Annotated in this window: 38 protein-coding genes and 1 tRNA gene (1 of these 39 running past the window's edge); 30 read left to right on the top strand and 9 right to left on the bottom strand. The window is 47.3% G+C overall.

Annotated features, from left to right (window positions below):
- The 6 genes from NFR99_RS05000 to NFR99_RS04975 form a co-directional block, all read left to right on the top strand.
- Positions 1 to 152 carry the 3' end of a SpoIIE family protein phosphatase gene (locus NFR99_RS05000; RefSeq protein ID WP_120480773.1) on the top strand. 1,324 nt of this gene lie to the left of the window's left edge, so the window shows 152 of its 1,476 coding nt (coding positions 1,325–1,476); its start codon lies beyond the left edge, outside the window; it ends in the stop codon at positions 150 to 152.
- Positions 153 to 235: 83 nt separating this feature from the next.
- On the top strand, positions 236 to 1,615 hold the full coding sequence (tilS, locus tag NFR99_RS04995; protein WP_251353013.1) for a tRNA lysidine(34) synthetase TilS: 1,380 nt from the start codon (positions 236 to 238) through the stop codon (positions 1,613 to 1,615).
- Entirely contained in the window at positions 1,605 to 2,126 is a 522-nt protein-coding gene (gene hpt / locus NFR99_RS04990; protein WP_120480771.1) for a hypoxanthine phosphoribosyltransferase, read from the top strand. The genes tilS and hpt overlap by 11 nt, the downstream gene beginning before the upstream one ends.
- A gap of 49 nt (positions 2,127 to 2,175) precedes the next feature.
- Positions 2,176 to 3,996 carry an ATP-dependent zinc metalloprotease FtsH gene (ftsH, locus tag NFR99_RS04985; protein ID WP_120480770.1) on the top strand — a complete coding sequence of 607 codons (1,821 nt, stop codon included), beginning with the start codon at positions 2,176 to 2,178 and terminating at the stop codon, positions 3,994 to 3,996.
- A 302-nt stretch (positions 3,997 to 4,298) separates the two neighbouring features.
- A complete protein-coding gene (locus tag NFR99_RS04980) occupies positions 4,299 to 6,428 on the top strand; it encodes a glycoside hydrolase family 13 protein (RefSeq protein ID WP_120480769.1) in 2,130 nt (709 codons plus the stop codon).
- Positions 6,429 to 6,886: 458 nt separating this feature from the next.
- The gene (locus tag NFR99_RS04975) at positions 6,887 to 12,001 is read left to right on the top strand and encodes an NPCBM/NEW2 domain-containing protein (protein ID WP_251353012.1); all 5,115 of its coding nucleotides are present in this window, start codon (positions 6,887 to 6,889) and stop codon (positions 11,999 to 12,001) included.
- A 78-nt stretch (positions 12,002 to 12,079) separates the two neighbouring features.
- Here the strand turns inward: NFR99_RS04975 and NFR99_RS04970 are convergent, their stop codons facing one another.
- The 4 genes from NFR99_RS04970 to NFR99_RS04955 all read right to left on the bottom strand — a co-directional run bounded on the left by NFR99_RS04970 (position 12,080) and on the right by NFR99_RS04955 (position 17,295).
- Complete coding sequence (locus NFR99_RS04970) at positions 12,080 to 14,470, bottom strand: Ig-like domain-containing protein (protein ID WP_251353010.1); 2,391 nt, start codon at positions 14,468 to 14,470, stop codon at positions 12,080 to 12,082.
- Positions 14,471 to 14,667: 197 nt separating this feature from the next.
- Entirely contained in the window at positions 14,668 to 16,092 is a 1,425-nt protein-coding gene (gene pyk / locus NFR99_RS04965) for a pyruvate kinase (RefSeq protein ID WP_120480766.1), read from the bottom strand.
- Between the two features lie 163 nt (positions 16,093 to 16,255).
- Positions 16,256 to 16,328: transfer RNA gene (locus NFR99_RS04960), tRNA-Gly, on the bottom strand.
- 118 nt (positions 16,329 to 16,446) lie between these two features.
- Complete coding sequence (locus tag NFR99_RS04955; RefSeq protein ID WP_120480765.1) at positions 16,447 to 17,295, bottom strand: MerR family transcriptional regulator; 849 nt, start codon at positions 17,293 to 17,295, stop codon at positions 16,447 to 16,449.
- Positions 17,296 to 17,553: 258 nt separating this feature from the next.
- On the opposite strand from NFR99_RS04955, the gene NFR99_RS04950 reads away from it, so the two are divergent.
- From NFR99_RS04950 to NFR99_RS04905, 10 genes are all read left to right on the top strand, one after another.
- The gene (locus NFR99_RS04950) at positions 17,554 to 19,284 is read left to right on the top strand and encodes an ABC transporter ATP-binding protein (protein WP_120480940.1); all 1,731 of its coding nucleotides are present in this window, start codon (positions 17,554 to 17,556) and stop codon (positions 19,282 to 19,284) included.
- The gene (locus NFR99_RS04945) at positions 19,281 to 21,053 is read left to right on the top strand and encodes an ABC transporter ATP-binding protein (RefSeq protein ID WP_251353008.1); all 1,773 of its coding nucleotides are present in this window, start codon (positions 19,281 to 19,283) and stop codon (positions 21,051 to 21,053) included. Before NFR99_RS04950 ends, NFR99_RS04945 begins: the two co-directional genes overlap by 4 nt.
- 67 nt (positions 21,054 to 21,120) lie before the next feature.
- Entirely contained in the window at positions 21,121 to 22,878 is a 1,758-nt protein-coding gene (locus NFR99_RS04940) for a B12-binding domain-containing radical SAM protein (RefSeq protein ID WP_251353006.1), read from the top strand.
- Between the two features lie 56 nt (positions 22,879 to 22,934).
- Entirely contained in the window at positions 22,935 to 23,648 is a 714-nt protein-coding gene (locus NFR99_RS04935; RefSeq protein WP_120480763.1) for a 3'-5' exonuclease, read from the top strand.
- Positions 23,649 to 23,810: 162 nt separating this feature from the next.
- Positions 23,811 to 25,454, top strand: a complete 1,644-nt coding sequence (locus NFR99_RS04930) for a VanW family protein (RefSeq protein ID WP_120480762.1) — start codon at positions 23,811 to 23,813, stop codon at positions 25,452 to 25,454.
- A 221-nt stretch (positions 25,455 to 25,675) separates the two neighbouring features.
- On the top strand, positions 25,676 to 26,215 hold the full coding sequence (locus NFR99_RS04925; RefSeq protein ID WP_251353004.1) for an AIR synthase-related protein: 540 nt from the start codon (positions 25,676 to 25,678) through the stop codon (positions 26,213 to 26,215).
- Complete coding sequence (locus NFR99_RS04920; protein WP_120480760.1) at positions 26,212 to 26,694, top strand: Lrp/AsnC family transcriptional regulator; 483 nt, start codon at positions 26,212 to 26,214, stop codon at positions 26,692 to 26,694. The genes NFR99_RS04925 and NFR99_RS04920 overlap by 4 nt, the downstream gene beginning before the upstream one ends.
- Positions 26,691 to 27,860, top strand: a complete 1,170-nt coding sequence (locus NFR99_RS04915; protein WP_120480759.1) for an aminotransferase class I/II-fold pyridoxal phosphate-dependent enzyme — start codon at positions 26,691 to 26,693, stop codon at positions 27,858 to 27,860. The genes NFR99_RS04920 and NFR99_RS04915 overlap by 4 nt, the downstream gene beginning before the upstream one ends.
- Before the next feature lies 1 nt (position 27,861).
- Positions 27,862 to 28,380 (top strand): tRNA (cytidine(34)-2'-O)-methyltransferase, encoded by a 519-nt coding sequence (locus NFR99_RS04910; protein WP_120480758.1) that lies wholly within the window; start codon positions 27,862 to 27,864, stop codon positions 28,378 to 28,380.
- Between the two features lie 375 nt (positions 28,381 to 28,755).
- Positions 28,756 to 29,571 (top strand): Ig-like domain-containing protein, encoded by an 816-nt coding sequence (locus tag NFR99_RS04905; protein ID WP_120480757.1) that lies wholly within the window; start codon positions 28,756 to 28,758, stop codon positions 29,569 to 29,571.
- Between the two features lie 172 nt (positions 29,572 to 29,743).
- Here NFR99_RS04905 and NFR99_RS04900 read toward each other — a convergent pair whose 3' ends face one another.
- Both NFR99_RS04900 and NFR99_RS04895 read right to left on the bottom strand, forming a co-directional pair.
- Entirely contained in the window at positions 29,744 to 29,974 is a 231-nt protein-coding gene (locus tag NFR99_RS04900) for an ImmA/IrrE family metallo-endopeptidase (RefSeq protein ID WP_135975935.1), read from the bottom strand.
- A complete protein-coding gene (locus NFR99_RS04895) occupies positions 29,975 to 30,349 on the bottom strand; it encodes a helix-turn-helix domain-containing protein (protein ID WP_120480755.1) in 375 nt (124 codons plus the stop codon).
- Between the two features lie 184 nt (positions 30,350 to 30,533).
- Here NFR99_RS04895 and NFR99_RS04890 point away from each other — a divergent pair, with 184 nt between their 5' ends.
- From NFR99_RS04890 to NFR99_RS04825, 14 genes are all read left to right on the top strand, one after another.
- On the top strand, positions 30,534 to 30,989 hold the full coding sequence (locus NFR99_RS04890; protein WP_251353002.1) for a DUF1492 domain-containing protein: 456 nt from the start codon (positions 30,534 to 30,536) through the stop codon (positions 30,987 to 30,989).
- Positions 30,990 to 31,113: 124 nt separating this feature from the next.
- A complete protein-coding gene (locus tag NFR99_RS04885) occupies positions 31,114 to 31,692 on the top strand; it encodes a major tail protein (RefSeq protein ID WP_120480753.1) in 579 nt (192 codons plus the stop codon).
- An 11-nt stretch (positions 31,693 to 31,703) separates the two neighbouring features.
- Positions 31,704 to 32,078: a hypothetical protein gene (locus NFR99_RS04880; protein ID WP_251353000.1), complete on the top strand. Its 375-nt coding sequence runs from the start codon at positions 31,704 to 31,706 to the stop codon at positions 32,076 to 32,078.
- Entirely contained in the window at positions 32,075 to 32,236 is a 162-nt protein-coding gene (locus NFR99_RS04875) for a hypothetical protein (RefSeq protein WP_158604750.1), read from the top strand. Before NFR99_RS04880 ends, NFR99_RS04875 begins: the two co-directional genes overlap by 4 nt.
- 81 nt (positions 32,237 to 32,317) lie before the next feature.
- On the top strand, positions 32,318 to 32,638 hold the full coding sequence (locus tag NFR99_RS04870; RefSeq protein WP_251352998.1) for a hypothetical protein: 321 nt from the start codon (positions 32,318 to 32,320) through the stop codon (positions 32,636 to 32,638).
- Between the two features lie 21 nt (positions 32,639 to 32,659).
- On the top strand, positions 32,660 to 33,679 hold the full coding sequence (locus NFR99_RS04865; RefSeq protein ID WP_251352996.1) for a peptidoglycan recognition protein family protein: 1,020 nt from the start codon (positions 32,660 to 32,662) through the stop codon (positions 33,677 to 33,679).
- Positions 33,680 to 33,895: 216 nt separating this feature from the next.
- Positions 33,896 to 34,930 (top strand): Ig-like domain-containing protein, encoded by a 1,035-nt coding sequence (locus NFR99_RS04860; protein ID WP_251352994.1) that lies wholly within the window; start codon positions 33,896 to 33,898, stop codon positions 34,928 to 34,930.
- Between the two features lie 267 nt (positions 34,931 to 35,197).
- Positions 35,198 to 35,779, top strand: a complete 582-nt coding sequence (locus tag NFR99_RS04855) for a major tail protein (protein ID WP_158604748.1) — start codon at positions 35,198 to 35,200, stop codon at positions 35,777 to 35,779.
- Between the two features lie 263 nt (positions 35,780 to 36,042).
- Positions 36,043 to 37,392, top strand: a complete 1,350-nt coding sequence (locus tag NFR99_RS04850) for a PsbP-related protein (RefSeq protein ID WP_120480748.1) — start codon at positions 36,043 to 36,045, stop codon at positions 37,390 to 37,392.
- 237 nt (positions 37,393 to 37,629) lie between these two features.
- Positions 37,630 to 43,239 carry a phage tail tape measure protein gene (locus tag NFR99_RS04845; protein ID WP_251352992.1) on the top strand — a complete coding sequence of 1,870 codons (5,610 nt, stop codon included), beginning with the start codon at positions 37,630 to 37,632 and terminating at the stop codon, positions 43,237 to 43,239.
- A 45-nt stretch (positions 43,240 to 43,284) separates the two neighbouring features.
- Positions 43,285 to 44,217: a hypothetical protein gene (locus tag NFR99_RS04840; protein ID WP_135975929.1), complete on the top strand. Its 933-nt coding sequence runs from the start codon at positions 43,285 to 43,287 to the stop codon at positions 44,215 to 44,217.
- Between the two features lie 15 nt (positions 44,218 to 44,232).
- Entirely contained in the window at positions 44,233 to 46,104 is a 1,872-nt protein-coding gene (locus NFR99_RS04835; protein WP_135975928.1) for a phage tail protein, read from the top strand.
- A gap of 68 nt (positions 46,105 to 46,172) precedes the next feature.
- Positions 46,173 to 46,376, top strand: a complete 204-nt coding sequence (locus NFR99_RS04830) for a holin (RefSeq protein ID WP_135975927.1) — start codon at positions 46,173 to 46,175, stop codon at positions 46,374 to 46,376.
- Positions 46,377 to 46,471: 95 nt separating this feature from the next.
- Positions 46,472 to 52,090, top strand: a complete 5,619-nt coding sequence (locus tag NFR99_RS04825) for a glycoside hydrolase family 2 TIM barrel-domain containing protein (RefSeq protein WP_135975926.1) — start codon at positions 46,472 to 46,474, stop codon at positions 52,088 to 52,090.
- Between the two features lie 94 nt (positions 52,091 to 52,184).
- Here the strand turns inward: NFR99_RS04825 and NFR99_RS04820 are convergent, their stop codons facing one another.
- From NFR99_RS04820 to NFR99_RS04810, 3 genes are all read right to left on the bottom strand, one after another.
- Positions 52,185 to 53,609, bottom strand: a complete 1,425-nt coding sequence (locus NFR99_RS04820) for a sensor histidine kinase (RefSeq protein ID WP_135975925.1) — start codon at positions 53,607 to 53,609, stop codon at positions 52,185 to 52,187.
- Positions 53,606 to 54,310 carry a response regulator transcription factor gene (locus NFR99_RS04815; RefSeq protein ID WP_251352989.1) on the bottom strand — a complete coding sequence of 235 codons (705 nt, stop codon included), beginning with the start codon at positions 54,308 to 54,310 and terminating at the stop codon, positions 53,606 to 53,608. The genes NFR99_RS04820 and NFR99_RS04815 overlap by 4 nt, the downstream gene beginning before the upstream one ends.
- 103 nt (positions 54,311 to 54,413) lie before the next feature.
- A complete protein-coding gene (locus tag NFR99_RS04810) occupies positions 54,414 to 56,798 on the bottom strand; it encodes an endonuclease MutS2 (RefSeq protein WP_251352987.1) in 2,385 nt (794 codons plus the stop codon).
- Positions 56,799 to 57,671: the final 873 nt, after the last annotated feature.

Genomic DNA, 57,671 nt, shown 5'->3' with positions numbered 1-57,671 from the left:
CGGAGGAGATTATACAGGATATTATTTTAGAACAGGATACGAGAAATGCACAGGAAATGGCAAGGGAAATCCTGACCAGGGTATTGCTTTATCAGAAATGCTGTGCGAAAGACGATATGACTGTGCTGGTGGGAGGGCTGTGGCGGAACTGAACTAAAATCCGCAATTTTTGCGCTTGCAATTTTGCGCCTGCTTTTATATAGTATTTCTAAAAGATTATGGGCGGATATGGGAAATGGAAGAAAAAGTATTTGGATATATCAGGAAACACCAGATGATTCAGGAAGGTGACTGCGTTGTGGCAGGCATATCGGGAGGCGCAGATTCGGTATGCCTGCTTTTTCTGTTGGAAGCGCTGCGGGAACGTCTGGGATTTTCCCTGGAGGCAGTGCATGTGGAGCATGGAATCCGGGGGGAGGAGAGTCTTTCGGATGCCGGATTTGCAGAACAGCTCTGCCGCCAAAGGGGGATTACCTTTCACTTATATAGCTGTGATGTGCCCAAAAGGGCTGCGAAGGAGAAGCTGAGCATGGAAGAAGCAGCCAGAAAATGCCGTTATGAAGCGTTTGAAGCGGTATGCGCCGGAAAACAGCAGGCAAAGATTGCGGTAGCCCATAACCGGGACGACCAGGCAGAAACGATTCTCTGGAATCTGGCGCGCGGTTCGGGGCTTCGGGGGATGTGCGGGATTCGCCCGGTAAATGGGAAAGTCATCCGTCCTCTGCTGGAGATTTCCAGGGAAGAAATTGAGAGGTATCTGCAAGAGAGGGGACAGGGATTTTGTACGGACAGCACGAACCTGTCGGATAATTATACAAGGAACAGGCTTCGCAGGAATATCCTGCCGGAGTTGGAGGAGAGTGTAAACAGGCAGTCGCGGATGCATATCGCGCAGGCAGGCGAGAGGATACGGAGGGCGCAGGAGTATCTGGAAGGCTTAGCTGCGCGGAGGGCAGGAGAGCTTTCAGAGTATTGCGGCGAAGAACTTAGGGTTTTGGCAAAAGATTTCTGCCGGGAAGAGGAAGTGATGCAGGAATACATGCTGCGTATCTGGCTGGACAGGCCGGGGGCGGGGATGAAAGACGTAGGCGCTGTCCATTTGGAAGAAATCAAACGGCTGGCAGCCGGGCAGCCGGGACGGCGGATTGAGCTTCCGGGAGGGCGGTGTGTTCGTCGTACGGGACCTTATCTGGCGTTTGGTATGGAAGAAGCGTCAGAGGAGCGCCGGGAAGAAACGCCGCTTGCGGTGCCTGGGGAGTCCAGATGGGGGAAGTACCTTATTATTACCAGCCTGGAGCCGAATAAAAATCAAAATATTCCAGAAAAAAAGTATACGAAATGGCTGGATTATGATACAATAAAAAATACGATTCAATTGCGAAGCCGTAAAAGCGGCGACTATTTTACCGCGGACGGCGGGCACAGGAAACTAAAAAAGTACTTTATAGATGAGAAAGTTTTGAGAGAGGACAGAAACAAGGTACTTCTTCTGGCAGAGGGGAGCCATATCCTTTGGGTTGTGGGATTCAGGATTAGCGAAGTGTGCAAAGTGACGGAACATACGAAAACAATTTTAAAAATACATATTATGGAGGAAGAGGATTATGGAAGATAACATCCGCATATTATTACCTGAGCAGGAAGTCAACGAGAGGATTGCCGAGCTTGGACGGCAGATTAGCGAGGATTATGCAGGAAAGAGCGTACACCTGATCTGTATATTGAAAGGCAGCGTGTTCTTTACGTGTGAGCTGGCGAAACGCATTACCGTTCCGGTGTCGATGGATTTTATGTCTGTGAGCAGTTACGGGGCAGGCACGGAATCCAGCGGCGTGGTGAAGATTAAGAAAGATTTGGATGAACCGCTGGAGGGCAGAGATGTAATCGTGGTGGAGGATATCATTGATTCCGGGAGAACCCTGAGCTATCTGGTAAAGGAGCTGGGGGAGAGAAAGCCTGCAGGTATCCGTTTGTGTACGCTTTTGGATAAGCCGGAACGCCGGGTGACGGATGTAAAAGTAGATTATGTAGGGTTTAATATTCCGGATGAGTTTGTCGTAGGGTATGGGCTGGACTATGCCCAGAAGTACAGAAATCTTCCGTATATCGGAGTTGTAGAAGTGTAGCCGCCCGGACAGGGAAGGCTGCAGAAATGTCAGAAAGGGGACTTATAAATTGAGAAGTACATCAAAAGGAGCGGGGTTCTATCTTTTGATACTGGCGGCGGTATTGTTATTTGTGTTTATTTTCAGAAATGGATTTGAGACACAAGAGAGATATACATACGGCCAGTTTCAGAAGGCAGTAGAAGATAAACAGCTTGCGCGGGTGGATATCCATCCAAATGAGCAGGTTCCGACAGGGCAGCTTCTGCTGTATTTTGCAGACGGGTCAGATATGCAGAAATTGAATGTGGCAGATGTGAAGGAAGTTCAGGAATTGCTGATGAAAAACGGCATACCCAATTATATGCATGGGATTGAGCGTGAGAGTATATTCCTGAGTACGATTCTGCCGATTCTGCTGATGTCTGTTGTATTCATGGTGCTGATGGTGCTTATGAACCGGCAGTCAAACGGCGGGAATAATAAAATGATGAATTTTGGAAGAAGCCGCGCAGTGAAAATCATGCCTGATGAAAAGGGCGTTACCTTTAAAAGCGTGGCAGGACTGGTGGAAGAGAAGGAGGAGCTGGAGGAAATCGTGGATTTCCTGAAGTCTCCGAAAAAATACCTTCAGGTAGGAGCCAGGATTCCGAAAGGGATTCTGCTGGTAGGCCCTCCGGGAACCGGAAAGACGCTTCTGGGAAAGGCAGTAGCCGGGGAGGCGGGAGTTCCGTTTTTCAGTATTTCCGGTTCGGACTTTGTGGAAATGTTTGTGGGCGTGGGCGCATCCCGCGTCAGAGATTTGTTTGCAGATGCCAAGAAGAATGCGCCGTGTATCGTGTTTATCGATGAGATTGATGCGGTGGCAAGACGGCGGGGTACCGGAATGGGCGGCGGCCATGACGAGAGAGAACAGACGCTGAATCAGATGCTGGTAGAGATGGACGGCTTTGGCGTGAATGAGGGAATCATCGTGATGGCGGCTACGAACCGGGTAGATATCCTGGATCCTGCGATTATGCGTCCGGGACGTTTTGACCGCAAGGTTAGTGTCGGAAAGCCTGATGTGAAAGGGAGGAAAGAAATCCTGCAGGTTCATGTGGCCGGAAAACCACTGGGAGATGATGTGGATTTGGAAGAAATCGCACGAACCACGGCGGGATTTACGGGCGCTGATCTGGAAAATCTGATGAATGAGGCGGCTATCCAGGCGGCAAAGGCAGGAAGGGCATATATTATACAGCGTGATATACGGGAGTCCTTTATAAAAGTAGGAATCGGTGCGGAGAAGAAAAGTAAGATTATCTCTGATAAGGAGAAGCGCATTACTGCATATCATGAAGCGGGGCATGCGATACTGTTCCACGTCCTTCCGGATGTAGGACCGGTGCATACGATATCCGTCATTCCTACCGGGATGGGAGCGGCAGGATATACCATGCCGCTGCCGGAAAAAGACAGGATGTTCCGTACAAAAGCGCAGATGCTGCAGGATATTATCGTAGGCTTTGGGGGCAGGGTTGCAGAAGAGCTGGTGATTGGAGATGTAACGACAGGAGCGTCCCAGGATATCAAGCAGTCTACAGAAATCGCCCGGGCAATGGTCACGCAGTATGGCATGTCTGACAAAGTTGGCATGATTCATTATGGAAATGACGGCGAAGAAGTGTTTATCGGGCGGGATTTGGCGCACAGCAGAAGTTATGGCGAGAGCACGCAGGCGCTGATTGACAGTGAAGTGAAGCGTATCGTGGATGAGTCTTATGCAAAGGCGAAAAACTTGATAGAGCAGCATATGGATGTACTGCACAGCTGTGCAGAGCTTTTGATAAAACAGGAAAAGGTTGGAAGAGAAGAGTTTGAAGCGCTGTTTGAGCGGACAGAGGCTTAAAAGTAGGGGAATCGAGAAATGGATTGTGAAAGGTGCATAAAAATATCTGGTGATTTTTGTGAGATTTGTGCACACTTCTTTGGGGAGAGATGCTATAATAATCATCGTAAAAACCCCCAATACATTAATAGTTTTTGCTACACCCCATAAGAGAAATACCTTCTCCAAAAAAAGACGGCTTAAAAGCCGTCTTTTTTACGCGGAAGCGCAGTTTCCTGGTTTGTGGAAAAAATGTCTGGTTGTGCAGAAAGCAAAGATAGTATACAATAAAGGTATAAATGCAAATGGATAAAGGAGATACCATGAATCAGAGAATTACGGATATAGACTATTTAAAGAAATCAGAAACCTATGCAATGCAGATGCGTCCGGTGTTCCGCTCGGGAGGATTGTTTAGTGACGAGACAGAGAACTATGTGAGTCCGATGGAACCGGAGCCTGGCGACACCGTTACAATCCGTTTTCGGACAGTGAGGAATAATATAGATTACGTGTACTGGATTAGCGATGCGGATAGGATACTGATGGATTATGAAAAGACAGAGGGGATTTTTGACTATTACAAGATAGAAATTATCATGGGGACAGAGATTATCCATTATTATTTTGAAGTACGTATCGGGAAAATTTACTGCTTTTATAATAAAAGAGGGGTGTCTCGGAACCTTCAGGAATACTATGCATTTTCGATTGCTCCGGGCTTTAAGACGCCTCAGTGGGCGAAGGGGGCGGTCATGTACCAGATTATGGTAGACCGTTTCCGGAATGGCGATCCGACAAATACGGTGGAGGACGGGGAATATTTTTATATTGGGGACAGAGCCGTACAGGTTAAGGATTGGAATAAATATCCCGAGGGCTATATGGCTATCCGGGAATTTTACGGCGGAGACTTGCAGGGCGTGATAGACAAGATGGACTATCTGCAGGAGCTTGGTGTGGAAGTTTTATATTTTAACCCGATTTTTGTATCGCCCTCTAACCATAAATATGATATACAGGATTATGACTATGTGGATCCCCACTATGGGAAAATCGTGAAGGACGGCGGTACGGTGCTGCCGGAGGGATGCACAGACAACAGGCAGGCGAGTAAATATATCCGCCGGGTGACGAGTAAGGAAAATCTGGAGGCCAGCAACCAGTTGCTGATTCAGCTGATTGAGGAAGCGCACAGCCGGGGGATGAAGGTGATTTTGGACGGGGTATTTAATCACTGCGGTTCTTTTAATAAATGGCTGGACAGAGAGCGCATCTATGAAAACCAGGCAGGTTATGAGAAGGGAGCTTATGTGTCGGCTTCCAGTCCGTACCGGAGCTTTTTCAAGTTCAACAATATGCATCAGTGGCCGTACAATCCGTATTACGACGGCTGGTGGGGACATGATACGCTGCCTAAGCTGAATTATGAAAAGTCAGAAGAGCTTTATCAGTATATTATGGATATTGGGAAAAAATGGGTGTCGCCGCCGTTTAACGCGGATGGCTGGCGTCTGGATGTAGCGGCGGATTTAGGTTTCAGCAGTGAATACAATCATAAGTTTTGGAAAGAATTCCGTAAGGTGGTAAAGGAAGCGAATCCGGACGCTCTTATCTTGGCGGAGCATTATGGGGATGCAAGTTCCTGGCTGCGGGGCGATGAGTGGGATACAGTTATGAACTATGATGCCTTTATGGAGCCTTTAACCTGGTTTTTTACCGGAATGGAAAAGCACAGCGATGAGTACAGGGAAGATTTGCTGGGCAACCATGATGCTTTCATCGGGGCGATGAGCCATCATATGTCAAAATTCCTTGCTCCATCCCTGCTGACATCTATGAATGAGCTGTCCAATCACGACCATTCGAGGTTCCTGACCCGTACGAACCATAAAGTGGGGCGTGTGGACCGCCTGGGGCATGAAGCGGCGGCAGAGGGCATAGACAAAGCGGTGATGAGGGAGGCTATTGTGATGCAGATGACATGGCCGGGCGCTCCTACGCTGTACTATGGAGATGAAGCAGGCGCGGTAGGATTTACAGACCCGGATAACCGCAGAACGTATCCGTGGGGACAGGAAGACGTAGAGCTGATAGAGTTTTACCGGAAGATGATACAGATCCATAAAGCATATCCGGCGCTTATTCACGGTTCCCTGAAATTTCTGGAATGTCAGTGGAACAGCATTAGTTATGCCAGATTTACTCCCTATGAACAGGTTGTGGTGGTGTTTAATAATGGAAATTCTCCTTTGGAAGTCTCCCTTTCCGTGTGGGAAGTAGGTGTGCAATACGGAAGTAAAATGCAGAGGATTCTTTTGAGCAGCCGGGAAGGGGTTACAACTGAGCCGGAAGAGTACGAATGTGTGAAAGGGAAGATTGACTTGACGCTTCCGGCGAAGGCGGCAGCAGTACTTTGGAATAGAGAAGAGCCTATAAGCACGGAGAGATAAAAAGAAAACGATAGATATTTAGTAAAAAAGCGTTCCGAGATTTTGGAGCGCTTTTTTGTGTCTTTTACAGGAAATGTGTGAAGGATTTCCTGTAAAATAATCTATGTATAGAATGTGCATAAAAGCAAGAAAATGCGAATGAAAATTAGGCAAAATACACAAAAGAGCCGCAAAAAATTTATGAACTATGCTCATGGAATTTTACTAAAATAGTGATATAATAGTCTTAAATAGCAGAAAAAAATGAGATAACACAAAAATAGATAAAATATTATTGGGAAAATACCTGGATATATAAGAAAAATGCAGCATAAACACAATAATAATCACATATTTTTGATGATTTTCTGCTTATAAAAAGACTAAATGATGATTAAAGGGGGGAGATGGAAAAAGAATTAGTAAACAAAAGTGCTCATTGGATTTCTAAAATACAGATGAAAGGAGATGAAAAGCGTATGAAGAAGGGCACATGGAAGAAAAGATGGTGGATGGATTTTGGTATCGGCGTTTTATTTATGATGATGGGGGTTCTGGGAGCAGTGCAGGTGTCGGCGGCAGAGCCTGTAATTTCTACAGTCAGCGCGCCGGAGGCGGATTTGAAACTTGAATTTTGGCTGTCGGAAGGTGTTCCCTATTACCGGATACAGAGCAATGGGAAGGTACTGATTGAAGATGCGAAGCTGGGACTTAGTACTTCTTTGGGGGAACTGAAAGACGGATTTACTGCAGGTACCCCGGTTTTTGCAGAGAATGATACATCGTGGAATCCGCTGGTAGGAGAGCAGGAAACGGTTCGGGATGCTTATAAAGAAATGGAGATTGTACTGACGCACAGCAGCGGGACGGTTTTGAAATTTGCGGCGCGGGCATATGATGAGGGAATTGCGTTTCGTTATGAGCTGCCGGAAACAGAGGCGTCCTACACGATTTCTGATGAGTATACGCAGTTTTCATTTCCGGCGGGGACGATGGCAAGCGTGCATGTTGCGCAGAACCAGACAGTTCCAAAGAAAATGTCAGTGGATAGCTTTCCGGGAGGCGTGATGCAGCGGCCTATGACGCTGCAGTATGACGACGGGCAGGTGCTGACAATCTGTGAGGGAAATCTGGATAATTATGGTGTAATGGTATTAAAAAAGGATGATTCCAAGGCGAGGACGGTTAAGGCGGGATACACTAGTTATAAGCCGTCGCATCTAAATGAAACGAAAGGTCCTGATATTACGGTTTCGCCGGAAGGGCCGGGAGCTACTCCGTGGCGTGTGCTGGTAATAGGAAGAAATGAAACGGAACTTATGGAGCATTCGTCTATCGTGATGAATTTGAATGAAGAGCCGGATGAAGAAACGTATAAGTTTTCGGAATGGCTGGAAGCAGGAAGCTGTCTGCGCGCGGCTACCGGCATGAACAATGCGGCGATTAAGAACATTATAGACCAGGCAGAGAACAATGGGTTTAAGTATGTGCTTCTGGATACAGGCTGGTATGGGCCGGAGTATGATGTAAACTGTGATCCCAGGCTTGACCCGAAGAAACTCGATCCGGCTGTGCCCAGCGATAAGATTCTTCTGGATAAATATTTTTCTACAGAGGGCGGATATGACGGACAGGGAGAAGGCGTGTTCAATACCAGAGGAAATGGGTTTGATGTATACAAAGATTTAGGTACGCCGGGAAGCTTTAATACAAACGTAGATATTCCTGAGCTGTGCGAATATGCAAATGCAAAGAATATTGGAATTGTTTTGTATGTAAATGGGGTGTATTTTCCGGACTCCAGCGGAAGGAACCGTTTTACTACTGACGAACTGTTTGGATATTTTGAAAAATGGGGCGTAAAAGGCGTAAAACCGGGATTCGTGCATGTGCGGGCGCAGGATTATGAAAAATATATGGAGCACGTGATTGCGATGGCGGCAAAGCATAAGCTGGTTATGACGATTCATGACGAGTATGTAACTACCGGAATCGAACGTACATATCCGAATTTGATGCAGGTAGAAGGAATCCTGGGCGATGAAGGGATTGGAAAGAGCGCCCCACAGATAGAGGAAGATATCGCGACGCTGTTTACCCGAACTGTCCAGGGACCGGCAGACCATACTTTCTGTTATCCGGGTAAAGGAACGAAGGCGTATGCGCTGGCGTCGCCGCTGATGTTCCGGGCCGGTATGAGCGTTCTCTATTGGTATACAAACCCGGAGAGCGTACCGGAGCAGGATAAAGAGAAAATGGGATTCTGGAAGGGGATGCCAACTAACTGGAGCAGGAGCCTGTATCTGGAAGGAAAGATGTATGAATATGCGACGTTTGCCAGAAAGAGCAGAGACGGGGACTGGTATGTAGGAAGTTTATCAGCAGTTGAGCGTACTTTGAGAGTCCCCCTTGATTTCCTGGACGCGGACGCCTGGTATGTTGCAGACGTCTATGCAGATGGGGCGGATGCAGACGCCCGTGCAGGCTGGAACAGCGGGGCGAAGGCAAAGCAGATGCTGGAGAATCAAAAATATCTGGTGAACAGGGATACGGTTCTGGAACGAGGGATGAAATATGGCTATGGGTATGCAGTAAAACTAACGAAGGCATCCCGGGAAGATGTAGAAACATATCCAGAGTACAATATTTACCGGGAGAAACTTATTGCACGGATAAAAGAATTTGAGAAACTGGATGAGGGAAACTATACGACAGACTCCTGGAACATCTTTAAAACCGCGATGGAAGCTGCCCGGGGCATTCTGGAAGCAGATGAAGTTTCGGATGCTCAGCTGATGGAAGCGGCGGAAAATCTGGAGAGTGCAAAAGAGCAGCTGGCTTCCACAAAACGGGTGACAGAGCTTTTGGCAAAAGCAGAAAGGTATGTATATTACCGCTATACAACAAAGAGCTGGACGGTACTGGATGAGGCTCTGGAAGAGGCAAGGGAACTTCTGGAGGGAGCTTTTACCCAGGCAGAGCTGGATGCAGCGGCAGAGAGAATAGAAAACGCCTTTGACGGGCTGGTAAAAAATAAAAACGCGTCGGTGAAGGAAAGTGTTTATCTAAGCGATTTGGAGTATGATAAAACGAAGTCTGTCTGCGGACCGAACAACACAAGACCGGGAAATATCCGCAAGGATAAGAACCGTGCAGGCGGCACTTTGACCCTGAAAGTGGATGGCGTTGAGCGTGAATTTACGAAAGGCATGGGAGCGGATGCGCCCAGCGATGTGTATTTCAATATTTCGGGGCTGGGGCTTGATGTATTTGAAGCCTATGTGGGCGTGGATGCGGCAAAAAAAGATATGGGAGATATCGTGTTCCGCGTATACGGAGACGGAGCGCTGTTATATGAGAGCACGCCATCCGGATCAGGAGCGAATAATGCACAGTTTTTCAGCATTCCAGTGTCGAATGTCAAGGAACTGAGGCTGGAGGCCGATATGCATGGAAGCGACCAGGGTGACTGGGCAGACTGGGCGGACGCGAAGCTTATGTCCTATGTGAATCCCAATGTCTATCTGGAAGGATTGACAGTTGACGGGGAGGACTTTGATGGGTTCCGGCCAGAGAAATTTAAATATGTATACCCGGTAAGTGAACCTGATCAGATACCGATGGTAGAAGCAGTTCCGGTGAATGGAAGCGTATACTATTCTATTGAAGATGCAGAAGATATTCCCGGAAAAACGGTAGTAAAAGTGAGAAAGAGGGACGGCAGCTTTCAGGTTTATGAAATCCTGTTTGCAGAGCTGGCAGGTTCGGATTATATCAGTGATTTACCAAATGATTTCATCGTAAAAAATACACTGTACAATAAGACTGTTTACAAGGATGTTTCTGTAAAGGGGGATAAGCTTGCCATTACAGGCGCAGACGGCAGCACAGCCATGAACTTTGATAAAGGAATCGGCATTCATGCCTGTTCGTCCACGGATTCAGACGTAGTTTATAATATAGAAGGCAGAGGATATGACAGGTTTGAGGGGTATGCAGGCATTCGGTATGCGACTCATACAGAAGAGGTAAACGGCGCTTCGCCTACAGGCGTTCCGCGTTCTAAGATTAATTTTAAGATTTATGTGGATGATGAAGCAGTGCCGAGATTTGAGAGTGGTGAGATGACTTCCAGAACTCCGGCGGCTTATTACAACATAGACGTCCGGGGAGCCAGTACCCTCCGCATTGTGGCAGACGCATGTAAGGATCAGTCGGCAGATCATGGGGCGCTGTGCGGCGCCAGGTTCCTGAGCTACAGGGATATTTACAGCATTGCGGGCAGGGTAAATACCGGTAATGTGCCTGTAAGCAGCCGAAAGATTCCGGTAGAACTGTATGGAGAGGATGGTAAATTGGTAGATGAAACGCTGACGGATGCACAGGGTGTATATCAGTTTACATCGGTTTTTGCAGGAAATTATTCCGTCAGGATAGCAGCCGGAACAGATAGTATGGAGGCAGTAGTACCGGTTGCCGTGACTTCCGAAAATATTATAAATGCAGATGTGAATTTGGTTCCTCTGGAGTTTGATGTTTCGGTGGTTCCGGTAGAAGGTGCGAGAGTGTTAACAGATAAGGAAGCGGCGTGCGAGGGTGAGACGGTAACTATTTTTGTGGTAGACATTCCAGAGGATAAAGAGTTCCTGAATGTTGAGGCGAAAGGAGTTTCGGGCAGTGCGTTGGAACTGACGGAAGTTCCGGATCAGCCGGAGATACGTTTTACCTTTATCATGCCGAAACAGGACGTGCGGGTAAAGGTAAAGCTGACAGAAAATGAGGCGTTCCAGGCAGCAGTGCGGGAGGCGCAGGCAGTAGATGGGAAAATACTTGCCATCGGGGATGTGACGCTTGCAAAGAAAGCAGTGATAGAAAGCGTGAGGGCGGAGTATGAAGCATTGTCAGCACAGGCGAAAGCTCAGATAAAACAGCTGACCCTTTTGGAACTTTCCGAGTACAAGTGGAGCATTCTGGATCTGCAGAGACAGGCGGCAGAAGCACAGGCAGCAGCAGAGGAAGCCGAGCGTCTGGCAAAGGAGGAGGCAGAAAAGGCAAAGGAGCAAACGGAAGAGCTGCTAGAGAAAGCCCAGAAAGAAGCTGAAGAGGCAAGGAAAAAAGACAGGGAAGCGGCAGAAGCCGAAAGGGTAAAGGCTCAAAAAGAAGCAGAGGCTGAAAGGGCAAAAGCTCAGAAGGAGGCGGAGAACCAGAGAGCCAGGGCAGAAGAGCTGCTGAGACAGGCAATGGAACTTCAGAAGCAGGTAATAGAGCTTCAAAGACAGGCGGAAGAGTCGGCACTGAAAGCAGAGTTTAAAGCTTTAAAACCTGCAATGTCTAAAGCGGTAAGCAAGAAGAAAAAACAGATGAGCTTATCCTGGAAGAAAATAGACGGAGCAGAAGGATATATCATCCAGTATGCAGCAAAGTCCAGCTTTAAAGGGGCGAAAAAAATTACTGTGAACCAGAAAAACTCTTATGTTATCAAGAAGCTGAAAAGCAAAAAGACTTATTATGTGAAGATAACAGGATTCCGCAAAATAAATGGAGAAATGGTTTACACAGGAACCAGCGCGAGGAAGAAAGTACGCGTGAAATAGTGAAAAAAGAAAGACAGCCAGGGGGCGGTGGGAATGATTCTCGCCGCCCCCTGGCTGTTGGGGTATTATGAGAGTCGCTTAATATTCAGCGTTGCTGGCATTCCACATACAGATGTCTGTATCATAAGTACTATAGCTGCCAGTTCCGACATAATAAGTACCAGCGGGAAGGGAGGCATATGTTTTTTGTTTTTCTGCCTCGGAGGAAGGTTCTATGACAGCACCCTGCTGGTCATAAAGCTGAACATATCCAGAGTAGGACTCTAATATATAATCGGCTGTCTCTGTAATCTGGATGACTCTTGCTGTATATGCATCAGCATCAGCATACCAATCGCCGTCAGTATCATATACCGACTCTTCGGGGAGAGAATATTTGGTGCCGTCACAATCCATTGTATAGTCGCTGTCTTTGGCCGCCGGGTAACGATATGTTTCTGTAGTGCTCTGTCCGGTGGGCGTGCTTACGACAGATGCCTGAACGGCTGTGTTGATGACGCGTACAGCGGCTGAGAGCCTTACGTCTGAATATGTTCTGGTCAGGGTCATTCCGCTGAACCAGCTGCCGTTCCAGGCTTCGTGCGTATTTCCCCCGCTATTTGTTATATCGCTGGTTAGCGTATACGTTCCGGGTCTCAGATACAAAGTTGAGCCATATCCTGCCCGTTTATTATTGATATACCATGTTCTGTTAAGGCTGGCGTCTGTGTTTCCGGATATCAGGCTCACTTTATAGAGCGGCAGTGTGAAATCATATCCCGACCTGCTTGCTGTCATGGCCTGGTTTTCGATGTAATTATCAGCAAAGCCGGCAATGCTTTCTGTGCTGTCTCCATAGCTTATTTTAACGTCATATGTTCCAGGTATAAGCGTTGCAGTATAGATTCCTTTCTCATTAGTGTAGAGCCCGCCGCTATAAGCATAGCGGTTTGCGAGGTTTTTATTTATGAAGCGTACGTAAGCGTCTTCCATAGGGTTTCCCTGCGCGTCTTTAATGTACCCGCTGACGCTGATTCCCTGCGCTACGTGGAACACTGCCTGGAAGTTGCAGAAGCGCGCCGGATTTTGCGTGTCTGTTGCGCGGACAGTTACTGTGTAATCGCCGGGGGTCTTTGGATAGATAGCAATGTCGCCATCCCCGTCAATGTGCGCGCCTGAGTTTTTCGGGTCTGCGAGAATCTGACAGCGGTAGGAACCGCTTCCACCAACAATGCTGGGACTTACATACGTAGCTCCAGCGTCAGTCGATACGATATAGCGGGGAGCGGCGGCTCCTGCCATGACTGTGTCAGAACCGATGGCAAAATATATATTTTTGGTCATAGTATTTCCTAATTCGTCTACCGCGGTAAAGACAGCCTGTGTTACGCCGGGCTGTGTGGGAGTTCCGCTGATTTCCAGATAAGATTTATGCGGCGTTGCCGTCAGGCCGGCCGGGAGCCGGTTGATTGCGTACTGGCTGTATCCCATTTCCTGAGAACCAAAAGAAAAATCATCTGAAAATTCGTCCCCTACCCATCCGGTACGGACGACATCATCTGTATATGCACAGACAGGATCAAGATACTGGCATTCCAGTATTTTATTTCCCTGAAGCGCGGGGATTGAGAGGCGGATATAGCTGCCGGTATAAATGTTGTCATGCAGAGAGAGACGATAGTTTCGCTGGTCATTGGTTGAGAGGGCGGCAATTTTTACATTGCCCCTGTAAGCGCCGTTCACATATGATTTAGCATGGACGGATATCTGCCCTGCAGACAGAGAGAACGCTTTGTTTAATGAAAAGCTAATCATATTAGAATTTAGGATTTTCATTCCTGTCAGGCTTACAGAATCATTTACCGTCACCTTACAGGAAGCTTTTTTGTTTGAACCGTCAATCGCCTGGGCTGTAATGGTAGCAGTGCCGGCGCCTACGGCGCTGACTACGCCTTTTGAACTTACAGTAGCGGCTTTGGGGTTAGAAGATTTCCAGCCGACAGTTTTTACCGCCCCCTTCTTTGCTTTCACAGTTGCTTTTAATGAAAGCTTTGCTCCTTTTTCCAGGGTAGCTTTTTTCTGCTTGAGCGTTACTTTGGTGACAGGGGCTTTCATGACCTTTACAGTGATAGCGGCTTTCTTTTTCTTGTTTGATTTGGAAGTTACCGTGATTTTTGTAGAGCCCGGTTTGATGCCTTTTATGACGCCCGAAGCGCTGACAGAAGCAATTTTACTGTTTTTAGACTTGTAGGAGACTTTTTTGTTTGCCTTTTTGTTAGGCGTGGCTTTTACTGTTGTTGCCAGCTTTACTTTCTTTCCCTTTGCCACATATACAGTCTTTTTGTTTCCGGAAAGGCTGCTTGCGACAGAAACGGATTTGATTTTGACTTTTTTCTTTGCTGCTTCTGCAGATGGCGCATTGCTTAAAATGCCTGTAAACAGCATTGCAAATGCGATGAGCAGGGCGGCAATTCTCTTTCCTTTGTTCATTTTGTTTCCTCCTTGTTAAAAATAATTGAAAATTAATGAGTAGCACTTTTATGTGCTAAATAAAATTTTAATACTTTAAAACAGAAAAGTCAATAATCTAATATAGAGATAATTAAACGATAATAATCAAAAGAATCATAAAAGAGCGGAACCGTTTTGGTTCCGCTCTAACAGGATAAAGATATAGGTTTGTATCTTTAGAAATCCCCTACCACACAGGCGCGCAGGATGTTTGTCTTTCCGGGCGTCCCAAGTGGAACTCCGGCAGTCAGGATGGCGATATCGCCTTCTTCTACCAGGCCGTTCCGTTCCGCGGCCTCCACAGCATGGAGGAACAGGATTTCAGAACTGTATTCTTCTTTAATCATGATAGGCTGTATGCCCCAGCAGATGTTGAGCTGGCGGCAGGTATGCTCGGAGGTGGTGCATCCCACAATCAGGCATCCGCAATGGTATTTGGAAACCATGCGCGGAGTCGTTCCTGATTTGCTGACGGTGATGACAGCCTTTGCTTTCAGTTCGTTAGCGGTCAGACAGGCAGCGTGGGAGATGGCGGTCGTCACATCAGGGTTTTCAATATGGGTATTTTCGCGGAACATCCGCGGATAGTCGATATCGTTTTCAATGCGTTCCGCGATGCGCACCATAGTCTGCAGGGATTCCACAGGATACAGTCCGGCGGCTGTCTCACCGGAGAGCATAATGGCGCTGGTTCCCTGATAAATGGCGTTTGCCACGTCCGTGGTCTCGGCGCGGGTAGGACGTGGATGCTTTATCATAGAGTCCAGCATCTGGGTGGCCGTGATAACCTGTTTTCCGGCAGTATAAACTTTACTGATAAGCTCTTTTTGGATGACGGGAACCTCCTCTAACGGAATTTCTACGCCCATGTCTCCGCGGGCAATCATGATGCCGTCGGCGGCCTCGATAATTTCATCAATATGGTCTACGCCCTGGCGGTTCTCAATCTTTGCGATGATATGGATGAACTCACCGCCGTTTTCTTTTAAAATTTTTCGGATTTCAAGGACATCTGCGGCAGTCCGGGTAAAGGAAGCAGCGATGAAGTCAAAGCCCTCCCGGATGCCGAAGAGGATATCCTCGTAATCTTTCTGGCTGACAAAAGGCATATTCAGCTCTGCACCCGGCACATTGATTCCTTTGCGGTTAGAAATCGTCCCTCCGTTTTTTACGGTACAGATGATATCTTCGTCTGCGATTTCCCGGACTTCCATTCCGATTAGGCCATCGTCTATCAAAATGGCGTCGCCGGATTTCACATCTTTGTAAAGGTTTTTGTAAGTGATAGATACTTTCTCTTCATTGCCGGGAATGTCGGCAGTGGTCAGGGTAAAGGTCTGACCCTGTTTCAGCTCAATAGAGCCGTTTTCAAAACAGCCAATGCGGATTTCGGGACCTTTCGTGTCCAGAAGGGCAGCCACGGGACGGTCGTGTTTCCGGCGCAGTTCATCCAGAATAGTGAGGCGGGCTTTTTGTTCCTCGTGGGAACCGTGGGAAAAATTAAACCGCGCAACATCCATCCCTTCCTGAATTAAAGTTTCCAGTATCCCTTCTTTATCAGTGGAAGGTCCTAAAGTACAAATGATTTTTGTCTTTCTCATGAAAAATCCTTTCTATAAATAAAATGTAGATGTGATGACTGCCTGGAGTCATTTTTGCAATAATCAGGACAGCACCTGCCCCCTGGCTTCAGGCAGTTATCATTATACTATAGTTTCCGGAAAATAAAAGCCCCGGAATACTTAAAATCCGGGGCATAAAAAAAGCGCGAGACGGGACTCGAACCCGCGGCCTCGACCTTGGCAAGGTCGCGCTCCACCAACTGAGCCACTCGCGCATATGTGCCGTTTCGAACGGTACGTTCCATATCTTATCAAACATGGAGCGCTTTGTCAACCCCTAAAATAGAAAAAGGCAAAAAACAGTGATATGCTACTGTTTTTTGCCAATAGGATTTACCTTGCCCGGAAGCTTCTGAATCCAAAACGGAGCATGCACAGGTAAACAATGGTCATCCAGGCAGCCAATAAAATGTTTTTGCCCACAAGCCAGAAGTATAAAAAGCCTATGATGGGAATAGCCGTGTGAAAAATTGCCCAATGAATCATGCGGTAGATGCGGCTGGTTTCTTTTGGGACGTCAGCATATTCCTTTTCTAATAATTCAGGATGTGTCATTTCACATGTAATGACAGCCCCGAATCTTCCGAAACTCCGATATGCTTCATATTCTACGCCGTCAATTTCAAATTTCGGATACATTCCCTCGTGGGTAATGCACAGGTTCAAGTCATTGTCAGAAGCATACTTGCAGAGTGCTTCTGTAAACTGTGCAGGGTTCAGAGCCATATTGTCCGGTATGAAAGAAAATTCTTTTTTTGCCTCTACGTTGGCTACTTTTTTGTAATCGTTTAAGATAGTCATAAAACGTCCTCCCTTCTTTTCCATGTCCTCCATTTTTCGCAGTACTTTTTCGGTGTTCATGGAAGTGATTTCAGTGTGAAGCAGAAACTGGCACATCTGGATGGCGGCATCAAGGTCATTTTTCCTTTCCAATAGAAAATTGAGCTGTTGCTGTATGATAGAGGCCATGTCTTCACCGTTCAGAATTCGCTGGATATGCTCAAGAGAGATATCAAGTTTCCGCAGGATTTTAATCTTCTTCAAAGTCTCTATGTCCTCATCAGTGTACTCGCGGTAATCGTTTTCCTGGTTTCGGTGTGGATGCAGCAGGCCTTTCTTCTCATAAAAACGGATGTTCTGTTTCGTGATTCCTGTCAGCGCTTCGGCTTCTTTGATGCTCATTAAATGCTCCTTTCTTTCTGTTCTTGCAGTCACTATAAGGGATATAGCTGGTATAAAGTCAATAGATAATGTGCAAAAAATTAAATTTTTTTGATGAATGTGTATCTTGTAGCTGCTGTATGGTTTCTAAATTGCGGCAACCTCCCCGACAAACCGCAATTGTTATAATCAAGGTATAAAAGCGCCCTATACATTTTTGGGGATTAGTTGTATAATAGCGGAAAAAGTTGGATGAGACAAGGCTGGGTAAAGAAGATTATGTTTAAATTGAAAAGATATTTGCGGAAATATAAGAAAGAGAGCGTTATCGCCCCCATGTTTAAGATGCTGGAGGCATGTTTTGAGCTGCTCACGCCTCTGGTTATGGCGAGGATTGTGGATGTGGGAATCCGAGACAGGGATATGGGATATATTATGATGATGTGTGCCGTGATGGTGGCTTTTGGGGTGTTTGGGCTGCTGTGCTCAGCTACGGCGCAGTATTTTGCGGCAAAAGCAGCAACGGGTTTTGGGACGGCGCTTCGGGAGGATCTGTTTCGGCATGTTAACAGTTTTTCTTATACGGAGCTGGACATGATTGGGACTTCTACGTTGGTGACGCGCCTTACCAGTGATATCAATCAGGTACAGGCAGGGGTAAATCTGCTGCTGCGCCTATTTCTGCGCTCGCCGTTTATCGTTGTCGGGGCGGTAGTGATGGCGTTTGTGGTGAACGCCCGGCTGGCGTGGATTTTTGTGGTATTGGTTCCGGTGCTTTCCCTGGTGATTTATGGAATTATGCTGGCGACGATCCCATTGTATAAAAAAGTACAGAATCGTCTGGACGTGGTGCTGCGCCTTACGCGGGAGAGCCTGGCAGGCGCTAGGGTTGTACGGGCGTTTTCGAGGCAGGAGGATGAGATTCAGGACTTCCGGGAGGAGAGTGAGGGCCTGATGCATATGCAGCTTTTGGTTGGGAAGATTTCAGCACTGCTTAACCCGGCGACGTATGTGATTATCAATGCGGCGATTCTTGTCGTATTGTGGCTTGGCGGCGGGACGGTTTATTCCGGGGAATTGACCCAGGGCGGGCTGATAGCCTTGATTAACTATATGACTCAGGTGCTGCTGGCGCTGCTGGCGCTGTCGATGCTGATTGTGTCCGTGACGAAGGCTTCTGCATCGGCGGGGCGCATTAATGATGTATTTTCCCAGGCTTCGGGGATGAAGGAAGGCGGGAGTGAGACGGACATCCGGGAAGGGGAAATGAAAGTGAGCTTCCGCCATGTAGACTTTGCTTATAAGGGCGGGAAAAATGCGCTTACTGATATCCGCATGGAAGTGAAGCGGGGGCAGACAATCGGCATTATTGGCGGTACGGGTTCGGGAAAAAGTACAGTGGTGAACCTGATTCCCAGATTTTACGACGCGTCGGCAGGCGAGGTGCTGGTAGACGGTGTGGATGTGCGGGAATATCCGTTTTCACGGCTTCGTGGAAACATAGGGATTGTGCCGCAGAACGCGGTACTGTTTGCGGGAACTATCCGTGAAAATATGCAATGGGGGAAGAAGGGGGCGTCGGATGATGAGATTTACCGTGCGCTGGAAATTGCTCAGGCGAAAGAGTTTGTAGAGGCGAAGCCGGACGGACTGGAGACAATGGTTCTCCAGGGCGGGAAGAATTTTTCCGGCGGGCAGCGCCAGCGTCTTACCATTGCCCGGGCGTTGGTGGGTGAGCCGGAGATTTTGATTCTTGACGACAGCGCTTCGGCGCTGGATTTTGCCACAGATGCGAAACTGCGCCGGGCGATAGCAGCGCAGACACGGGGAATGACGGTATTTATCGTATCCCAACGCGCCGCGTCTATTAAAGATGCAGACCAGATTCTGGTGCTGGATGACGGCCGTCAGGTGGGACTGGGAACCCACAGGGAACTGTTGGAGACGTGCGGGGTATATCACGAAATCTGCATGTCCCAGTTTTCGGAAAAGGAGCTTGAAAAGTCATGAATGAGAAGAAGGAACGTTCCATAAAAAATAGAGAAATATATCGGAGAATTCTGCGTCTGATTCAGCCGTACAGGCATCTGCTGATTCTTTCATTGATATTTGCAGTGGTAAGCGTCGTGCTTACACTGTATGCCCCGGTGCTGACCGGGCGTGGGATTGATTTAGTGATAGGGAAAGGGAATGTGGACTTTGACGGCCTGCTGCCCATTCTGGTGCGCTTTGCTCTGGTTGTAGCGGCAACTGCCCTGGCACAGTGGCTGATGAACCTGTGCAACAATAAAATTACGTATCATGTCGTGAAGGATATCCGTACCCAGGCGTTTGAGCATCTTGAGGAACTGCCGCTGCGCTATATTGACAGCCGCCAATACGGCGAGATTATCAGCCGGGTAGTCGCGGATGTGGATCAGTTTTCTGACGGCCTTTTGATGGGATTTTCACAGCTTTTTACAGGAATTATTACGATTTTCGGGACGCTGGGATTTATGCTGGGAATCAATGTGGCGATTACGGTGTTTGTGGTGGTAATGACGCCGATGTCCCTGTTTGTAGCGAGCTTTATTGCACGGCGTACATTTTCTATGTTCCGCGCCCAGTCTGAGGCGCGTGCGGCAATGACGGGGCTGGTAGATGAGATGGTGGGGAATCAGAAAATTGTCAAGGCGTTTTCCTATGAAAAGGAGGCGGAGCAGCGTTTTCAGGCCATCAATGAAAAGCTGCGAACCAGCAGCCTGAAGGCGATTTTTTTCTCATCGCTGACAAATCCTTCGACGCGGTTTGTGAATAACCTGGTGTCTACGGGGGTAGCGATTATCGGTGCGGTCATGGCAATACGGGGCAGGCTTACCGTGGGGCAGCTTTCCTGCTTTGTGAGCTATGCGAATCAGTATACAAAGCCCTTTAATGAGATTTCCGGCGTGGCTACAGAGTTTCAGAATGCGGTGGTATGCGCGGGGCGGGTTTTTGATTTGATTGATGAGATGCCGCAGGCGCCGGACGCCCCGGATGCGCTGGCTCTGACGCCGGAGCGGGTGCATGGAAGCGTTGAACTTGAAAATGTGGCATTTTCTTATAAAAAGGATGCGCCTTTGATACAGAATCTGAATCTGAACGTGAAACCGGGACAGCGGATTGCTATCGTAGGACCTACCGGGTGCGGGAAAACTACGATGATTAATCTTCTGATGCGTTTTTATGACGTGGATGCGGGAGAAATCCGTGTGAGCGGGTATCCGATAAAAAGCCTGACTCGGGACAGCCTGCGGAGAAACTACGGCATGGTACTGCAGGAAACGTGGCTGAAGGCGGGCACGGTGGCGGAAAATATTTCCTACGGAAAGCCGGACGCGTCCAGAGAGGAAATTATTCAGGCGGCGAAGGAGGCGCACGCCCACGGCTTCATCTCCCGGATGCCGGACGGTTATGATACACAGATTTCCGAGTCCGGAGGTAATTTGTCCCAGGGACAGAAGCAGCTTCTTTGTATTGCCCGAGTGATGCTGTGCCTGCCGCCGATGCTGATTCTCGATGAGGCGACCTCGTCTATCGACACACGGACGGAAATCAGGATACAGAAAGCTTTCGCGCGGATGATGCAGGGACGCACGAGTTTTATAGTGGCGCACCGCCTGTCGACGATTAAGGAAGCGGATGTGATTTTGGTGATGAAAGATGGACATATCATTGAGCAGGGGAACCATGAAACGCTGCTGGCAGAAGGCGGTTTCTATGCCGAGCTGTATAACAGCCAGTTTGCCCGGAGCGTGTAAGGAGAATGTTTATTAAACCTTTAAATTTACCGGAATGGCGCGGCAAGTGTGCCGGAAAGAAGAAAGTATGAAGATTTTATTGATAGCAATCAATGCAAAATATATCCATTCGAACCTGGCGGTCTATTGTCTGCGGGCGTGTGCCGGAGAGTATCGGGAGCAGGTGGAGATTGCAGAGTATACGATTAATCATCAGAAAGAAGAGATTTTGGCAGATATTTACCGCAGAAAACCGGATGTGGCGGCATTTTCCTGTTATATCTGGAATCGGGAATATGTGGCTGGGCTGATTCGGGATTTTCACTTGCTCTGCCCCAAGGTGCCTGTCTGGGCTGGGGGGCCGGAAGTGTCTTATGACGCCGTCAGATTTCTACAGGAATATCCTCAGGCAGCGGGTGTAATGGCCGGAGAGGGGGAAAGAAGCTTCCGGGCGCTGGCGGAGATTTATGCAGGAGGGCTGGAGGCAGAGACGGAACTGGCGGGGATACCAGGGTTAATCTGGCGCAGGGCGTCAGGGGAAATCTGTGAAAATCTCCCGGCAAAACAGATGGATTTGGATGAAATTCCTTTTGTGTATGAAAGTCTTGAGGACTTTGCGCATAAGATTATCTACTATGAGAGCAGCAGAGGATGTCCGTTTTCATGCAGTTACTGTCTTTCTTCAATAGATAAGCGGGTACGTTTCCGCAGCCTGGAGCTGGTGCTTCAGGAACTGCAGTTTTTCCTGGATGCGAAAGTGCCGCAGGTAAAGTTTGTGGACAGGACGTTCAACTGCAGCCATAGCCATGCGAAGGCTATCTGGCGTTACCTGGCGGAGCACGACAATGGAATTACGAACTTCCACTTTGAAATCGCGGCGGATTTGCTGGATGAGGAGGAACTGGAGATTCTTGCCGGGATGCGTGTGGGGCTGATACAGCTTGAAATAGGCGTGCAGTCAGTAAATCCAAAGACCCTGCAGGAGATTGAACGTGTAACGGAGATTTCCAGGCTTGCGCAGAGAACAGCGTATGTCCGTGGGGGGAACAATATCCATCAGCATTTGGATTTGATTGCGGGACTCCCTTATGAAGACTATGAGAGTTTTATCCATTCTTTTAATGAAGTTTATGCTATGGCTCCGCAGCAGCTTCAGCTTGGTTTCCTGAAAGTGCTGAAGGGCTCGAAAATGCATCAGATGGCAGGGAAGTATGGGTTGGTTTACCGTCAGGAGCCGCCGTATGAAGTTTTGTATACCCGTTGGATTTCCTATGAGGAGATTCTTAAATTAAAAGGGGTTGAAGAGATGGTGGAGGTCTACTACAACAGCAGCCAGTTTGCGAACGTCCTGGAAGCACTGGAGCAGTGCTTTCCCCATCCATATGGGATGTTTGAAGCGCTTGCCCGGTATTATGAAGAAAATGGGCTTCGGGGGAGAAACCATTCCCGGATGGGACGGATGGAAATCCTGCGTTCCTTTGCGCATGAGGTGGATGCAGAGAGGGGCGCGCTGTATGATGAACTTTTGCTTTTGGATTTGTATCTGAGGGAGAACAGCAAGAGCCGTCCGGCGTGGGCGAAGGATTTATCAGCTTACAGAGAAGGGTTTCGGGAATTCTACCAGAGTGAGGCGGAAAATCACCGCTATTTGAAAGGGTATCAGGGGTATACTTCCCGCCAGATGATGAATATGACGCATGGCGAGGTGTTTTTTGAAGATGTGCTGAAAACAGGAGGCGCTTTGCCGTGCCGGGTAGTGTTTGACTACCATAGCCGCAGCCCGCTGACAGGAAATGCGGCGGTGTGGGTGCTGGCAGGGGGAGGCGCGCAGGTTTTTGAATGCTGACAGAGGAATTATGAAATTACAGGGATGACGCAAAAGTGTGTCAGAAAGAGGAGAGAATGAGCATAGAATACATAGCCTTGGATTTAGAAACCACGGGCGTAGACCCAAAACGGGATAAGATACTGGAAATCGGTGCGGCGCGGGTAAAGGATGGGGAAATCCTGGAAACGTACCAGAGCTTTGTGGATCATAAAATACAGATTCCCGCGTTTATCACAGAGCTGACGGGAATCACGGATGAGATGGTGGCTGGCGCGTCATCGGTGGAGCAGGCTGTAGCGGGTCTTCTGGAGTTTGGCGGGGAGCTGCCTCTTTTGGGGCACAACATTCTCTTTGACTACAGCTTTGTCAAAAGGGCGGCTGTGAATATGGGAGCAGAATTTGAGCGCACGGGAATTGATACGCTGAAAATTGCCAGGAAGTTTATGGAGGAGCCGAAGAAAAAGAGCCTGGAGTCCCTGTGCGGATATTATGGGATTGAAAGAGAACACTGTCACAGGGCTTATGATGATGCAATCGCGGCAAGCCGGCTCTATGGATTCCTGAAAAAAGATTTTTATCTGGTATCCCCGGCGGCATTTGCGCCTGCACCGTTGTATTGCCAGGTAAAAAAGGACAGCCCGATAACAAAATCACAAAAAGTTTACTTGAATGATTTGATAAAATATCATAGAATAGAACCGGACGTTTCTATAGATAATTTAACAAAGAGCGAAGCGTCCAGAATGATAGATACAATCATACGAGATTATGGAAGAATAAAGAGGTGAGATGAAATGATTAACTTTAACGACAGCAAGACAAAGCGCATCATTGCGTCAGTAATCGTCATTCTGGTGGTAATTGCAATGGTAGTGCCGATGGTACTGGCGTATTTGGTATAAAGTACGGGGCGCTGCTTTAAAATCGGTTTTAGAAAAGAGGGGTAAATAATGAAAAAAAGATGGTTGCGGCCGGGAATTTTGGCAGTTGGGGCGCTGTCTCTTTCACTGGCGTTCTCCGGGGGGGCGGCGAGCGCGGCAGAGCCACAGGATACGATTAATAAAGGCGTGTTTATCGGAAGCACGGACGTATCGGGCATGACGGCGGAAGAGGCGAGAGCTGCGGTACAAGAAGAAGCTGAGAAAGAACTGAAAAGCAAGGTAAAGCTTACGGTGGGAAGCAGTAAAGTAGAGGCCAGCGCTGCAGAACTGGGGATGGACTGGTCGAATAAGGAAATTGTGGATGACGCGCTGGGGCTTGGGAAATCCGGGAATATCGTGAAACGGTATAAGGATAACAAGGATCTGGAGCATCAGAATAAAAAATATGCGCTTGAGTTCAAGCCGGATAAGAAAGAAATCAAATCATATCTCCAAAAGCAGAAGGAAAAACTGGACTGTGAGGCGAAAGACGGCAGCCTTACCAGAGAAAATGGTGAATTTGTGATTGAGCCGGGTGTGACGGGCATCGTCCTGAACGTGGAGAAATCTACAAAGAAAGTTTATAATTATATGGAAAAATCCTGGGACGGCAAGGGCGGAGAAATTGCGTTGGAGGCTGACGAGGAGAAACCAAAGGGAACCCAGGAGGAACTGTCCCAGGTGAAGGATGTGCTGGGAACGGCAACGACTTATTATGGCTCCACATATCAAAGGAATACAAATGTAGAAGTGGGAGCGTCAAAAATCAATGGGGCGCTGCTTTATCCGGGCGATTCCTTCTCGGTGACAGCGGCAGTAGAGCCGTTTAATGCGGAAAATGGCTATGAACTCGCGCCTTCTTATGAGAGCGGGAAAGTGGTAGACAGTTACGGCGGCGGTATCTGCCAGGTTTCCACTACTCTGTACAATGCAGTGCTTAAATCAGAGCTTGAGGTGCTGGAGCGGCATAACCATACGATGATCGTCACTTATGTAGACCCGTCAAAGGACGCCGCTATAGCGGAAGGATTGATGGATTTACAGTTTTCAAATAATACCGAACATCCTGTTTATATAGAAGGGTATGGTTATGGAGGAGAGCTGACATTTACGGTTTACGGAAAGGAATACCGCCCGGAGGGACGGACGGTGGAGTATGTGAGCAGAACGACCAATACCTCGGAGCCGAGCGGTGTGAAGCTTTACCCGAAGGCAGATGCAGATGTAGGATATCTCAGCCAGATACAGAGCTCTCATACGGGCGTGGAAGCGCAGCTCTGGAAAATCGTTACGGAAAACGGGGAGACGACAGAGACGCAGGTTAACAGCAGTTCTTATCAGGCAGTGCCGGTATCCTATGAAGTGGGAGTCAATTCCTCCGACCCGAATGTAGTGGCGATGATTCAGAATGCCATCGCGAACAATGATTTGGCGGCGGTACAAAATATTATCGCGGGCGGCGCCGGGAACAGCCAGGGCGGTTCCGGTGACGATACGCAGCAGTCAGAGAGCCAGCAGCAGTCGGAAAGCCAGGCGCAGCAGGAAACGCCTGAGCAGCAGGAGACTCCGGCACAGCAGGAAACTCCCGCGCAGCAGGAGCCCCCGGCGTCAGAGCCGGTAGTTGACCCTCCGGTTCCTGATGATTTGATAGATATCCCGTCGGTGGACTTGTAGGATAAAATATTTTTGGAGAAGTGTCAGGCGGTGCGGCTTTTAGGCGCACCGTTTTGAATACCGTTTGGACTTCAAGTGCATCATGCATCGGGGAAGCGGGGGAGAACTGCAATTTGATACTAAATTACTGTTTTTTTGTAACAGCTACGTATCGTAACGAAGTAGTAAGATAACTTTGGACAGATTTTTGATAAAGTGATTGTTATGAGAAGGATGAAAAGATGGATTTGATTGTAACAAAATGGATTGGCATGGAAGCTGCGGTGATGCTGGCGCATGACAGGAAAGAAGAACTGCTGCAGCGTTTTCCGGCGGCGTTTGTACATGCGGCAGCCGGGATGCAGAGAAGCATTTCCATTCCGGAGGATGCGCGAGCGGTTAGCCGCTTTCAGCCGGACGGGGTCTGCCCGCTGGGGGAAGGGGGGATTTTTACTGCTCTCTGGAATCTTGCGGAACAGATGGAGTCCGGATTGGAAGTGGATTTGAGGAAAATACCCGTGCGGCAGGAAACGATAGAAATCTGTGAATATTTCGATATAAACCCCTACAATGTGCTTTCAGGGGGAAGCTTTCTGATAGCTGCCAGGGATGGGGCAGCGCTGGCAGAGGAGCTTTCGCATCAGGATATCCCGACGGCAGTTATCGGAAGGATGACAAAGGGAAATGACAGGATTTTATGGAATGCCGGGAATAAAAGATTCCTTGACAGACCGCAGAGGGATGAAATGTATAAGGTGAACAGAAGGGAAGGGATAGAATGAGAGATCAGATATTAACGTTTATTGAGAAAAACAGCCGTATCAATCTGAAAGAGCTGGCGGTGATGCTTGGGTCCGATGAGGTGACGGTGGCAAATGAAATCAGTGAAATGGAGCAGGAGCAGGTAATATGCGGTTATCATACGATGATTGACTGGGACAAGACCGGGGCGGAGAAAGTGACGGCTCTGATTGAGGTGCGTGTGACGCCGCAGAGGGGGCAGGGATTTGACTCAATTGCAGAGCGCATTTACAATTATCCTGAAGTGAAGTCCGTATACCTGATTTCCGGAGGATATGATTTGATGGTCATTCTGGAAGGGAAAACGCTGCGGGAAGTGTCAAGCTTTGTGTCGGATAAACTGTCCACGCTGGATACCGTACTGTCCACCGCTACGCATTTTATACTAAAAAAATATAAAGACCACGGGACGATTTTTGCGAAGAAAAATAAAGATGAAAGGATGCTGGTGACGCCATGAGAAATCCGATTGCAGATAAAGTGATGGGCATACAGCCCTCCGGTATCCGAAAATTCTTTGACCTCGCCAGTGAGATGGAGGATGTGGTATCTCTCGGCGTGGGTGAGCCGGACTTTGATACCCCGTGGCATATCCGCGACGAGGGAATCTACAGCCTGGAAAAAGGGCGTACCTTTTACACATCAAATGCAGGGCTGAAAGAGCTCCGTGTAGAAATCTGTAACTATTTAAAAAGGCGTTGCGGCGTTACGTATGATCCCAACAGGGAAACATTGGTTACGGTGGGCGGCAGCGAAGCCATTGACTTGGCGATGAGGGTGATGTTGAACCCGGGCGACGAGGTACTGATTCCTCAGCCTTCTTTTGTATCGTACCTGCCCTGCGCAGTGCTGGCGGGAGGCGTGCCGAAGGTGATTGAACTGAAGAATGAGAACCAGTTCCGGCTGACGAAGGAGGAACTGTTGGGGGCAATTACGGATAAGACGAAATTACTGGTGCTGCCATTCCCTAACAACCCGACAGGCGCGGTGATGCGCAGGGAAGATTTGGAGGCAATTGCAGAAGTAATTATTGAAAAAGATATTTTTGTGCTGTCGGATGAGATTTATGCGGAGCTGACATATGACACTGACCACGTTTCCATCGCAAGCCTGCCGGGGATGCGGGAGCGTACCGTGACGATGAATGGATTTTCCAAGGCTTATGCCATGACCGGATGGCGGCTGGGCTATGCGTGCGCCCCGTCAGAAATCATTGCCCAGATGACTAAAGTACATCAGTTTGCCATCATGAGCGCGCCGACTACCAGCCAGTATGCGGCAGTAGAGGCTTTGAGAAACGGGGACGGCGATGTACAGGAAATGCGGATGGCGTACAATGGCCGCCGCCGTTTCCTGATGCATGCGTTTCAGGAGATGGGGCTGCCGTGCTTTGAGCCGTTTGGTGCATTTTATGTATTTCCATGTATTAAGGAATTTGGTATGACTTCTGAGGAATTTGCCGAAAAGCTTCTGGCGGAAGAACGGGTAGCCGTAGTGCCGGGAAGTGCGTTCGGAGACTGCGGAGAGGGTTATCTGAGGATTTCTTACGCCTATTCCCTGGAGGATTTGAAGGTAGCGCTTGGCAGGCTGGAGAAATTTGTAAAACGGCTGAAAGGAAATAAGTAAAATGGCAGTCAATATCGTACTTTATGAGCCGGAGATTCCGGCAAATACCGGGAATATCGGCCGTACCTGTGTAGCTACGGGCAGCAGGCTCCATCTGATAGAGCCGCTGGGTTTCCGCCTGGATGAAAAGTCTCTGAAGCGCGCGGGGATGGACTACTGGAAAGACCTGGATGTGACTACATACATAAATTTTGAAGAGTTCCTTGAGAAAAATCCGGGAGCGAAAATCTATATGGCGACCACCAAAGCTCCGCGGCTCTATACGGATGTATCCTATGAGCCTGACTGCTATATCATGTTCGGCAAAGAGAGCGCGGGTATCCCAGAAGAAATACTGGTGGAGAACCAGGAAACGGCAATCCGCATTCCCATGATCGGGGAAATACGTTCCCTGAACCTCTCAAACTCCGTGGCGGTGGCGCTGTATGAAGCGCTGCGGCAGAACCAGTTTGCGGGTATGAGGCTGGAGGGGAAGCTGACGAGGTATGCGTGGAGTCAGGGGAACGTTTCAGATGTTTAAGTATCGTTAAATAATTGAGCTTTCGAGAGTATAGGGCTGTTACTCAGGGGATTGAAAAATCTCTTGCGTGACAGCTTTTTGCTGTTTTTTAATCGGTCAGTTTCTGGCGAGTTATCTTTTGGATTTGTATCAGAAATTTATCAGTGTAAAAGATTCAATAGATAAATAAGCGGTTATAAAATAATAAATATAGAAAAAAATACAACTAATTATATATTGTTGACAAAATAAGTAATATATAATATTATTTATGTAATAAATGCGAAGTGTTAAATAAGAGAAAAAATTAATGGTAAGAAAGTGATATCCAATCGTACAGAAATCGTATCTAAACAGGCAAAATAAAAAAAGATATATTTAGAAAGGCGGGAAATTATGAAGAAAACAAAAAAAGCAGGGATTTTATTCAGCGCATTGTGCCTTTTTTGCGTACTATCAGCGCTTCCTGTATCTGCGAAATCAAAGGGAATACCCAGGAGACTGATACTTGGACGGAAGGAAATCACGCTTTATGTGGGAGAATCCAGGAAGCTGATGGTTGAGAAGGTAAAACCGGCAGGGGCGTCTGAGAAGGTGAGTTGGAAGTCCAAAAAGCGGAACGTGGCTTTTGTGTCAAGAAATGGAAAGGTAAATGCAAAAAGACCGGGAAAAGCAACGATTGTGGCGGTTTCAAAAAAGAACCCTTCTGTTCAGGCGGCCGTGCAGGTGTTTGTGAAAAAGCTTCCTGTAAAGAAGGAGAAAACGTGTATTGCTTCCGGGAAATTTCACAAAAGCGGCGATGCCGGAATGCTCTGCTTTTATTATCGGAGGACTTTTTCGGATAAACATCTGCGGGATAAAATCGTTATCAGAAGCAGTGAAGATTTTCAGGAAATGAAGAAGATATGGAAGAAAAATGCGCACACAGATTTCAGGAAAACCTGCCTGGCAGAGTATGAGAATATGGACTTTAAAAGGGAAAGTTTGGTGTTGCTGCACTATGCGATGTCACCTCAGGCTTACGATGTTCGGATGAATTCTCTCACAACTAAATTTGATGCTTCTGGGAAATTGAGCGGTATTTTAGATATAAGCTCTAAAGTGGAGGAGATCCCGCCGGGAATTTATGTGCCAGCCGTGCTGGAGAATTATACGCTTGTCCTTCAGTTAGATAAAAAGGATGAGGCAATGATTGACTATTACAGACAATAAGAAAATTGATGGGGGCTGTCAAACGACAGCCCCTCTTTGGCTACGGTTCGCACATACTGTATTGAAAAATAGGTTTCCGGCTCTATTTATTTGCCCTGAAATACAGGCTTTTGTGAGTTTGCTTAAAAAGTCCTTTATAGATGGTCACTGGAATGCTGTATCTCCTGCCTGGCTATCCCATCGGCCCTGTCTTATGGGCGTCATATTCGATTTGCTGCACGTCTTGCTTATCAAAGTCATGATTCAGGATATGATTCATGGCGTGTGCGTAGGTCTCCAAATGGCGTTCATGGCTCAGTCTTGCATTGAGAAAAATCGTGTAGCTTCCATCGGGATTCTGGACAACCTGCTCCGGAATCATGACGTCCATGTCAATCATCTGTATATTAATGTTTTCTGCCATTTAACACCCTCCTTCGTCCGGGTTTTCCTTTTCATAAAGCTCTTTCATAAATTTGATGTGGGCTGCAAAACGGTCTGCCGGCATCTTTCGTTTCATATCAAACAGGGAGCGCATATCCGGGTCCTGGTACATTTCCTGCGCAGCCCTGGCAGTTTCACTATCAAGGTAGTAGACGGCCTGCGGTTCCTCGCCTGTTTTCAGGTAATCAGCAGATACGCCGAAAAGCTTTGCGATTTTGCGGAGCTTTTCGTCTTTTGGGCAGCTTCTGCCGTTTTTCCAGTCAGAAAAAGTAGACTTTGTGATTCCTGTTTCCCGCGCGACATCTGCGTCCTTATATCCTGCTTCATCACGCAGTCTGCAATAAATTTCATACATAAAAAGCACCTCTAAAATTTTGATATCCGTACAAAACACCCTTGACAAGTTCGGAATATTGAACTATAATCAGCTCACAAAGTTCGGAAATCAGAATAAAAACTTTTGTACAGAGTATTTATAAGGACAGAATAACTGATTTCCGAACTAAATGCAAGAAAAAATTTGAAAAGGGGGGAATTTTATGGATAAGAACCAGATAAAGCAATGGCTTCTCCGTTACCGGGACGGGAAGAAGGATGTAAGGCGGCTGGAGGAGGAACTGGACGAGATGCAGAAAAATGTGAGGGGCGTACGGTATTCGGATATGCCCAGAGGGGGAAGAAAAAAAACTGATTTATCCGACTATATAGTTGAGATAGAGAAAACACAGGAAAAGATATGTGCGGCAAGATATCAGAGAATCAAAGTTTTCCAGGAAGTGAAGGAGGCAATCGAGCAGCTTCCTACGGCAACAGAGCGTGAAGTGATGTCTTATCGCTATCTGCGGCTGATGGAATGGGAAAAAATAAGCGGAAAGATAGATATAGACTTGCGGCAGATATACCGTATTCATGACAAGGCATTAAAAAGTATCGAAAAAATACTGAAAGTTGTCATTGAATGTTACCATGAAAACGTGTTACCTTCTACGATGTAAAGAACAGTTCAAAACGTCCTAAACAAAGAGAGACGTTTTGTTTCCCGGGAAAGTTCTGAAAAATAACAAAGTAAAAGCATACCAGAGTATGCGCGCAAAATAAAGAAAATGGAGGAATAAAAAAATGGCAAAGATTGGATTAAAGTACCCGGTGGCAGCACCTTTAAAAGCAGATGGAAAAACGTATGACGCAGGATTTGTAATTGCGAGGGCAATTAAAGCGTCTGTCACAGCAAACAACAATGATGTAAAGCTTTATGCGGATGATGGAATCGCGGAGTCTGACAAATCATTTAAGGACGGGACACTGTCCCTGAATGTGGATGATATGACACAGCTTGTCTACGCAAAGATGCTGGGGCATACATTTACGGAAGCATCGGAGGACGGAAAAACACCGGCCCTGGTGACGGCGTCCGTAAACGATATTTCGCCGTTCCTGGGCGTAGGCTTCTATGGGGAAATCATTAGGGACAGCGTTCCGTCCTATATGGCAAAATGGCTCCGTAAAGTAAAGTTTGCAGAACCAAATGATGAGACAGATACCAGGGGAGAAACGGTGGCATTCCAGACGCCGACCATTGAAGGAACAGTGTTCCAGAGTGACGACGGCGTGTGGAAAGAACAGGCAGAATTTGCCACGGAAGAGGAAGCAGTGGCATGGCTGAACCAGAAAGCAAATATCGCGGCTGAGGCAGAATAGGAGGAGAGAGAATGAGTGATTTAAGACCGCTGGGACATGCCGTCAAGCTGGACGGCGTCGAGAGGCATTTTCTCTTTACCCTGAATGTCGTGGATGCTGTGCAGGATCACTATGACTGCAGCCTCGAGGAAGTCGTCAACAGGCTTACGGACAAGAAAGAGTCTATTAAGACGCTGCGCTATCTGACGATGGCGCTCCTAAATGATGAAGCGGAGCGGATGCCGCAGGAAGGGCTGAAAACGTATACCGAGCAGGAGACGGGATGGCTGATTACCCAGGAAAATGTGCTGGAAGTGACAATGGCTGTCCTGCAGGCATACGGGCTGTCTCTGCCGGAGCCGGATGAATTTGCTTCCCCAAACGGGGAGAGCAGGCGGAGCGCATGAACACCGCCCGCCTGCTCTACATCGGGTGTAAAGTAATGAATTTTCAACAGAATGAGGTGCTTGAGATGACGCCCAGGAAATTTTTCCTGTTGTATAACGAGCATTTGGAACTGAATGGCTTAAAGGAGCCGGAAGTAACGATTGACAAGGTGTTTTAGCGGACGTCTGACACGTACGGGCAGAAAATGGGGATGGGCTGCCCGTACTGGTGAGGCGTCTGGGAGATAGGGGGTGAGGATGTGACAGCGGAAATCTTAATGCAGACGTATGCGGCAGCGGTTCCGGCTGTGCTGGGCTATATTGTCTGGCTTTTAAAGCGCCAGAAGCGGGACAGGGATGCAAACGGCAGGGGAACGATGCTTCTTCTGCGGGTACAGCTTATGGAGTACCACGACAAATATATGGCGAAAGGAAAGATTCCGTCTTACGCCTATCAGAATTTCGTGGAGATGTATCAGGCGTACCATGAGCTGGGCGGCAATGGGATGATAACAAAGATGTATAAGGAGATACAGGATTTGCATTTAGCAGATAAAAAAGGAGGACAGCATGGAGAATAAGAGGTACGGAAGGGGGATGTAATGGGATTAAATATTGTAAAAAGCTATCTGACAAAAAACAGATGTTATCAGGCGGGCGCATCCTGTGAGAAAATAGGAATCCAGATACATACCATTGGCACCGGGCAGGGAACGGCGCAGGCCGTAGCAGACTATTGGAACCAGGGAGCAGTATCGGCATGTGTCCATTATTGTGTGGATGCGGATATCCCGGGGAAAGTTCTGCAGTTTCTTCCTGAAAATATAAGGAGCTGGGCGGACGCCGGATGGGGAAATAATCATTTGATTACGGTTGAAATCTGTGAATCGGATTATATTTCTTATAGCGGCGGGGCAAATTATAGTATGATAAATTCGGATAAAGCCAGAACTGATATCATGCGGGGATACCGGACGGCGGCAGAGCTGTGTGTGTCTATATGTGAGAGGTACGGCTGGAATCCGCAGGCAAAGCTGGGAAATGGGATGTATGTGATTTCCTCTCATGCAGAGGGAGCCGCCGCAGGACTGTCGTCAAATCACGCAGACCCGGCGCATATATGGAGCCGTTTTGGGCTGTCGATGGACGGGTTTCGCGCGGACGTAGCAAAAATGATGCGGACAGAGCCGGAAGCCAAAGACCCCGCTGCAAGCAATGGGGCATCAAACTTGAAATACCCCAAGGGGCGGGGTATTTGCCCCTCGCGGCAGTCGCCAAATGCCTGCAAGCAGTCACTTGGCTCGTTGCTCGCGGAAATAAAGCCGGGCGTAAAAGTACGGCTGGCACAGGATATCGCTGTCCGCGACGGCGTGTCTTCGAAAGAGCAGCAGGCGGGATATGTAAAATATACAGAGCTGTCGGCGTCCGCGAAGAAAAAGGCGAAGCGGATAGCCGGGAACAGGGCAAGGCTGAAAAAGGGCACGGTTGTTAAAATTCTGGAGACCAAAACTGCATGGGACGGCACGGTATGGATTCAGGTGAAATCGGGGTGGCTACCGGTAGTGAAGGATGGGAAATGGCGGGTGTCCGTGAATGGAATGGGCGGTAATCATGCCGGGTGAAAAAGGAATAAAAAGGTAGCAAACAGGCGGTTATTGTGTTACAATTTCACTATAAGGAAATTATAAAAAATGCAGAAAGAATCTAGCTGTGGAATTTACAGCGCCTGTAAAAGAAAGAGGGTATCCGTTATGAAAAAGGTAAAAAAATTATTATTTTCAACAATCATCACGCTGGCGCTGGCTATCGTATGCCTTAACTTTTTCCCGGCGTCTGCTATGTCGGCGCAGGCTGCAAAAGCCCGGATAAATAAACGGAGTGTGGTTCTCCTTAAAGGACAGAAGGAAAAACTGAGAATAAAGGGAACAAAGAAAGAGGTAAAATGGAAAAGCAAAAATAAATCCGTTGCAAAGGTGTCCAAAAAGGGAGTGGTTACCGCCAGAAGAAAAGGAAAAACTACCATTATAGCCAGGGTAGGGAAGAAAACGTATAAGTGCAAGGTCACAGTTGAACAGCCTTATATAAGTGGCAGCGGCAGTGAAGTCGGGCTGGGGGAGACGAGACAGCTTTTTATGTGTGGGACATCGTATAAAAATTTCACATGGGAATCGTCAAACCCACGGGCAGTGACGGTTGACAAGAATGGTATTGTGACTTGTGAAAGTATAAGTATATTTCCTGTAACAATTTATGCGTATATCAGGGGCAGGAAGATAGAAAAGATGCTTGAGACGACAGAGCCTTATATAAGCTCCAGTGATTCTCACATCGAAATTTTAGTAGGGGAAAGCCTGCAGTTTTTTATGTGTGGAACGTCATATAAAGAATTCACCTGGCAATCGTCGAACGAAAAAATAGCAACGGTTGACAAGGATGGTGTTGTCACTGGAAAAAGTAAAGGAAACGTGAGGATTTATACAGATATTATGGGTTTTACTATAAGCAAATACATTAGGGTATATCTAAGCGTTGAAAAGGAGGTTGCGATATCCACCATTTCTGTTGGCAGGAGAGGTGTTGCCGAGATTGAAGTTACAAATAATGGGACTGAGGCGTTAAAATTTGAACGTAGAGGAAGTGTATCTGGCGAATATAATCATGATTCAACTCACTACGCAGGTTCGGATGAGACTGACGAGGGATATGTTATTGTAAATCCAGGAGAAACGAAAACATTGGTTTATTGTAATGACGGCTATTCAAGTTATTTTTATGATGCTAGCAGTATGTTTTATTTTTGGCATAAAAATAAAAGATATTACTACTATACATCAGAATCTGGATATAATTCTATCGGACAATTTGAGGAATGAGAGAGACAGTGCCTGATTATTTGGAGTTTTTTTGCGGCATATTCAAGATTAAGACTGAAATACTGGCATCCATAGTTTAAAGATTTCTTGAAGTTGTCATTGAATGTCATGATAAGAGCATGATAAAGTGTAAAATGTAAAGAACAATTCAGAAACACCCCGCAGGAATGCGGGGTGTTTCTATTTCCCGGGAGAGTTCTTGCAGCAATATAAATAACAAAGCATACAGAGATATGCGGACAAACAAAGAAGATGGAGGAAAAAGAAATGGCAAAAATTGGATTAAAGTACCCGGTGGCAGCGCCACTGAAGGCGGATGGAAAAACATATGATGCGGGATTTGTGATTGCGAAAGCAATCAAAGCATCTGTGACAGCAAACAACAATGATGTGAAGCTTTATGCGGATGATGGCATCGCAGAGTCTGACAAGTCCTTTAAGGACGGCACATTGTCCCTGAATGTGGATGATTTGGCACAGAGCACTTACGCAAAAATGCTGGGGCATACATTTACGGAGGCGTCTGCGGACGGCGGGACTCCTGCATTGGTGACAGCGTCTGTGAGCGATATTTCCCCATTCCTGGGCGTGGGTTTTTATGGAGAGGTCATCAGGGACAGCAAGCCGTTTTATATGGCGAAATGGCTCAGGAAAGTAAAATTCGCAGAGCCAAACGACGAGACAGATACCAGAGGAGAAACTGTGGCGTTCCAGACGCCAACCATTGAAGGAACCGTGTTCCAGGGGGATGACGGCGTGTGGAAAGAGCAGGCGGAATTTGCGACAGAAGAGGAAGCAGTGGCATGGCTGAATGAGAAAGCGAATATTACAAAAACAGAGGCTTCGTAAAAAAGAAAAAGCATTTCCCGAAAGAAATTATGGGTCAAATATCAGACAGATATTTGACCCATGAAGGAAGAGTATAGGAAAAAGCAGCTGTATGCAGTGGAAAACAAATGTTAATGGGGAGGTAAAAAAGGTAGTAAAAGAACAAAAGGCATGTTATAATTTTGTTATTAGGAAGAGACAAAAGTTTTAGTCAAAGCCCCCGCTGCAAGCAACGGGGCATCAAATCAATAAAATGTTGTAGCCTTATGAGGAGGGAGATGTTTATGAAAAAGAATTTAATAATGTTATTAATGTTTGGTACTATAATGGTATCTCTTACAGCTTGTGCCACTAAAGCGGAATCAGAAACAACGGTAAGTACAGAAGTCATCACAGAAACGGCGGAAACAGAGAGCGTTACGGAACAAGAATCACAGACGGAGACAGAATCTGAGACAGAACCGCCAGTGCGGGAGGAGATTTTATCAGGAGAAACTGACACTTATGCAATGAAGGATATTTCCTTTCATGTACCCGTTGAATGGGAATTTGTAAAAGACAGGGATGAGTATTCTTTCTATCCCGAATCTGGTATTGTCTCAGGAGAGCACCATGCACTGCTTCAAGTAAGAACTTTTTTATTGAATATAGAGAATCGCGAATCTCCGGAAGTGATAGAGGAAGTGTTAGACGGGTTTGAAGAAAGTATTGCTTCTCATGAAAACAGTACGCTTCTTTCGAAGGAATCCTTAACGATTGGAGACCATCCCTGTATATATATAAATAACCACTGGGCGGATGAAAATATAAGTATGGATCAGAAACATTACTTTTTCGTATATGGCGATTATCAATATGCGATTACATTTGGACAAAGGGATGATATAACAATAATATATGATAATGTAGTGAAAGAAATAATTTCATCCGTTGTGCTCCACCAAGAAACGGAATTTGATGAGAATACTATTGAGTCTGCAGCTTTTGAACCTGTTACTCCGTTTTTTGCATATGCCGAAAATGCTAACATTTGGAGATATTGCACGAGGAATTTAAAGTATGATAAGTTGGAACAGCTTGTTACAGAATATATCAATAAGTACAACCCTGAGGAAGAGCATGTTACCGTAAAAATGCGTGCAGCGCTCTCCGAATATGAAGGGGGAAATGGCTTAATCTGCGAATACGATTCTTTTGAAGATATGTATTATACACGTTATGAAGGTTACACAGGAATAGATTCTTCCCATTATATCTACCCGTATTTAAAAGGATCGAGTTATTACCTTCGTCTGGGATTTGTTCGAAATGATTGGCTGTTTGCCGATAGAATGAAGTTAAAACGAGATTCTGCTAAGGATAGTATAATCTTCGCAGGAAAGAGTTATAATTTTGAAAGAGAAGTGCTTAGTGGTGGCACTGTCAGGGAATACAAAGAAGAAAGGTTATATGATGAATATGTGGATTATCTTGCCGATGATATGACAGAAGGAATGACACTTCGATTTTCTTCAGGGGAGGAGAAATTTTTTGACTATGTGTTGACAGAGACGGATAAAACTGCTCTTCAGGAAGTTGCCCGGTGCGCTGTGTTAAAGAGAAAACTAAATGATTTGTATACGGATAATGAGTAATGAAAGAGACACTGAAAAATGTCAGGATAGCATATTGATAAAAACACCATTGCTGAGAAGCTCCAAAAGCATCGCAGATTATTGGGGGAAGAGGAATGGACGACAACCATGTCAGCAATATATCCAATAGATAAAGAGCAATAGAATTAGTATATAAAGGAATAAAAAATAAAGATTAGAAAATAGAACTTCCGTAGATAAGAGGTTCTATTTTTTATGTGAGAAAGGAGAAGATTTATGGATGGAATAGAGTATGCAGATGCTATTTCAGATATAGTACGCGGCTTGTCAGAGCTACAGAGGAAAATGGCGGAGGTAGAGGAAGAATTTTCCGGTCAGGAAAATTCACTGGAGGCTTTGCAAAAAAAGCATGAGATATTACAGAAAGTATTAGAAAAGCAGGCAGAGAAGCAGGAGATTCTTACAAGGACATTAAGAGAGGCAGAGCAGTCTCAGGCGGGAGCAGGGGAAAGGACAGAGGCGCTGCGGCAGGCACTTAGCGAGGCGGAAGAACAGATTTCCCACACAAATCAGGAGATTTCACAAAATGAAAGATATATGAGGGAGGCGGAGAGCGCTGCGGATCACTGCGCAACGAGCATTAACAGGTATGGCGAGGAAGTACAAACGGCAGGAGAAGGAACAGAAAGTTTGACAGATTCTCTTAAAAAGGCGGTCACGGAAAACCTTGCGCCCAGGGTTTCCGATATGGCAAAAGACCTTGCCGGAAGCGTTTTTGAGGCTGCGAAGGGGATGGAACAGGGGGCGAACCGTATTCAAGCCAGTACGGATGTATCGGGAAGCGCCTTAAAACAGTATCAGGAAATCATGGGGGAGGTTTACCAAAATAATTATGGAGATAGTTTTCATGATGTGGCGGAGGCTATTTCTCAGGTAGTTTACCATATGGGGGAACTGGATGGGAGCGCCATGCAGAGTGTCACGGAAAATGCGTTTGCGCTGAAAGATACGTTTGAAATGGAGGTGAATGATACTCTGGCCGGGGCAAGCGCCCTGATGGCGGAGATGGGGGTAAGTTCAGAAAAGGCTTTTGGATTGATTGCCAGTGGGGCTCAGAATGGACTGAACCGGACTGGAGATATGTTGGATAAGATAGAGGAGTATAGTCCACTCTGGGGAAAAGCGGGATTCTCAGCGGAGGAAATGTTTACTATTTTAGATAATGGGCTGAACGCCGGAGCCTCAGATCTCGATACAGTGAATGATTTTGTGAAAGAGTTTATCAATGCGCTTTCAGATGGCAGAGTAGAGAAAAGCCTGTCCGGATTTTCACAAGAAACGCAAAATCTTTTTGGGCAGATGAAGGCCGGGGAAGCTACGGCAGCGGAAGTATTTCAGGGGGTTATTCATGACTTATCTTCTGCGGAGAATCGGCAGAAAGCGTTGACGGCAGCGGGAAATATTTGGAGTGACCTGGAAGAAGGAAATGCCGGGAAAGTTATTACATCACTGGGGAATCTGAGTGATAGTTATAGTGGTGTAAAAGGGAAAATGAATGAATTAAAGGAAATACGGTATGATGACCTGGACAGCCAGATTTCACAGGTAAGCCGGACTCTGCAAGTGCAGCTTGGAGAGCAGATGCAGAAGATTCTTCCAGTAATGTCGGGAGGGCTTGAATTTTTATCCGATAATCTGGTGGCAGTAGAAGCGTCGGCAGTTGGCGTTGCAACGGCAATTCTCGCATTTAAGGCATTGAAATTTGCTGAATCTATTGAAGGCGCGACCCTGGCAATGAAAGCCCTCAATTTAGTGACATCAGCAAATCCTATAGGAATTATAGCAACTGTAGCCGGCATAGCCGCGGCAGGTCTTACCGCATTTGCGTTTTCAGCAGGAGAGGCAGAAACAGAGAGCCAGAAAGCTTATAACGAAATGAAAAACCTTTCCAAAGAGGCGGAAAACCTGAAAAAGAATGTTCAGGAATCAAGAGCAGCTATGGATGAGGAAACAAGGAGCACAGTATCGCAGTATCTGGCATATGAGACAATGTCAGACCGATTATACGAATTAAATGACCAGCTGAGAGCCGGGACACTGGAAACGAAAGAAGCATCTGCGGTAAAAGCGGAGATGAAATATCTTGTCAATGAATTAAACAGTTCCATACCGGAATTAAACCTTCATATGGATGAGCAGACGGGAATTTTGAAGAACAATAAGGCTGCAACGGACGAATGTATAGCGTCGATGAAGCAGAGAGCTTTGGTTTCAGTCATGGAGGAACGGATGACAGAACTGTACCGCCAGCAGGGAGAAGCGCTGATGCAGCAGGGGGAAGCCACGGCAAAAAGAAATGCGGCGCAGCAAGCGGCGGAAGACATCATGGAACGGGCACAAAATGCTTTGAATGCTTATACAGAACTAATGGGTGAATATGATAAGCGTACAAATGATACAACGATGACCGCTGAGGATTGGGGGAGAGTACAGGAAGAGATCGCGAAGAAGTATGGCGTCACTGTGGATGAGATGGTGAATGGGTGCAATGCTATGGGGGATGCCACTGTTAAGGCGACAGAGTATAACTCAGTAATTGCTAAATCAGAAAAAGTGATTGAGGATGCGACAACCGCTCAGGAGGAAGCCCAAAATATGATGGGCGAATTCTCAGCGGGTATGATTGAAGCTATGAAACTGATGGGTATGTCAGACGAAGAAATAAAAAAACAGGCGGAACTGTGGGGAATCAGCACAGATACCCTTCAAGAAAATAATGAAGCAGTACAGGGCAATACCGATATTATCCAGGAGAATACAGATGCGGCGGAAGCGAACGCGTCCGCTGTAGAAGTTTCCACCGAGGCACAGAAAAAGGCTCTCCAGTCCCTGAAAGAAAAATATGAAGAAATCCGGACATCCATTGAGCAGAGCATGGAGCAGAAAATCAGTCTGTTTGATGATTTCGATGGCGGAGAGACGGTAGGGCTTAATACAATAGAGGAAAATCTAAATTCCCAACTGGAAGGTCTGACAGACTGGCGGGATAATATGGCGCAGCTTGCGGGGCAGGTCGGGGGAAATATGTCGGCGGAGCTGTACAATCATCTCGTGGAGCTTGGCCCTGATGCGGCAAATATTGTCCAGGAAATGGTAAATTCCTTAGATCCGGAGACAGGCGACGGCGGGGAAAAGTTAAGGGAGATTGCAGAACGTTATGCAGAGGTCCTTGATATTAAGGAGCAGACAGCAGAAAATATGGCTGATGTTTCTTTTATTATCCAGTCCGCTCTGGGCGAAATTTCGGAATCCAGCCCGTTTGACTTTGAAAATCTGCTGGAGTCTCTGGATGAGGCGAAGGAGACGATAACTGAAAAGGGAGGCGCTATATCGGAGGGATTGGAGGAATCCTTTACAGAAACCGTGGAAACGCTCAGGCAGTGCGGCGCACAGATTCCGGAAGGCCTGGCAGAGTCTTTGGCAAATGGGGAAATTACGATAGAAGATGCGATTGGGAAGATGCGGGGGAGCATCGAGGCGCAGTTTACCTATCTTTCGTCGCTCGCCCAGAAAGCAGGTATTCCGATTCCCGAAGGGATAAGGGAAGGAATCGTACAGGGCGGAGAAGCGGCGGTACAGGCGATGAACGAGCTGCTGGGGCTTCTGGCAGGCACGCAGGAGGAAGGAAGAGAAGAGGTAAGAGAGAGCGCCCAGAAAAGCGGGGAAGCGGCGGCAGAAGGAACGGCGCAGGGAACGGCAAATGCATCAGGCAGGGTATCCCAGGAGGCAGCAAACACTGCAAGGAATGCTGTAGAAGCTATCAACGTATATAAGGATTCCTTTCAAAATTCAGGCTATAATATGATGTCCGGGTTTGCGAACGGGCTTAACGCGGGTTCCGGCCTGGTATATGAAAAGATACGGGAAATCATGCAGGCTGCCGTAGATACTGCAAACCGTTTTAATAAGACGAACAGCCCTTCAAAACGCTGGAGGGATGAAGTTGCGAAACCGGTTACGGAAGGTCTTGCGATGGGGCTGAATCAGGGAAAGAAAGACGTCACAAAAGCTTCCGCTGATATGGCAAGGGACACGCTGGATACGGCAAAAACAGAACTGGATATTAATAAGATATCAGAACAATTTGAAAAGAAAACGGTAAAAAAGCTGAAATCCGGAATGGCATTTGGCGTAAAAAAGACTAAGAAAAACAACGATGGAAAAAAGCTGGCGCAGGAAGTCGCGGAAAGGGCAGAAAAATTTATTGAAGAAGAAGCGGATAACGATGCAGAGGCCAAGATAGTCTGGGATAGACTTCTGGAAAAGGCTCAAAAGAGCAAGATTAAGGGATATCAGAAGAATTTAAAGAAGCTGATACAAAAACAGCAAAAAGAAGCAGAGAAAAAGCAAAAAGAAGAAAAGGAAGAGCAGGAAAAAGAAAACAGGAAATACGGGGCTTCCGGAGATGCTCTGGAAGAATATAAGAAAGTGGGAAATGTATCTGCAAAAGCTGAAGTAGAGTACTGGGATATCGTACGGAAACAGTATAAAGCAGGGACGGAAGAGCGCATCAAGGCAGATAAAAAATATCTGGACGCGCTGGAGGCATACAACGAGAAGCGGAAAGATTTAGAGGATGATTATCAGGAGAAATGTGAAAAAACCCAGAATGAGCTGAAGGAAAAAGTGGATGAGTTGAAGGAAGCTTATGAATCAGCATTTGATAAGCGAAAATCGACGATTGAGTCAGCCTTCGGTTTGTTTGATGAATTCAAAAGTGAGGCGGACGCGCCAGAGATACTGCTGGCAAATATGCAGTCCCAGGTGGCAGGGTATGCATTGTGGGTAGATCAGCTTGAAAAGCTGGAGGAGAAAAAAATCCTGAATGATTCCTTCATCGAAAAACTGCGGGAAATGGGGCCAGCAGCGACGGCAACAATCATCTCCCTGGGAATGATGACAGAAGAAAAGCTAAAGCAGGCGAACGAAGCGTATGAACAGAAAGAAAAACTGGCAGAGGCCCAGGCGCTCAAAGACACAGAAGCTTTCCGGATTAAGATAGAGGAGAAAATTGCAGAGGCGGAAAAAACGGCAAAAAAAGAGCTGGAAAAATATAAAGATACATATGATAAGGCAATGAAAGACCTTTCCGCATCCATAGAGGGACCTTTAGAAAATCTGGCAAGCAAGGCTTCTACTATCGGTGAGCAGACTGCTATGAATCTCATCTCCGGGCTGAGAGATAAAAAAATCCAGGAAGAGCTGGCAAATACAGGAACTGCTTTGAAGGAAATATTGGTGGAGGAGGTTGGAGGACTGGCTTCCGCCGGAGAGCAGATAGGAAAGGACATGCTTGCGGGAATCCTGAAGGGATTAGGCGGTCATTTGTCTATTCAGATAGGGGCGTCAGGTTTTGTGAATACTCTTGAAGAAGCAGTGAAGACCAGCGCGGGCATCCATTCTCCATCCAAAAGATTCCGGGATGTGATAGGCGTCCAGATTCCGGCAGGGATAGCGGAAGGTATTCAAGAAAATACACAGGCAGCCTCGATGGCAGGGACGGAAATGATAGAAACGATGCTGGAGCAGTCCAGGGAGAAGTTGAGCCAGCAGCAGACAGTGCTGGCAGGAGAGATGGAAACGATAAACGGCGGCGCGGGGATAGCGGCGCTGAATGGGTTGGCGGCGGGAAATGTAAGCGGGCAGACAAATGTTACGGTGGATAATTCCAGCGTGGCGGATGTAGTGGGTAATCTTGCAGGAAGCCTTGCTTCTATTCGTGAGGATATCAGGCGTATGAAGGTGGTGCTGGATACAGGGGCAGTTGTCGGGGAAATTAGTGAGGCGGTTGGAAGTGAATTAACAATGCAGGTTAGAAGATGGTAATTTGTTATTTTTAGAAATTATTTTGCAATAAAAAGGGGGAAATATATGGCTATAAAAATGTATGTCAATAATGTGGATATATCTACATATCAGGCGATATTTGTCGGGATAACACCAGCGAATAGAACAGTAACAAATGCGACAGAAATGATAGATGGTTTAACGACTCCGATAATGTGCAATCCAAATTTTGGAATAAGAGAATATACTCTAAGAATCAGTATCCATGGGAGGAATAGGAAAGAAATATGGGATAATGTGGGCAGTATCCTTGAGGTGTTTTCAAAAATTGTGGATGTCCGTCTGGAAGGATTTTCTGACAATAAAGGAGAGAAAGATAAGTTTTTTAAGTTTACTCTTACAAGAGTGGATCAGACAGAATACGGAGCGTTGCAGGCGGGGTGGCATGTATTGGAACTGACATGTGCCGGATATGAATATGGAAATAAGAAGAGTATAGGTATCGCTGCACATGATCTTGTGTTTAAAGAAATAGACAGTAGTGGAAAAGCAACTGCTGTCTGTGAAGTTGCAGCAGAGCAGGTAGAAGGACAGGCGCCGGTCTTTGTGGATGTCGGGATTAAGCAATGCTCTGAAGACAGAATACCAGATAATGAAGGGTTTTACTCGGGTATTGTAGGTGAAAAATATCCGCTTTATGCAGATATTAAATTATATGGGTTGTGCAAAAGCAGAATGGGGAAGGATTTGGGGAATGTGGAAATTTATTTAAGGCCAGATGATCATTTTTATCCGGGAGGAGGGGCTACAGCCATTTTTCTTGATGGACAGAACGGAATGCTGACGGTGCTTGAAACAAATGGGATGTATCCAACAAATATATCGCATGATATACCAGCACCTTTGAAAATTGGATTTCCAGAACAAAAAATAAGAGTTGAAGTGACGGCATATGAAATGCAACACTATAAACACGAGTATGATATTCAATTCATATATACGCCAATCTTTTTATAAGAGAGGAGACAAAACATGAAAGTATGCAGTTATCAGAGTGTATTTAAACGTATAGTTTCACAGAGGAAGGACTTTAAAGTTGAGGAGAAACTGGATAATGGAATTGTGAAAAAACAGATAAGCTTTACTTATCCTATAGAAGATGGAAAAATTTGCTGTGAGGATATTATAGAGTATGATGATGAGTACTATAGAGTAAAAGAAGCGCCAGAAAATGAACGATCTGGTACTATAGTAGCAATACAGGATACAGACAGTTTGTCGGGGCACCCTATTCAAAATTTGAGGGGAACAGGCATGACGATTTTACAATATGCCAATATTGCTTTGCAAAACACAGGCTGGGTATATAAGAATGTATCGGCAAATACAGTAGACATCAGGAATATTACGGAAGATAATACAAACAGTATGAAAATGCTGGAGAAAATCGCAGAAGTTTTTTGGGTAGAGATTGAATTTCGGACAAAAGAGAAACGGGTACTTTTTTATAATAGAGTAGGGGGAAGGATAAAAATTCCTCGGTTTATAAAGGGATTCAATTTGAAATCATTAGACGTAAAGACAGACACGTATGATTTTTATACACGTATTATTCCTTATGGCAAAGATAGATTAACGATAGAGAGTGTGAACGATGGGAAAAACTATCTAAATAACATGAAATATACAAGCACTGTGCGCACAGCTATTTGGGAAGATACGAACTATACAGATGCGGTGCAGTTGAAAAATATGGCAGAAAAAAAGCTGGGAGAATTGGCAAAGCCTAAAATTACATATACTGCACAGATTTTTGATGTAGCGTCTATATCAGAAGAATATGCAGATTTTGCGTTTGGAATTGGGGATGAGGCAGATATTATTGAGCCAGATATGGAAATCATGGCGCGTGAGCGCATCGTCCGCATCGCCCGCTATCCGGATAATCCAGAAAAAAACACAGTAGAGTTTTCTAACCGAAATATAAGCTTTTCCGACATGCAGAAAAAGCTCCTTGCCGCCTCGGACAGCATTTCGAATGTCACCAACGGAAAAGTTGTCATAAGCTCTAAGGTCGACGGCCTGCAGGGAACCGTCCAGGTAGCCGCCAGTGAGGCTGTGCAGGCAGCCGTAAACTCTGCCGCGCCTAATTTCCTCTCATCTGGAAGGGCGCCGAGTGCGGATAAATGGCAGACAGCCCGTTACCTAGAAGGCGTAGGGGTGGATGGTACCGTAAACAGGCACCATTATGTGACATGCAGCACATCCGGCGGGACAAAGGCAAAAGCCGCCAGCTTGGCAGGATTCGCCCTGCTGACAGGAGCGAGGGTGGTGGTGCTGTTCTCAAACGCCAACACAGCATCCAATCCCACACTAAACATATCTTCTACCGGGGCGAAGCCCATATATTACCGGAACAGCGCCATTCCGGCAAACTATATTCAGGCGGGGACAGTTCTGGAACTGGTCTACAGCGGCTCTTATTGGCGCGTAATCGGCGATTTGGCGCAGTACCAGGCAGATGAGTTAAAAACAGAGAACAGTACCCTGAAAGCGGAGCATGACGCGCTGGCGGTTCGGATAACTCCGGTTGTGCTGTACAGTTCCACACTATCTGCTTCTGCATTGAATACATGGGTATATGCGTCCATTCCAAGCCTGAAAGACTGGAAGGAAGTCAGGATGTGGCTGGAAGTAGGAGATGCAGACTGCAGGTACAATACGCTTACCAGGGAGCATACACAGATATGTGTAAGCGGATATGCCAATGCGAACTACAATGGAATGGTGCGGGCATCGTGTGATTTTACGAATACACGGATAGGTCTAATGGTGAGGAGCATGGCAGGATGGAACTTTTCTAATATAAGAATTATCCGAGTAGAAGGTTTGGTAAAAGTATAGGGAAATGGGATGTTGATGAAAAACATAAGAAAATTTTGGAGTGATAGCTGGAAATAAAAGGAGACAATATGAGAAATCAGGAATTTGAAAAATGGATAAAGGCGGCAGGCATAAGAGCAGTAAAGACCATAGCGCAGGCAGCAGCGGCAGGAATCGGCACTGCGGCGGTTATGGGGCAGGTTGACTGGCGATATACAGTGTCGGCGGCGGTGCTGGCGGGTGTGTTATCGCTGCTTACATCGGTGGCAGGTCTGCCGGAACTGGAAAAATAAACGAAAAGGGTTTCATTTTAAACAAATAAGTAGTAAAATAGTAGCTGCTAAGCTGGCAAAGTATACATTATGCACAAAGAAAGGAAGGAAGACATATGGAAAAACAACACAGGAAGCGGGTTTTATCTTTCGTGCTGGCATCTGCAATGGTCTTTACTACGGCATTTGGCAGCGGAGGGATAAGGAGTTTTGCGGCAGAGGAAGATGAGTTTGTGGAGGTGGAAGTTCCGAACGGTGATTTTGAGTCCGGGGAGACGGTATGGACATTTACAGGAGAAATATCGAATCTGGATTACTATTGGAAATTGTTTACCAGCGCCGCTATGACGAATAACACTACGAAAATGTATGAAGTGTGCAGTAAGAAAAATACGTCGGTAACAAAGACATACACATGTTCACAGACGGTAACCGGACTGGTTCCTGGTACGTATAAAGCATCTATTGATGCTACGGGAGGAAATGACCCAGGTACGCATACAACGACTTTAACAGCGGGAGGAGCATCTGTCGCTGTGACTCCGACACAATGGAATGTTTGGAATACTTACATGACAGATACGTTTACGGTTGGAGAAGACGGAAACTGTGATATTGAGATTTCCAGTACAGTGACGGGGCAGTATCTTGACATGGATAATGTAAAGCTCTACCGTCAGGTGTCAGAAGCGCCTAAAGTAGTCAGCAGAGTACAGGAAATCAGCCAGAAGGTAACGGTGGGAGGAACATTTACAGCGCCTGCCAAAGCTCTTGTAATCTATACGAGCGGAAAAAGCGAGCAGTTTGACGTGACCTGGGACAGTGCGGAGCTGTCTGCAGTGAGCACTGCGGCAATAGGAACTTTTACGGTAAACGGAACAGTATCCGTAGCCGGGATATCTTATCCGGCAGTATTGAAGGTTCAGGTGGTGGATGCCTCAAGTCTGGTGCAGAATGTGGCGGCGGATGCGCTGGGCGCTGTGGATTTTGATGAAAACTGGCAGTTCTGGCTGGCAACGAGGACACCGGAAGCAGCAGACGGCGGTTTTGCGGCGAATGGCGTAAAGGACGCCGGGGAATACACGACGGCAGAAATTATCGCCGAAGATTTTGATGACTTTGCATGGAGGACGGTAGACGTTCCTCATGATTTTAGTATAGAGGGCGAGAAGACCTCAAAGTCTGTAGACGCCCAGGCATACCTGCAGGGCGGTCTGGGATATTACCGCAAAAAGTTTACGGTTCCGGCTTCCATGAGCGGAAACCGAAGGATTTCCATTGACTTTGAGGGAGTATACCAGAATAGTGTGGTTTATCTAAACGGGCAGAATATGGGAAGCTATCCGAGCGGCTACACGGGCTTTGCCCTGGATATCACAGATGATGTGAAGTATGGGCAGGAGAATGTGCTGGTAGTTAAGGTGCAGAATATGTCTCCGTCCGGCCGCTGGTATACAGGAAGCGGTATCACCCGCCCGGTACATCTGGTCATTGACAATCTGGCACACTTTAACCGGAACGGCATTACCCTGAGCGCGCCGACGCTGGAGGATGACTATACAGACGGGAAAAAGGCATATTTGGAAGTGACGGCGGAAGGCTATTCCAAGGCGAGCAATTCGAATGTGTATATGGAAGTCACCGTGTACGATGCTGAGGGAAATGAGGTAACGAAAAAGAGAACAGAAAATACAGCAATCAATCCAAATACAGCATTTACCCTGTCATTGTCAGGAAACAATGCGGTAGAAATTAGAAACGTGAACCTCTGGTATCCGTGGAATCTGGGGAATCCGTATCTGTATACGGTAAAGACAGATTTGTATGGCGAGGTGAACGGAAGCGCAGACGGCTATCAGCTGATTGATTCCGAAGAGACGGAATATGGTTTCCGCTGGGCGGAGATAGCAGAGACAACCAGTGATCCTGCCAGCGGCGGTCTGTATGTAAATGGAAAGTACACAAAAATAAATGGCGTAGACCTTCATCATGATTCCGGCGCACTGGGCGCGGCAAGTTATACGGACGCTTACGAGCGGCAATTTGAGAAGCTGATGGACATGGGCGTGAATGCATACCGTACCTCACATTGTCCGCCGTCTAAGCAGGTGATAGAGGTCTGCAGGAGAAAAGGTATTTTGGTGGTAGAAGAGGCGTATGATGGCTGGGGAAAGACAAAGGCGACATATGATTTCGGAAACTTTTTCTTCCAGGATGTTCCGTCAGACTGGAAAGGGCTGATGCCGAACGGTTATACAGAGCTTCCTGCTCCGGCAGTCAATTACGACGGGGCGAAGCTTACCTGGAGCGACTGGGTTATCCAGGAGATGGTAAAGCGCGATAAGAATGAGCCTTCTATTATTGCATGGTCTATCGGAAATGAAGTCAGGGGCGTGGGCAATAAGCCTTCGTGGTATGATGTATCGAAGTATGATCTCCTGGGTGTGACCCCTGGGAGCATGAATGAATATACGGAAGCCGTGCGTCTGATGCAGGATATAAAGGCTCTTGATGATAGCCGTTATGTGCTGATGGGCGGCGACCAGGAAAGAAGTGTCCCAGGCGTTTCGAGTACCTGGGGGCTGGTAAACCAGGTACTGGACGGGTATGGACTGAATTACAATACGGCAGGGTCGGTAGATGGGCTGATAAGCCGTTTCTCTATCGGCGAGGGGCTTCTGGAAAGGGGCACAAAGACATTTTTCTTTGAGTCGGAGTCTTCTTCCCAGACATCCTCAAGAGGGGTATACCTGGACCCGCAGTTTGCCAACACAGGAATCAACCAAACACCGGGGCGCCGGGGCGGTTCCAACTATGACAATGACTTCGCTTCCTGGACGATGTCGAATGAATACGGACTGAAAAAGGACCGTGACAGAAAGAGCTTTGTAGGTCAGTTTATCTGGAGCGGATTTGACTATCTGGGAGAGCCGACGCCATACAGCGTTTATCCGGTAGGCGTGTCCTCTTTTGGTACGATTGATACCGCGGGATTCCCGAAAGATTCATTCTATCTCTATAGAAGCCAGTGGGTAAGCGAGCCGATGGTGCATCTGCTTCCGACGAACTGGGATCAGTGGCATGAGGGAGAGGAAGTAGAAGTATGGGTAAATACGAACCTCCAGTCCGCAGAGCTGTTCCTGAACGGAGAATCTCTGGGGAAGAAGAGCTTTGATGAAAAAGAGACAGCATACGGAAAGAAATATTATGAGACTTCGGAAAAGACTCAGGATGATAAGACCTGGGGAGACAACAGCAATCCGGGCGGTTATACAAGCCGGGGAGCAGTTCTGGATGAGGGCGAGCTGAATTCTGGTAAGCTGCATTTGACATGGAGTGTACCGTATGAGCCAGGAACACTGGAAGTAAAGGCTTATAACCAGGACGGAAGCGTAGCTGCCACAGACAGCGTGAGCACATCCGGGGTTCCGTATACCATACAGGCAGAAGCAGACAAGACCGTGCTGGCCGCTGACGGCAGCAGTCTGTCTTACGTAGAATGTACGGTCGTGGATGAAGATGGAAATATGGTGCCGGATGCCGGAGATTTGGTGAAGTTCAATGTGACAGGTCCGGCTTCTATCGTTGGTGTAGATAACGGCCAGCAGGAGAGTACAGAGCTTTATAAATACGGAAATACAGACAGCAGCAGTTATTCAGAGCGCACCGCTTACAATGGAAAGGTGCTGGTAATTCTGAAATCCGGGAAAGAGGCGGGCGATGCTGTCCTGACGATTTCCGCAAAGGATTTAAAGCCAGTGCAGGTAGCAATTAAAGTGACGGCAGACGGGACCGGGAATGTTCCGGCTGCGCTTACAGTGACGGGGACCGAAACTTCTGTGGAACCTGTGGAAATTACAGTCCCGGCAGGAATGGAGCCGGTGCTTCCGTCGGCAGTGCGGGTAAATTACAGTAGCAGCGCCGGAGAGTACAGCGTCATGCGGGAAGTTTCCTGGAGCGCTTTGACAGAGGGAAGAGCTTCCGGAACGATTCAGGGATGTGCGCTGACGGCATCTGCAGCCGTAACGGAAGATGCTCAGGCACAGATGGATGTAGAGCTTGCTACAGGCAAAGCACAGGCTACGGCTTCTTTTACCGGGGCTGCCGAGAACTATCCGGAAAATATGGTGGATGGGGATGAGGCTAGCAGCTGGACGAATGCATATAGCAGAGGGGCATCCGTGCTGCTTCCGGCAAATAGTGCTTCCAGACGTTCCGAATATGTGGAATTTTCCTGGGATGAGGCGCAGCTTTTGAACCAAATTACCTTGAACTTTACAGAAAACAGAGGGAAGGCAGTTCCGTCTGTCCTGGAAGCACAGTATTTTGACGGCGCAGACTGGGCGCCTGTATATGATCAGATAGGTATTCAGACAGATACGGCAGTCAGGATGCAGTTCCAGCCAGTGTATACGAGCAAAGTCAGGGTATATCTGGAAAATGCAACGCCGTATACGGCTAATGGAAATATGGAAATCACAGAAGCATCTGTGAAATTAAGTACAGAAAAGACAGGGGCACAGCTGAAACTTACCCGGGGTGAGACATCCCAGGGAGAAGTTTTTACTTCAGCGATGCAGTTAATGAATCTTCCAGAAGACCAGACAGTAAAAGAAATCAGGTTCTCGCTGGATTATAAGGCAGATGTGTTTGAAAGCCCGGAAATTATTTTAAAAGACAGTACAGCAGGTACGCTCAAAACAGAGCAGGCAGACGGAAAGACGGTATATGTCTGGACGGCGGCAGATGGAAGTACGGCAGATTTAAAAGAGTTTGCAGAGCTGTCTGTCCGGGTAAAGGAAAACGCGGCTGCTGGAAATTACCGGCTGGCTTTGACGGGACTTACGGCAAGAGACACGGAAGGCCAGGAGGTACAGATTAGTTCAGTTTCAGCAGTTGTCACAGTAAAGGACTCCAGCGCAGCCAGCCGAACACGCCTGAAAGCGGCTCTTGATACGGCAAAAGCACTGGATAAGGCGGGTTATACAGTGGAAACCTACGAAGCCCTGACGGCAGCAATTGCAGAAGCGGAGAAAATGTATGCAGATGAAAATGCGTCGAAAGAGCAGCTGGACGCAGCGGTGGAAAGCCTGACGAAAGCAGTGAGTGCACTGAAGGTTCCGGGACCAGAAGAATACCAGGAGCTTTTGAAGAAACTGCTGGCAGAGCAGAAAGCAAAGGAACAGCAGGAGGCATTGAAGAGGCAGGCAGAAGCAGCACGGCAGAAAGCGCTGGAGGAAGCAGCCAAGGCAAAAGCAGAGCTGGAGCGCCTGAAGAATTCAGGAAACGTAAGCGTGGCTCCATCTTTGAAAAATGGAGATACTGAGGACGTAGGAGGCGTGGCTTACCGCGTGACAGATGCAGGAAAGAAGCTGGCGGCCGCCTATGGTGTTACCAAGCCAGGAATCAAAACTGTTCAGATAGCGGATACCGTAAAGATTAATGGCGTGGTCTGCCAGGTAACTTCGATTGCAAACGGAGCGTTCCAGTCGCTTCCGAGTCTGAAAAAAGCAGTTATCGGAAAGAATGTTACATCGATTGGAAAGAAAGCGTTCTACGGTGATAAGAAGCTGAAGTCCATTCAGGTAAAAGGCACAGCCCTGAAGAAAGTAGGCAGTAAAGCACTGAAGAATATTGCAGCGAAAGCAGTTATCAAAGTGCCGAAGAGCAAGAAAAAAGCATACGTGAAAATCTTCAAAGGAAAAGGCCAGAAAAAGACCGTAAAAGTGAAATAAAAAAAGAATCCAATGCCTGGTGAATAGACATTGGAAGGATGAAATACAGCAGGGAGAGGCGGATATGTCTCTCCCTGCTGTTGTGAAAGGAAACCTATAGCTTTTTATGCTTGGCACGGGGAAGGGAAAAAGTGAATTCGGAACCTACGCCCTCAGTGCTGACTACCTGGATGTTTTCATTATGAGCCTGGATAATCTCTTTTGTAATGGAAAGTCCAAGCCCGGTGCCTTTTTTATCTTTTCCGCGGGAAGGGTCTGTTTTGTAGAAGCGCGCCCAAATTTTTTTGATACTTTCCTTTGGGATTCCCTCTCCGGTATCTTTGACAGATACAAATACTTTTTCATGTTTTTCCGTGGTTTCTATATAAATCGAAGATTCCGGATGGCTGAATTTGATGGCGTTGTCAATCAGGTTGTAGAGTACTTGCTGTATTTTTCCCATATCGGCAGTGACCATCAGCGACGGTGCGTCAAAAATCAGTTCAATGCGGATAAACTTTTTCTGGCAGATGCCCTCGAAAGCAGCCGCCGTATTCCGGATAACGGTGTTGATATCAAAGTCCGTAATTTCCAGATAAGTCTTTTTGTCGTCGTAATTGTTCAGGGTCAAAAGCCCGCGTGTGAGGTTGTTAAGCCGTTCTGTCTCAGAGAGTACGATATTTAAATACCGTTCCTGCATTTCCGGAGGAATCGTCCCATCCAGCATGGCTTCCACATAGCCTTTGATGGAGGTCAGGGGAGAGCGGAAATCATGGGAGATATTTGAGATGAATTTTCTCTGGTATTCTCCTGATTTATTAATTTCGCCTGCCATATAGTTCATGGACGCCGCCAGATATCCCATCTCGTCTCTGGTTTCCACAGGAACTTTATAGTTCAAGTTCCCGCCCGCAAACTCATTTGCCCCGGCAATGATTTTCCGGAGAGGAAAATACACGGCGAGGGTAAATACCAGGAGGATAATCAGGGAAAGGACGAAAAGAATGACCAGGGTAATATAGTTAATATTCAGGAAAGAATCTTTTTCTCCTGCAATTTCCTCCAGGGGATAATGGATAACAATGTAGCCCCTCGCGCGGTAATTGCTGATGATAGGGGATACGACGCTGAGCATATCCTTGTCGAAATATCCGAAGAAGTTTCCTTTCTGATAATAATTCCCTGCCAGGCGTGTGGTGTCAAAGTCATCGATGGTTTCTGTATGTTCCGGATCGTATTCCTTCGTGGTATCTAAAAGGATTTCCCCTTTTGTGTTCATCAGCCAGATTTCTGTGGAGTGATAAGAGGCAAGAGCCAGCAGGTTTGTATAGATATCCAGCAGAGAAGAGTCTTCCTCTCTGTAAGACTGCGCCAGACGGCCGGAGGCGATAGAGTTCGCTTCGCGGTATATGGCCTCCGTCTTTGATTTCAGCATGTGGTTTGCCGTCAGAGAGGAAATGAGGGTTGACACGGATACAAATCCCAGAATGCCAAAGCACAGATAGGCAAGGATAAATTTAAGATAGAGCGTCCGTTTCATCGGTTCTTCACCTCAAACTTGTAGCCAATTCCCCATACAGTGGAAAGAGACCAGTATTCGTTGTCCTTGATCTTTTCACGCAGGCGTTTGATATGTACGTCTACCGTCCTGGTATCGCCGATGTATTCATACCCCCAGATATGGTCGAGGAGCTGTTCCCTGGTAAATACCTGGTTCGGCGAAGCAGCCAGGAAATAAAGAAGCTCCAGTTCCTTGGGGGGCATATCTATAGTTTCGTCCCTGTAAAGTACGGAATAATTCGTCTGGTTGACAATTAAATCAGGATATTCCACAATCTTTCCTTCCGCGTGAGTCCCGGAAGATTTGTCCGGCTGGAAACGCCGGAGAACCGCTTTTACACGGGCAACCAGTTCTTTAGAATCAAAGGGTTTAATTATATAGTCATCCGCGCCCAGTTCAAGCCCCAGTACTTTATCGAAAATCTCGCCCTTTGCGGAGAGCATGATAATGGGGACCGAGGAGCGCTGCCGGATTTCCCTGCATACCTGGTAACCGTCCATGCCGGGAAGCATCAGATCCAGCAGAATCAGGTTTGGTGCATAAGTGTCGAATTCGCGGAGCGCAGCTTTACCGTCATTTACGATGCGGGTATCGAAGCATTCCTTTGTAAGATAGAGGGAAATCAGCTCTGCAATGTTATTATCGTCATCTACAATCATTATTTTCTGCCGTGTAACCATAAAAACCTCCTTATGGGGTAGGTGTACTTCCAAAATCTTATGCGATTCAGCTTTTGTAACTTGAAATGTTTTGGAAGTATAAACCGTTCTGTTTGTAACTGCGTCACTGCCGGAATTCGACAATTGTTACGCCTGCGTCCCCTTCTCCGAATTCGCCCAGGCGGAAGCTCTTTACATGCTTATTACGGCGCAGGTAGTTGTGGACGCCTTTGCGGAGCGCTCCGGTGCCTTTGCCGTGAACGATACGTACGCTTGGCATATGTGCAAGATAAGCGTCGTCCAAATATTTATCGAGCTCAGCAATGGCTTCGTCTACGGTTTTTCCAAGCAGGTTCAGTTCCATGCCTACGGAAGCAGATTTTGACATCTTGATTTTTCCGCTGCCCCCGCCGCTTTTGGAGACGCCGGGTCCTGTGATATCCGGCTCGTCAAGCAGCTCCAGGTCTTTGATATTTACCTGGGAGCGCAGAATGCCCATCTGTACGTACAGGTTTCCTTTGCTGTTGGGCAGGGTGCTGACCGTGCCTTTCAGGTTCATGCTCAGAACCTTCACGCCGTCGCCGATTTTCAAATCTTTTGCAGATAGTTCTTTTTTGGGCTTTTTCTCTGCCTTTAAAGTCAGGTTCTTTTCTACGCCGGAGAGTTTTTTACGCAGGCGTTCCCGTTCTTTTTCCATTTCCTTTGCAGAGATATTTTCTTTTCCGAATTTATTAAAATTCCGTATGGTGGTATCTGCGTAGTCCTTGGCGTCCTGCAGGATGGCTCGGGCTTCTTCCCGGGCTTTCCGCAGAATATCTTCGCGGCTGTTTTCCAATTTGTCCTGTTTTTGTTCCAGACGCTGTTTCAGGGAGTGGATTTCCTGCTTGTAACGGTCGATTTCTTCCCGCTCCCGCTCAATCGTTACCCTGCTGTTTTCCAGACTGGTGATTAAGTCCTCGAAGCTTTCATCCTGTTCGCTTAGATGTGTCTTTGCTTCTTCAATGATTTCGTCTGAAAGCCCCAGTTTTGAGGAAATAGCGAAAGCATTGCTCTTTCCGGGGACGCCAATCAGGAGGCGGTAAGTAGGACGCAGTGTTTCCACGTCAAACTCACAGCAGCCGTTCTCTACGCCGGGCGTGGAAAGCGCGAATACTTTCAGTTCGCTGTAGTGTGTGGTCGCCATCGTGCGTGCGCCCCTTCGGTGGAGATTGGACAGGATGGAAATCGCCAGCGCCGCGCCTTCCGTGGGATCTGTCCCGGCGCCCAGCTCGTCAAAGAGAACGAGCGAATTTTCCGACGCCTGTTCCAGTATGGATACAATCGTTTTCATATGTGAAGAGAAGGTACTTAAGGACTGTTCAATACTCTGTTCATCGCCGATATCGGCAAATACTTCTTCAAACACAGCGAGCTCAGAGCCGTCAAATGCCGGGATATGGAGCCCGGCCTGTCCCATCAGTGTGAAAAGCCCTACAGTCTTTAAGGACACGGTCTTTCCTCCGGTATTTGGCCCGGTGATAATCAGGAGCTGGAAATCTGTGCCCAGCCGGATATCAATGGGAACGACGCTTTTTTTGTCCAAAAGCGGATGGCGTCCTTTTTTAATATGAATGCGTCCTTCTGTATTAAACACAGGCTCGCTTCCGTTATAGGAGCGGGAGAGCTGTGCTCTTGCAAAAATAATGTCCAGCTGCGTCAGGAATGTGAGGTCTTCGCTAAGGGCTTCTGTTTCCGCAGCAGCCAGCGCGCTCAGGTTTGAGAGGATGACTTCAATTTCCCGTTCCTCTTTCAGCTCCAGTTCCCGGAGCTCATTGTTCAATTTTACGACGGCCATAGGCTCTACAAACAGGGTAGAACCGGTCGAGGACTGGTCGTGAATCATGCCGGGAACCTGCCCGCGGTGCTCTGCCTTGACCGGAATACAGTAACGGCCATTGCGCATAGTAATCACCGCATCCTGGAGATAGGTGCGCACAGAGCCATTCACCATAGAAGTGAGCTGGGCATGTACCTTGTCGTTGGTATGGCGCATCGAGCGGCGGAGCTTAAACAGCACAGGGCTGGCGTCGTCGCTCAGTTCATTTTCCGAGACGATACAGCGGCGGATTTCTGAAGAAACAGGCGTCAGGGGCTGCAGCGCGTCGAAAATATCATCTAAAGAATCACGGCTTTCTTCCTCCGTATCCCTGCGGGAATACGCTTTTACGCGGGCGCATACTTCCAGCAGCTTACAGAGGCGCAGAAGCTCGTCCGTTCCCAGGATACTCCCGATTTCCAGCCGCTTCAGAATCCCGCGGACATCGGTAATTCCCGAAAAAGAAAGGCTTCCCTTGCGCAGCAGACGGGAAAGCGCGTCGCTGGTCTCGCGCTGGGCAGCCTGAATCTCATACAAATCTGATGAGGGCTTCAGCTCCAGACAGTGTGCCTTTGCCAGCGGGGAGCCGGCCAGATCTGCAAGGCGGGCAGTGATTTTGTCATATTCTAATGTCTTTAATACTTTTTCATTCATGTCGTTTCACCTTATTTCCTTAGGGTTCCTCTTATTCTACCCTATAATCCGTGAAAAGAAAACCTAAAGTTTTCGGTCAGACGAAAAAAGAAGGGCGGGGCAGCCTTTCAAATTGCGGTTTGTCGCTTACCCCATACAGCTACGGAACCGATAGTTCCTGGGCTTACTCCGGACAGTCACGGAACCGATAGTCCCCATGTTTACGCCGTACGCCGGGAAGCCTGCCGCATATCCCACACGGACGGAGACAACGCTACGGCAAACTAGCCGCCGGAGAAACACGCAACGCGTGTTTCTCTGCCGCGGTAGTCGCCGAGTGGGCATGCGAGCCTGCCCGTTCGGCTCGTCACTCGCGCAAACTCCGACTAATACGCTCAGGAGAGCCTTCGCGCATAAGTCTCCGTAAGCGTCGGATTTCGCCTCCGCTAAAAGCGTCTCCTGAGTGTCCGCTTAGGGATATGCGGCAGGCTTCCCGGCTGGCATTACGGGGATGCACGGTGGCGTGGACTGTTTCGGCAGCAACGAAACTGCTGGAAGTTCCCGTCCCGGAAATTGTACAACTAGGCGGACTATTTTTGTGGCAGGACTGCTGATATTGCGAAAGCTGTCAGCTATGCAGACTCCCGACGCAAGTACTGGACTCCCCGATAAATTGGTCAATACTTACGGTTAAGCGTATAAACAGCGCCATTTGCCGTTGCCTTATAGCATGGTAGTTCCGTACAGCCATACGCCCATATAACGCCAGTCTCCAGTAGTTTCGCTATAATCGGAACAGTCTACGCAGCCACAGTTTCCCTGCCGCCAGCCGACACACAGCCGGGGCACCTGCCATATATCCCTAAGCGGACACTCAGGGGACGTTCTTAGCAG

The organism is Hominisplanchenecus murintestinalis, assembly GCF_943193015.1.
Lineage (GTDB): Bacteria > Bacillota > Clostridia > Lachnospirales > Lachnospiraceae > Hominisplanchenecus_A > Hominisplanchenecus_A murintestinalis.
This window is presented reverse-complemented; position numbering and strand designations above follow the sequence as displayed.

What these genes read in the sequence shown, in the direction of transcription:
- tilS (WP_251353013.1), top strand. Translation starts at nt 236, where the DNA reads ATGGAAGAAAAAGTATTTGGATATATCAGGAAACACCAGATGATTCAG.
- hpt (WP_120480771.1), top strand. Translation starts at nt 1,605, where the DNA reads ATGGAAGATAACATCCGCATATTATTACCTGAGCAGGAAGTCAACGAG.
- NFR99_RS04980 (WP_120480769.1), top strand. Translation starts at nt 4,299, where the DNA reads ATGAATCAGAGAATTACGGATATAGACTATTTAAAGAAATCAGAAACC.
- NFR99_RS04975 (WP_251353012.1), top strand. Translation starts at nt 6,887, where the DNA reads ATGAAGAAGGGCACATGGAAGAAAAGATGGTGGATGGATTTTGGTATC.
- NFR99_RS04970 (WP_251353010.1), bottom strand. Translation starts at nt 14,470, where the DNA reads ATGAACAAAGGAAAGAGAATTGCCGCCCTGCTCATCGCATTTGCAATG.
- pyk (WP_120480766.1), bottom strand. Translation starts at nt 16,092, where the DNA reads ATGAGAAAGACAAAAATCATTTGTACTTTAGGACCTTCCACTGATAAA.
- NFR99_RS04955 (WP_120480765.1), bottom strand. Translation starts at nt 17,295, where the DNA reads ATGAGCATCAAAGAAGCCGAAGCGCTGACAGGAATCACGAAACAGAAC.
- NFR99_RS04950 (WP_120480940.1), top strand. Translation starts at nt 17,554, where the DNA reads ATGTTTAAATTGAAAAGATATTTGCGGAAATATAAGAAAGAGAGCGTT.
- NFR99_RS04945 (WP_251353008.1), top strand. Translation starts at nt 19,281, where the DNA reads ATGAATGAGAAGAAGGAACGTTCCATAAAAAATAGAGAAATATATCGG.
- NFR99_RS04940 (WP_251353006.1), top strand. Translation starts at nt 21,121, where the DNA reads ATGAAGATTTTATTGATAGCAATCAATGCAAAATATATCCATTCGAAC.
- NFR99_RS04935 (WP_120480763.1), top strand. Translation starts at nt 22,935, where the DNA reads ATGAGCATAGAATACATAGCCTTGGATTTAGAAACCACGGGCGTAGAC.
- NFR99_RS04930 (WP_120480762.1), top strand. Translation starts at nt 23,811, where the DNA reads ATGAAAAAAAGATGGTTGCGGCCGGGAATTTTGGCAGTTGGGGCGCTG.
- NFR99_RS04925 (WP_251353004.1), top strand. Translation starts at nt 25,676, where the DNA reads ATGGATTTGATTGTAACAAAATGGATTGGCATGGAAGCTGCGGTGATG.
- NFR99_RS04920 (WP_120480760.1), top strand. Translation starts at nt 26,212, where the DNA reads ATGAGAGATCAGATATTAACGTTTATTGAGAAAAACAGCCGTATCAAT.
- NFR99_RS04915 (WP_120480759.1), top strand. Translation starts at nt 26,691, where the DNA reads ATGAGAAATCCGATTGCAGATAAAGTGATGGGCATACAGCCCTCCGGT.
- NFR99_RS04910 (WP_120480758.1), top strand. Translation starts at nt 27,862, where the DNA reads ATGGCAGTCAATATCGTACTTTATGAGCCGGAGATTCCGGCAAATACC.
- NFR99_RS04905 (WP_120480757.1), top strand. Translation starts at nt 28,756, where the DNA reads ATGAAGAAAACAAAAAAAGCAGGGATTTTATTCAGCGCATTGTGCCTT.
- NFR99_RS04900 (WP_135975935.1), bottom strand. Translation starts at nt 29,974, where the DNA reads ATGGCAGAAAACATTAATATACAGATGATTGACATGGACGTCATGATT.
- NFR99_RS04895 (WP_120480755.1), bottom strand. Translation starts at nt 30,349, where the DNA reads ATGTATGAAATTTATTGCAGACTGCGTGATGAAGCAGGATATAAGGAC.
- NFR99_RS04890 (WP_251353002.1), top strand. Translation starts at nt 30,534, where the DNA reads ATGGATAAGAACCAGATAAAGCAATGGCTTCTCCGTTACCGGGACGGG.
- NFR99_RS04885 (WP_120480753.1), top strand. Translation starts at nt 31,114, where the DNA reads ATGGCAAAGATTGGATTAAAGTACCCGGTGGCAGCACCTTTAAAAGCA.
- NFR99_RS04880 (WP_251353000.1), top strand. Translation starts at nt 31,704, where the DNA reads ATGAGTGATTTAAGACCGCTGGGACATGCCGTCAAGCTGGACGGCGTC.
- NFR99_RS04875 (WP_158604750.1), top strand. Translation starts at nt 32,075, where the DNA reads ATGAACACCGCCCGCCTGCTCTACATCGGGTGTAAAGTAATGAATTTT.
- NFR99_RS04865 (WP_251352996.1), top strand. Translation starts at nt 32,660, where the DNA reads ATGGGATTAAATATTGTAAAAAGCTATCTGACAAAAAACAGATGTTAT.
- NFR99_RS04860 (WP_251352994.1), top strand. Translation starts at nt 33,896, where the DNA reads ATGTCGGCGCAGGCTGCAAAAGCCCGGATAAATAAACGGAGTGTGGTT.
- NFR99_RS04855 (WP_158604748.1), top strand. Translation starts at nt 35,198, where the DNA reads ATGGCAAAAATTGGATTAAAGTACCCGGTGGCAGCGCCACTGAAGGCG.
- NFR99_RS04850 (WP_120480748.1), top strand. Translation starts at nt 36,043, where the DNA reads ATGAAAAAGAATTTAATAATGTTATTAATGTTTGGTACTATAATGGTA.
- NFR99_RS04845 (WP_251352992.1), top strand. Translation starts at nt 37,630, where the DNA reads ATGGATGGAATAGAGTATGCAGATGCTATTTCAGATATAGTACGCGGC.
- NFR99_RS04840 (WP_135975929.1), top strand. Translation starts at nt 43,285, where the DNA reads ATGGCTATAAAAATGTATGTCAATAATGTGGATATATCTACATATCAG.
- NFR99_RS04835 (WP_135975928.1), top strand. Translation starts at nt 44,233, where the DNA reads ATGAAAGTATGCAGTTATCAGAGTGTATTTAAACGTATAGTTTCACAG.
- NFR99_RS04830 (WP_135975927.1), top strand. Translation starts at nt 46,173, where the DNA reads ATGAGAAATCAGGAATTTGAAAAATGGATAAAGGCGGCAGGCATAAGA.
- NFR99_RS04825 (WP_135975926.1), top strand. Translation starts at nt 46,472, where the DNA reads ATGGAAAAACAACACAGGAAGCGGGTTTTATCTTTCGTGCTGGCATCT.
- NFR99_RS04820 (WP_135975925.1), bottom strand. Translation starts at nt 53,609, where the DNA reads ATGAAACGGACGCTCTATCTTAAATTTATCCTTGCCTATCTGTGCTTT.
- NFR99_RS04815 (WP_251352989.1), bottom strand. Translation starts at nt 54,310, where the DNA reads ATGGTTACACGGCAGAAAATAATGATTGTAGATGACGATAATAACATT.
- NFR99_RS04810 (WP_251352987.1), bottom strand. Translation starts at nt 56,798, where the DNA reads ATGAATGAAAAAGTATTAAAGACATTAGAATATGACAAAATCACTGCC.